The sequence below is a fragment of the Nitrosomonas eutropha genome (assembly GCF_003201195.1).
Taxonomy (GTDB): Bacteria; Pseudomonadota; Gammaproteobacteria; order Burkholderiales; family Nitrosomonadaceae; genus Nitrosomonas; species Nitrosomonas eutropha.
The window spans coordinates 1-45,514 of sequence record NZ_QICQ01000024.1 but is presented as its reverse complement, the minus strand read 5'-3'; the positions used below and the strand labels follow the sequence as shown (position 1 = coordinate 45,514).

Below are 45,514 nucleotides of genomic sequence, written 5' to 3'. Positions count from 1 at the left end.
TGCCGTCACCTGGTCTTCCTGGATGAGACGGCAACGACCACCAACATGACGCGACAGCGAGGTCGCGCGTCGCGCGGCCAGCGCTGTGTGGCTTCGGTGCCCCACGGCCACTGGAAGAGCACCACCTTCATTGCGGGACTGCGTCACGATGCGATCACCGCTCCGTTAGTGCTCGACGGCCCAATGAACGGGGCCGCGTTTCTCGCCTATATTCAAACCTGTCTGTGCCCCACGCTGCAGCCAGGTGACATTGTGGTGGCCGACAACCTGTCTTGTCACAAGGTTCCAGGCGTCCGCGCAGCCATTGAAGCGGCAGGTGCCACGCTGCTCTACTTACCACCGTATTCACCTGATCTGAATCCAATCGAGAAAATGTTCTCCAAACGCAAAGCCGCCAAACGAACCATGGATGCCTTATGGGCACAGATCGGCAAAGTATTGGATCTGTTCACTCCGGAGGAGTGTGCCAACTACTTCGCTTCATGTGGATATGTAAACAAGTAAACCAAAAATACTCTAAACACAATGGAACATGAATTCTGGCTACAAAGCTGGCACGAAGGGCGTACCGGTTTTCATCAACTACGCGTACAGCCGTTACTGCAGAAATACTGGCCAACACTTGATCTACCAACTGGCAGCAAGATATTTGTTCCACTGACTGGCAAATCATTGGATATGGCTTGGCTGGCTGCGCAAGGCTACCGTGTATTGGGTGTAGAGCTTTCACTACTGGCAGTACAGCAGTTTTTTGCCGAGCATGGCCTGAAACCTGCGGTGAGAGAATCTCACTATGGCACACATTACACAGCCAGGAACATTGAGGTGATCTGCGGCGATACTTTTGCGCTGGATGCAGCGCTGCTTTCCGATTGTAGCGGTATCTACGATCGTGCTGCGCTGATCGCTCTGCCACCCGAGCTGCGCGTACCCTATATAAACGAACTCATGACATGTCTGCCGGCTGGTTGTAGCGGTTTGCTGATCACACTTGAATATCAGCAGCAGGAAATGGTTGGGCCACCGTTTTCAGTTGAAGAAGCCGAGGTACTGAAGTGCTATTCACCCCGCTGGTGTGTCAAGCTGCTGGAACGAAACGATATCCTTCCCCAAGAACCTGGTTTTGCTGCACGTGGCCTGACAAAACTTGCCACAGCAGTGTACCAACTCCAACGACTGGCTGTATAAATCAACAAACGGCGTGGGGAACAAGCTGGAAGTCAAATTTTTTGATATGTTTCTTGAGGTGGAGCACAGTACATTCGCAATAACATTCCTTGCAATAACCCTGCCCTGCATTTGTAATGATCAATCAAAATTGAACTTTTCCCCTACACTGTCGTTGCAAGTAACTCCAGAGTTGATGTAACTCTTATATACGGTGAGCCTATGCAAATAGAGCCAACCAAGGATGCACTACCTCGATGTAATTCCGTTAAATCCAATTAACATGAAATTTAATCCCAATTACCCCAACGACAACAACAAGGGGCAACGTCAACTGTGGAATGCGCTCAAGAACGCTTTTGAGCAGGATGAAGGTGTTGCGTACTACCGATACCCTATCTTCGCAACGAGTAAACGAGGGCGAAGTGAGCCTGATTTCCTCATGATTCATCGCCGCTTCGGCATATGGATCTTTGAAAGCAAGGGCTGCACGATTGGAAATATCGCAGCAATTGAGGGCCACGACTGGCAAATGCGCGACTGGTACGCTGACAGCATGTCTCCTATAAGCCAGATCGAAGCGCAACTATTTGAAGTCAGGGCGTTATTTAAACCAAGCCCGATGTTAGAAAAACTTAAAATACCATTCGAGTACCGGGTTGTACTGCCGTTCATTTCAGCCTCTGAATGGGCTATGCAAGGTTTTTCGAAACATCCAAGTACAAATGGTGTTGTCTGGCTTGAAGAAGATATTTTACAGACATCTTTCAGGCAACAGGTTAAAGCTGTTTCATCTGCCTATATGCCCACACTTGACGATGCTCAATGGGAGCAAATTCTCGGAGTATTTCGAGGTATCGCTACGACCGAGCCACCTAGACAACCCAATCCAGGTGCCCCTGTTTCTTGCCATAGCAGGGTGATTCATGCCGTTGAAAGCCGTTTGCGTATTTTGGATGAGAAGCAAGATCGAATTTCTCAGGAAGTCCCTGAAGGTCCCCAGCGCATGCGTGGAATCGCCGGAAGTGGCAAAACAGTCTTGTTTACAAGACGAGTTGCACAGATGCATGCATCTAATCCGGATTGGGAAATTGCATTTGTTTTCTGGAGTCGTTCACTTTACCAACAAATTCGAAATCTTATTGATAAGCACTACCGACGATTAACCGGCGCAACCCCTGACTGGAATAAGTTGCATATCTGGCATGCATGGGGAAGCAAGGAACTCACCGGCTTCTATCGTGAATTGGCATTCCGGTGGAAATGTCGCTTCTTGAGTTTTGGGGATGCAGAGAAAATGACAATCCATGGAGAATCAGCATATGAAGCTGCCTGCCGCAACCTCGAAGAAGAATGCAAAAGTTGTCCATCATTGCTCGACGCCATCGTTATTGACGAAGGACAAGATCTGCCGGCATCTTTCTATCGAATAGCTCATCATGCGCTACGTGCACCAAAACGCCTCTATTGGGCTTATGACGAAGCACAAGGAGTAGATTCTCTGATCGTCCCGAATGCCTCAGAGATATTTGGCAGGGACGAGCAAGGTCGTCCTTGTATTGATCTATCTGGCAGCTATGCGAGCGGCATGCAGAAGGCGCATAATATGAATTGTTGCTATCGAACTCCTCGTCAGATTCTTTTAGCAGCACATGCCATCAACATGGGGTTATTTCGAGAAGGGGGGCCACTTCAAGGAATCACACGTAAAGAAGACTGGATCGCTTTGGGTTACCAAGTGGTAGAAGGTGATTTCAGTGCAGCAAGCGTAAAGGCATGTGCCACCGTTATGCTCCAGCGTCCGGACAAGACAAGTGGCCACCCCATTGACAATCCCGAGTTCGGAGCACCGTTGGACAAATCAACAATCTTGGTGATTCATGAGAGCTTAAGCCAGGCAGAAGATGTTGATTTCGTTGCAACCAGTATTCACCGTGATCTTGAATCAGGTCTTCGTCCAGAAGATATTGCAATCGTTGGCCTTGAGCCCACACGCTATCTGTTCCCGCAAATTGAGGATCGCCTCCGTACACTTGGCATCAGGGTTCTCTCCCTGAACAACCAAAACAAGGATCAATTTCATCAAGCAGGATATGTAACGATTTCAAGTATTCGGCGAGCCAAAGGTAATGAAGCATACAAAGTCTATGCCCTCAATCTTCACATGGCGGGAGCTTTACAAGCCAAAAGCCCGGAAAAAGAGATGATTGCTCGAAACCAGATATTTGTTGCGCTGACTCGTACGAAATTATGGTGTGTTGCTGTCGGGAGACATGGATCTATCATGAAAGAATTACTGGATACCTCAAAGAACAATGGCTTTCTTCGCTTCCCTGCCTTCAATCAGGCCAGCCTGAAAAGATCAATGAGTGATACGGATGCTTTGCAAGAAAACTTATGTAGCCAAACAACTGTAAGCGCCTAACGACACTATCTGTTATTTTTTCTATACTAAATAATTTAATGAACTCTGGCATTAACGGCAATAGTTCATCGGTACGATCTGGGCCAGACAAAGAATTTAATGAGTCAAACCGCCATGGAGCCAATACTGCAGCGGATACACTGTGCTTATCTACTTTTTTTACAAAACTACAGCATCACCCAGGATGATGCGAGCGCCTCTACCAAATCAACTCAAATCCCATGGCTCCCCAATCTGAACTGACATTGCGCGGTATTGTTATTGGCATTTTTATTACACTGATATTTACTGCTGCCAATATTTATTTTGGGCTAAAGGCGGGACTCACGTTTGCCACGTCGATTCCGGCGGCAGTAATTTCGATGGCGGTGCTGCGCAAGTTCCAGCATGTAACCATCCAGGAAAACAACATTGTACAAACAGTAGCATCAGCGGCGGGCACGCTGTCGGCGATTGTTTTTGTATTACCAGGCCTGATCATGATCGGCTGGTGGCAGGATTTTCCGTTTTGGATGACATTCGGCATTTGCCTGACCGGCGGCGTGCTGGGCGTGATGTACACCATTCCGCTGCGGCGGGCACTGGTGACTAATTCAGACTTACCGTACCCTGAAGGTGTGGCTTGTGCCGAGGTGTTGAAGGTCGGTACCGAGACCGGACGTTCCGGCAATGATGAAGGGAATCACTCAATCGGTCGTATCGGGTTGCGAGTAGTGATTGTTGGGAGCATCAGCTCAGCAGTTTTTGCTGTGATTGTAGCAACCAGGTTATTTGCTGCTTCCGTTTCGCACTACTTCAACGTGGGTACGCGCAGTGTGACGGGATTTGACTTCAGCTTGTCGCTGGCACTATTTGCCGTGGGACATCTGGTAGGCTTGTGGGTCGGGCTGGCCATGCTGGTAGGTGCGTTGGTAGGATGGGGATGGGCAGTTCCACATTACAGCACCTTGCTTGATGTAGCAAACGGTTCGGCTGCACAGTTGGCGCAAGCCGTGTGGTCAGAAAAAGTACGCTTTCTGGGCGCAGGCACCATCGGCGTAGCTGCGGTATGGGCACTGGTCAAACTGGCGCGGCCAGTCATCAGCGGTTTACAGAATGCCTGGCGTTCAACCCGTATGCGCAAGGCCAGGCATGGCGATGCGTTGCCACGCACTGAATGCGATATCCCAATCTCCATCGTGTCTCTAGTCATTGCCATCACCATCGTACCCATCATCTGGCTGCTCATGGATTTCGTCCGCACCAGCGGACTGCATGCGCATGTGATGCCGCTGGTGGCAGGCACTACACTTTTTATTTTACTCATCACAATTTTGGTCGCAGCCGTATGCGGTTATATGGCTGGCTTGATTGGCTCCAGCAACAGCCCGCTATCGGGGATAGGGATTTTGGTCATCATCGTGGTTTCACTGCTGCTGATGCTCGGCTTCGGACACCTGTACCCTGGTGACGAGGCACAGGCGCTAGTAGCGTATGCACTATTTGCCACCTCCATTATTTTCGCTGGAGCCACTATTGCCAATGACAACCTGCAAGATCTCAAGACTGGACAACTGGTGGATGCCACACCGTGGAAGCAACAGGTAGCGCTAGTGATTGGCGTTGTCGCAGGCGCAATTATCATCCCTCCGGTATTGGATTTACTACGCGAGGCCTACAGTTTTGTCGGTGCACCAGGTGCTGAGCCGACACGTGCGCTACCTGCACCACAAGCGGATTTGATTTCGACATTGGCACAAGGCGTGATCGAGAACAGCGTCGCCTGGAATCTGCTTGGCATAGGTGCGCTGATTGGAGTTACAGCTGTAGTCATTGATGAACTGCTGGCACGCACTCAAACAGCTACCAGGCTGCCGCCACTGGGAGTGGGACTGGGAATGTATCTGCCAACATCGACTACGCTGATAGTGGTGTCAGGCGCTTTGGCCGACGCTGTATTCAATCATTGCGCTGAATGTAAATCTGGGCCGCGCGCTGATACCATCAAACAACTAGGCGTGCTGCTGGCATCGGGGATGATCGTAGGTGAAAGCCTGATAGGCGTGGTACTGGCAGCTATTATTACATTTTCCGGTAGGGATGCACCATTAACATTGGTAGATGACGAATTTGCCAAGACTTCGCTGTGGCTAGGCGGGATCGCGTTTATGCTGCTGTTAGCTGCGCTGTATTACTGGATTATGCGAATGGAATCGCAAGCGACAAATCAAAACGAACACAGCATTACATCGTCAGTTAATGTGCAGGAGTAACCTGGGTATCTCGAGGAGCCATTACATCGAGTCGGCCACCTGGCTGGATTTTTGAAGATGAATACCTTTCAGACGGATAATTCCTGTGACACATATTTATTTTGAGATCGTAATGGGAATTCCCAATGATTTGGTGTCGGTAATCGTCAGCCGGAACAACACATAAAGTAATTGGAAGGCATTTCGATTCCAGTGAGTCTCTTCACCGGTCGTATCCACCGTGTAATACTTTCCGTGTGAATAAGCAAACATATCAATATTGCCAGGCTGTTTATCAGCAACAATCATGCCCATGGTTTGTGCGGGATTCTCATTACCGGCAAGGGGGGGTGTGCGCGAGTCTTTTTCTACATAATATTCCGCTTCTTCTCCCAGTGCATGGCTCAGGAAGTTAAGTATACTATGAAAACTCCTGAGCCTGAACGCGCCCTGAATTGGCCATTCTCCCCCCGGATAACCCGGGCGAATATCAAAAGCGACATCATTCTCAACCCATGGATTGATCAGATCATCCAGCTCCGCACGCTCTTCACAACAGAGAATATTAGGATCGTAGTTAGTGATGAGAATCGGACCTGGCAGTTGTTTGCTCAGTGTGTAAATGTTTTTTTCCGAGTCATGATCCACGGCAAAATCTTTTTCAATAGCCTGAAATAATCCTTCTGCTGAAATGCCACTATCAGCAATTTTCCAGCTACGCTCAAATATCAAAGGCTCGGCGTAGAGCTGATTTTGATCCTGAATTGCGGAGAGATGGAGAACGATACGACGAAACATTTCGTAGCCGGTACGATCCGATGGATTATTACGATAGGCGGCTTGGTGCTGATATATATGCTGCCGGAAACGCATGCGGCGTTCCTGCTCGCTGGTAAGTGGAAAATAAGAAAAAAAATGTCCGGCTTCACTTCCCCTCTTACCTGTTTCCTCTGCCGTGCCTTTTTTAGCCTCTAAACGCATCCTGTGATGACGACCTCGTTTTTCAGGTTTTTCAGAGACCGGCGCATCCTGAGCAGTGCTATATAGCCCGGAATCAAGCAAACGGACTTCTTGCGCCATCATGCGCAGCATCAAATCAATATCAAAATGCTGACGCAGTAACAGTGTCAATTTGTGCTGGCTGAAGGGAGTCAACAGGCGTTTGGTAAATTCATCGCTGGCAATCGGATCAATGCTGAAAGTAGGACTCTCCGACACACTGCCACCAAAAATGGGGGCCAGCATGCCACCGCGTTCTCCGGTTAATGCTGGTGTGGCGCCCGCACTGGCACTAAAATCAAATGTCGCAGCAATGCTGGAGACCCGAGTGAAATGTAGCGGTTCATGATGCTGAGCGCGCGCAATGTTAATTAAAAGTTGCCTTGATTCCGAGCGAAGGGCAGCCTGATCATACAACTCAACCGCCCGATTCAGGGCGATCGGCGACAAACAGCCTGAAATTGTTGCAACAACACATATAACTACTCCTATACGTACCATAACTTCATAATAATTTTGTCAAGACAAGAATAAGCAGGAATTTCAGAGTGAGACAGCTCGGTGTATTTATTCATGCCATACCTTTGCCGCCCGAGTTTCATCATCCTCCATGACCTCCATATACTGCGTATGCAGATGCCTGAGTAGAACCAGCAGAATTGCGCTGATTGGTAGTGCTAGCAGAATCCCGATAAAACCAAATAGCTGACCAAACGCCATTAATGAAAAGATTACTGCTACCGGATGTAAACCAATCCGCTCTCCTACTAATCTGGGAGTAATCAGCATACCTTCCAGTAGTTGTCCTGATCCAATTACAACCCAAACTATTATTATGCTGCTCCATTCCTGAAATTGTGTCAGAGCAGCGAAAGTCGCCAATGTCAAACCAGTTATTGTTCCCAGATAGGGCACAAATACCAGCACACCGGATAGTAGCCCAATCGGTAAAGAGAACTCTAACCCAACCAGCCATAACCCCGTTACGTAATAGATACTCATGATGGTGATTACCGCTATTTCTCCACGCATGAATTCAGCCAGCACATCGTCTGCTTCTCTGGATACGGTAAAGATCTGTTTTTGCCATGCCGGCGGAATTAACTCCCCCGCTTGTTTAATCAGAATATTCCAGTCTCGCAGCAGATAGAACAGTACCACTGGTACTAATATCAGATTTATTAAAAACCCCAGTATCACCAACCCGCCACTTTTCAAGGTTGGCAGTGCCCTGGCAGCCACCCCACCTGCACTTTGCCAGTGTTCTGCCAGTAAATCCTTGAGCATATCAACATCAATCTGCAATTCAATATTAAAAACTCCTTCCACCCACGGGATAAGGCGATTACTAAGCATATCGAGAAAAGAAGGGATACGCTCAATCAGACGCGAGATCTCTTTTTCAAACAATGGCAACATAATCAAAATCATGGTGATAAAAATACCGATTGCCATCAGCATGACAAAAACGGTACTCAGCGTCCTGGGAACTTTTCTGACTTCAAGCCAGGTAACTATCGGATTACAAATATAGGCAATACCTGCTGCCAGTAAAAAAGGCGTGAGAATGGGACTTAGCAGATAAATCAGGGCGCTGACAATGCCGATAAGCGCTAAATACCAGAAAAAACGGGAATCCGGGGAATATTTGTTGTCCATTTACGGTAAAATCATGCCTCAAAGGCTGCACTCTAGTCTTAATACTGCGAGAACTCAACTTGACCGTATCCAATTCTACAGATCCTGACAAAAACCATATTTCCTACCGCACATCCGGTGTTGATATCGATGCGGGAAACCGCCTGGTGGAGATAATCAAACCTTTTGCACAGCGCACCCTACGCCCGGAAGCGCTGGGAGGGATCGGTGGATTTGGCGCATTGTTCGAAGTCCCTGGAAAATATCGACAACCGGTACTGGTATCCGGAACGGATGGAGTCGGCACCAAACTCAAGCTGGCATTCCAGTATGCACGACATGCAACTATTGGCATTGATCTGGTTGCCATGAGTGTGAACGATATTCTGGTACAAGGTGCTGAACCACTATTCTTTCTGGATTATTTTGCCTGTGGCAAACTGGATGTAGAAACTGCTGCACAGGTGATTCAAGGCATTGCGCACGGCTGTGAGCAAGCCGGCTGTGCGCTGATTGGAGGGGAAACAGCAGAGATGCCTGGCATGTACCCGGAAGGCGAATATGATTTGGCTGGTTTTGCTGTAGGTGTAGTGGAAAAAGATCAGATCATCGATGGTTCCAGCATCCGAGAAAACGATCTTGTGCTGGGGATCGCCTCAAGCGGGCCGCATTCCAATGGATTTTCACTGATCCGCAAAATACTTGATCGTCATGCAGGGCAACCTGATACTGGGCTTGATGAAACCTGGCTCGTAGATGCGCTCCTGGCACCGACTCGAATTTATGTGAAATCAATACTGGCATTGCTGGCAGAATTGCCCGTCAAAGGATTGGCGCATATTACCGGTGGTGGGCTGCTTGAGAATATTCCACGTATCTTGCCAGATAGCGTCATGGCCCATATCGACCAGAGTGCCTGGGTGCGCCCTCCCCTGTTTGACTGGCTGCAACAACATGGCAATGTCACGGACGAGGAAATGCTGCATGTTTTTAATTGTGGAATTGGCATGATTGTAATCGTAGCACCGGAGCATGCTTTGACTGCCACTAATATCCTGCGCAGCGGTGGTGAAACCGTGTGGCAAATCGGTGATATCAAATCGCGTAAACCTGGAACGCCATCTATCGTCATTACCTGAAGGAAAGGATCATGAAATCAATGGTGATCCTTATTTCCGGTCGCGGTAGCAATATGCAAGCGTTACTGAAGGCCGGGCTACCAGTTGCAGCAGTAATCAGCAATAATCCGACAGCAGAAGGATTGGCGTTTGCCCGCGAACACGGTATTCCAGCCCATGCGATTGATCATCATGCTTTCCCTGATCGGAAAACTTTTGATAATGCTCTGGCGGAAATCATTGATTCATACCAGCCTCACCTGGTTGCGCTCGCCGGCTTCATGCGTATCCTGTCAGAAACATTTGTTGACCATTACCAGGGCAGGCTGATTAATATTCACCCCTCTCTGTTGCCAGCATTCCCCGGACTGGATACCCATACACGAGCTCTGCAGGAAGGAGTCAAAATTCATGGTTGCACAGTTCATTTCGTCACCTCGCAACTGGATCATGGCCCCATCATTATCCAAGCCGCCATACCGGTACTAGCTGATGATACGCCAGCAACACTGGCGGCGAGAGTGCTGACGCAGGAACACCGCATTTATCCGCAAGCAGCAAACTGGTTTCTGCAGGGACAATTGACCTTGACAGAAAATCATGTTGAAACTGGAATGGCCTGTGATAGTCAGAAAGTTCTATATTCTCCCGGGATCACGTCATGAAATTTTTATTACCCATAATCCTGTTCTGGATAAGCAGTATCACTTGCGCTGCTGATTTGCCTGAACGTATTGATATCGACTATGTACTCAACGGTCTTATTGGTCAGGGCAAAGCACATGAAACTCTGCTTATACAAAACCAAAACGGAGCTCAGCATTACACCCTTAGCAGCGAAATTTCAGCCAGCGGATTTCTTAAACTGATCAAACGTGGCAGCATTCTTCGCCACAGCGAGGGCATGATTATTCCGGATGAAGGAATGAAGCCTCTACACTTTTCAGACCAACGTGGCGGAAAACCTGCACGCACGGTTGAATTTGACTGGAGCAAGGAGCGCATCATTTATCGCCGTAAAGGCCGTGAGATGATAGAGAATCTGCCAAAAGGAACACTGGATGAATTAAGTTTTGCTTATCACTTCATTTTCACCGCCCCTCCCAAACAGACGCTGACCATATACGAAACCGATTACCGCGTTCTGCGCCCGGTTCGCTATGCTGTTACCCATGAAACACTGGATACGCCAATGGGAAAACTGGCCACGACCGTACTTACGAAACAACAAGAGCCAGGTGATGCGTTCCGCAAGAAAATCTGGCTGGCAACGGATCATCATATGCTGCCAGTACGTATTATTTCGACAGAAAAAAGCGGGATGGAAGTAGACCAGCTAGTTACTAAAATAGACTACAAGTCTTCAGCAAGTTCCACACAATGACCCATTTAAACTGCTTATGCGCCTGACCCCCGAACGACTGAATCTGCTGATTATCGCCGTACGCAAGGTGTTACCTCTACAAGCCCCGGCAGATGTGCTACTGCGACAATTTTTCCGGGATTATCCGCAGCTGGGACAAAATGGCCGGAGCATGATTGCAGAAACTGTCTTTGGAATCCTGAGACATCGATTTTTCCTGGAAGTACTGACCGGAAAAGCAACTGCTCGTGAACTGGTATTAGCCTATCTGGCCAGATTCCAAGGTATGAATCTACGGGAATTAACCCCACTCATCCGGGAGGTGGAATCCAAATGGATCCAACAAATCAAAGCGGTAAAACTGGAGGAACAACCACAGTTCATACGGGCAGAGTTCCCGGAATGGCTGGTAGGAAAATTGCAGCAATCCTGGTCGGATGAAGATATTTTGCGTCTTGGCCAAGTTTTGCAACAACCCGCTCCATTGGATATACGTGTCAACAGCCTACTTGCAAAACGTGAAGAAGTAATTGCTGTACTGAAACAGGAAGGAATTGAAGCTCAGTCCACGCCCTTTTCTCCCGTTGGTATCCGCCTCACTGGCAATCCAGCAATCAACCGGAACGCATTGTTCCTTTCCGGAAAAATTGAAGTGCAGGATGAAGGCAGCCAAATTCTCGGTTTTCTGCTGGCACCCAAGCGAGGCGAGATGGTAGTAGACTTTTGTGCCGGCGCGGGAGGTAAAACATTGCTGCTCGGCGCATTGATGCATTCTCGCGGGCGCCTGTATGCTTTTGATATTTCTGAAAAGCGGCTCAACAACCTCAAACCCAGGCTCAAACGCTCTGGATTATCGAACGTTCACCCGCAACACATTGATAGCGAAAAAGATATCAAGCTGAAACGATTAGCGGGAAAAATTGACCGGGTATTAGTCGATGCCCCCTGCAGCGGGCTAGGCACTTTACGCCGTAACCCTGACTTAAAGTGGCGACAAAGTCCGGAAAGTATCAACGAGCTGCAGAAAAAACAAATAGCCATTCTTACGGCCGCCGCAAAATTGCTGAAACCGGGAGGGCGTCTAGTTTATGCAACCTGCAGTCTGTTGCCAGAAGAGAATCAGCAGGTAATTGAACGCTTTTTAGCAGATCATCCACAATTTTCCATACTTAATTGTGGAGAGCTGCTTGCACAACAAAAAATCAACTTGCCTGATACAGGTGAATTTTTACAGCTCTCGCCGTTATACCACAATACTGACGGCTTCTTTGCTGCTGTTCTGGAACACTCCAGAATGGAGCCCAAAAATTAAAAAGGGGCCTTAGAGAAAAGGCCCCTTCAGAATGCAAGCAGCTAACTTGAGTTACTGCTTGCAGAAATTAATTATTATTGTTATTTCAGATCATCAATACCGGCACCAAAATTGATATGGAATGCCGCTCCGTCGATTACAAGCGCTGGAACTGATTTTACTCCAGCTGCTTCAGCTTCACCGATACGTGATTTATCCGTACCCAAGTGTACATTTTCAACTGTATATTTTGAAGGATCAATAGCATTGGCGACAGCCTGTTCAGCAGACACACAGACAGGACAACCGGCATGATAGAAAATAGCTTTTGATGCCATGTGTTTCTCCTTAACTAAGATTCATTAAAACGACATTCTCAAAACGGAAATATCCTGGTCCCTGTTCGAAACCATACGGCATTTAGAACTGCTTACAGGCATTCCAAGTTTTTATTTTAACACATAAAATCAATGAAATGTATTCGCATGGCTTACTGATGCAAGTGTATCAATATGGTGGCGGTGATGGCGGATAACCCGACGGCGGTGGAGGAATATATCTGCCCGGAGCAGCAGGTGGATAGGAATAAGTTCCCTGGTTTACATTCCCGCCCGATCCTTCAATCAGCCCGGCAGAAACCGGGACACGATGACCATTGGCATACATGCACTGGATGTAGGCAATATCATAACGCTCCTGACTAATAGAACCAGACGACTGCGCAGTACCACTGCCTACCAGTCCGCCTCCCAGCAGACCTGCTCCCGCACCAACAGCAGCACCACGCCCACCACCAAACGCCGCTCCCGCAGCAGCTCCTAGCGCCGCACCAACAGCAGCGCTTTCCATGCCGCTGGATGCCGCTGAACTCCTGGGTGTCTGGAAATCGGTTTGCTGGCTGGCAAACTGTCGACACAAATAATCATCACTGCGAAACTGATCAAAACTTTTACCATTACCCGGTAATATCATGACACTTGGTCCGGTTGGTACATTCACACAGGCCACAAGAAGAATCGCAACTGGAAAAACAATTAATCTGGAGAAGTAACGCATTGTATGCTCCTGTATTATTGGGCAGGTCTGGGAGGAACTTTTATCCATCCACCCGGGCAGCGTTCCACTTCCGGATAATAGCCGGCGGGGTTCTCGCAATAATACCAGTAATTCGTCACGGCTGATTCAGGGGGTGGCGGCCGGACAGGCTGTTGCTGCTGGATATAAATAGGTGGATCAGGCGGCACAATCACAACCGGAGGGTATACGACGGGAGGATAAGCGGGCCAGTAAAAGCGGTTGTCCAGGTAATCGTAGGGACGGTAGTAAGGTTGCCGGTAATAGGGATAATAATGCCGCCCGTAGACAAAGTTCCCATAAATCCCGATATTCCGGCCAGGATAGCTAAAATGGCCATAAGACCCGAATGAGCCAGCCAAGCCGACACCCAGAGAAAAATTAGGCCGACTCGAATAATGACGATGTCCATGAGAATATCTACTATGGTTATGGCCATGGCTATAACTCCATGAAACGTCACTCATTGTTATTCCGGTTAAAATCAGAGACAGATAAAGCCAATCGACCTTTTTCACTCATTGCTCCTCATATATCCGTGATACAGTTATTTTGAGGTGTACAGCTCTTATATTGCCCATTAGGCTGCATCCTTTAATAAAGGTTTCAAGTATACGCCGCTCTGGAAAAGCACATGATAGGCAGGCATTTTTACGAAAACAGAAAAGGCCCGCACTATTTTAATTGGAAACTGCGGTGTACGTTTTTTGAATCAAGAGTTTAATGTCTGACCGGGGAGATTTTTGATGTCTGGATTATTCAGCGCGCTTTCAAGAGCCTCAATTAACCTTTTTAATCCACGCATGTTATGGCTGTGGAGTTGGCCCATATTGGTATCGGCTATTTTCTGGTGGCTGATCGGGATGTTTTTCTGGACGCCACTATCAGGCTGGCTGCTGACTGTCATCCCGGTAGATACGCTCCAGAACTGGCTGGAAACTTCACATCTGCAGGTGATCGCTGACGGGGTGGAGACTGTGATCAACCTGATCATTTTCATGATATTAACGATCACAACCAGCCTGGTGATTACCGCATTGTTTACCATGCCAGCTCTGGTCAGTTTTGTAGCAAAACGCTACTACCCTGATCTGGCTCCGATGCGGGGTGGAACAATCACCGGCAGCCTGCGCAATGTCCTATTGGCCATCGCGATTTTTATCGTAATCTGGATAGCAACCATCCCTTTATGGTTTACCGGAATTGGCCTGCTGGGGCCTCTGCTGGCGGCAGCTTATTTGAATCAGCGGCTGTTTTTCTATGATGCGCTGTGTGACCATGCAGACAACTCCGAGCTAAACAAGCTATCAACCATGAATCGACCGGCACGCTGGAGTCTGGGTTTTCTGACAGGGTTGCTACAATTCATACCATTTTTAAATTTTTTTGCACCCACTCTGACCGCACTGGCTTTCATACACTTCGAGCTAGCACGCCTGGCACAATTGCGTCGCACAACGAATTGATTACCACATAAACCAGGTTTTTCACCCTTTCCACAGAATCAAGTTTTTCCTGTCCGGGTCGATACCGGAAGATATCACACCAGGAAGAATCTGAAATGTCATATGGAAAATTAAAACTTTTAATCATCGGCCATTCCAAAGCTGATGTAAATCAGCTAAGTACCGATTTTAGTCGTAACGGAAAACAGCTGATTTACCAACATGCAAACAGTTTACCCGACGTCCGGGCGGCATTGGATACATCAAGCTGGGATGCAGTCATTGCAGAATATTCAATGGCTGGATTTGATGCCTTGCAAGTGCTGGATCTGCTTAAAACCCGCCACCAAACGACACCCTTTATTCTGTACACCTCGATAACAGATGAGCAAGTAATACTCTCGGCATTACGCAACGGGGCAAGTGACTGTGTACCAAAAGGACATTCGACGCGGCTGATACTGGCTATCAATCGAGGTTTTGAGCTCATGGATCTGAAACGCAGGAAACGTCAGGCCGATAGCCATATTTACCGTATGACCTATTATGATGAACTGACCGGCCTGCCCAAACACAATCTGTTTTGTGAAAAAGCAGCTGCACTGCTGTCAAACAACGCTGTGATTGATGGCATGATCGCTGCTATTTATTTCATCGATATCAACCGTTTGTCACGCATCAATAGTAAATATGGCTACAGCATCAATGATCAGCTAATACAACAATTCGCCAGCCGTTTATCCATCTACTCCGACAACAGCTGTATTCTGGCACGCACCGAAGGAGGTAATTTTGTTTTTCTCAAAACCAGCCTGGCCAACACCAGCCAAGCACAGATATTCGCAAACCAGTTGCTAAAGCTCGCCACCACACCTTTTATCATTAATGATCTTGAATTTTATATCACCCTGACGATAGGAATCTGCCTCTATCCTCGCGATGGCAGGGAAATTGAGGTGCTGCTGGCCAATGCCGAAAATGCATCATCTTTTACCCGAAAAATCTGGCCTAATACCTATAGATTCTATGCCCGGGAAATTGGTGAAGCTTCGTTACAAAAGGTCAAGATTGAGCAATCATTGCAGAAAATCATTAATGACAAAGAACTCGTTCTACATTATCAACCGGTGATTGATCTCATGACCGGAAAAATTATCGGAGTCGAAGCACTGGTCCGCTGGCGTCATCCGGAACTCGGACTCATTCCTCCAGATAAATTTGTTCCTCTGGCTATTGAATCCGGCTCCATTGTCAAAATAGGCAAATGGGTATTACATGAAGCTTGCAGACAAGCCAAATCTTGGCAAGATGCCGGCCTTGAACCCGCTTTCATTGCAGTCAACCTTTCTGCCATAGAACTGGATCAGCTCCAGTTAATTAATCACGTTGCTGAAGCATTACATGCGACGGGGCTTGACCCTTCAAAACTGGAGCTAGAAATTAATGAATCTGTATTAATGCAGGATATAGATGGAAGCACCAGAATCTTGAACGAACTAAAGAAAATGGGTGTAAAAATCGTGATGGATAATTTTGGCACCGGCTACTCATCTCTCAACCATCTGCGGCGCCTGCCCATCGATACCATCAAGATCGGTCAACCACTCGTTCAGGATATCGCCAGCAAATCTGACAGCTCCGTAATCATTACAGCCATTATTGCGCTTGCCCGGAATCTCGGCATGCAAATACGAGCAGAAGGTGTTCAATCACAAACACAACTCGATTTTCTGAAACAAGCCAACTGTCATCACGTTCAGGGATTCTTATTCACTCCCCCACTTTCAGCAGAGCATTTTTTACCACTTATCGAGCAACGCAAAACTGGTACTTTTTCATAACTTTGCACAGTATGGCGGTCACCGCCACATGCATGAAGATGATACGAACCACCTCTGCTTTACCTGTCCCGTTTTCAGAATAAACCTGACAAGTGGAAATTGCTTTATTATTTCTGCTGTTCGGAATGGTGCTGTGAAACGGGTAAATTCCACCAGCAAATCTCGAATTATCCAATCTACCAAGCTGTGAATACTACTTTTTAGAGGTAATAATGAATGTAAAAAAACTATTGGGCATCGTTCTTTCAGGATGTCTATTTTTATCGATAAATGCCCAGGCTGCCGGGGAACACATGACACCACACTACGTAAATGTTGCAGATGTAACAACACTGGAAAAAATAGATACCAAGGTTGGTACTGGAGAAGAAGCCGATATTGGCAAAACCGCCAATGTGCACTATACAGGCTGGTTGTATGATCCCACTGCGGAAGACCATAAAGGCATAAAATTTGACAGTTCTCACGATCGTGGCACTCCCTTTTCATTCCTGCTTGGTGCTGGACGGGTTATCAAAGGATGGGATCAGGGAGTACTGGGTATGAAAGTTGGTGGAAAACGTACCTTGATTATCCCCTCCGCCATGGCATACGGTACCCATGGCGCCGGAGGTGTTATCCCTCCCGATTCAGCACTGATATTTGATGTGGAATTGATCGGCCTGGAGTAACCAGGGGCTGGGCCCGGCGGGAAAACAGACAAATACCACCTGTCGGGTTATTTATCGCCAGCTTCCTTTGTTTACCTCCCTCCAGGGAGGGATTCCTTTATGCACTTCATCAACTTATGGTAACAAGCTAACCGGCGTGAATTAAGAATACCTTCCTGCGCCGCTTGCAATAATCTGCAACCCGGCTCTGAAACATGCCGGCAATTCCGGAATTTGCACTGTTTCAGAAAAGGACGAAATTCGACAAACCCCCATGCCAGTGATTCTTCATCCAGTTGTTGCAGACCGAATTCCTGAAAACCAGGGGAATCAATGATGCTACTGTTCGTATCAAGATGAAAAAGACGAACATGGGTAGTCGTGTGTCGTCCGCTATCCAGTGCATCGGAAATTTCTGCGGTTGCCTGCTGCGCCACTGGAATAAGTGCGTTAAGCAGCGTGGATTTGCCCACACCAGATTGCCCCGCCAATAGACTGATCTGTCCGCCCAGGAACGGAACAAGTAGCTGAGCGTTGGCTTCCGCACTGATCTCCAGTACGGGATACCCCAGCTCCCGGTAAAACACCAAGCTTTGTGCAACAACCTGCCTTTGCACATCCTTGCCAATTAGGTCGATCTTGTTCAATATAATGAGCGACTTGATTCCCTGGTTTTCGGCAACAATCAGACAACGATCAAGCAATTCAAAATTACAAGTTGGAACAACCGCCAGCACAAAAATCAACTGCGTGACATTGGCCGCGATCAGTTTTTCACGAAAGAGCTCGCTACGATAAAAGAGGCTTGAACGAGACAGGATAGTTTCGATAATACCCTGGCCGTCCGTTGTCGGAAGCATTTCAACCCAATCACCACATACCACTCCTTTTTTCTTACCACGTACAACACAGGAATAAATAGTATGTGCAGTTTCGACTTCAAAATGACGGCCATAGGCCGCTACTACCCTGCCGAGCAATGGCGATCCGGCTTTATTTACGCCAATATCTCTGGCTCTCAAGATATGAGCAACATATCGACTTTCGCCGCACAGATAAAGTCATTTTCCGATAATCCGCCAATGGCGTGCGTCGTATACTCTACACGGCACTGGTTATAACCAACCATCATATCCGGATGATGATCTTCCTGATGTGATACCCAGGCAACCGCATTGACAAAAGCCATCGTCTGGTAATAATTCTTGAAAGAAAAAGTCCTGCTGATTCTGTTATCTGCCAGTTGCCAGCCCTGCTCCAACTGCTTCAACAAATTTTCAGCTTCTTCTTTCCTCAATGGAGGAACTCCTCCCTCGCACGGCTTACATTTCCGGTCAGCCAAGTCACAGATATTAGTCATGCTGCAGCTCCTGTTGTGATTATTTTCTTGAGATGCGCAACCCGAATTGCTGCTGGCGGGTGCGAATCATAAAAAGCAGAATGTAGCGGATCAGGTGTCAGCGTCGCAGCGTTATCCTGATACATCTTGACCAGCGCCTGGATCATATCTGCCGCCGATGATTGCTGAGCTGCATATTCATCTGCCTCAAATTCATGTTTGCGTGAATAGATACTGGATAATGGTTGCAGCAAAAAGGTAAATACCGGCATCACCAGAAAGAACAGCAATAGTGCCATGGCGGTTGATGGCACATCAGCCACCTGAACACCCAGTCCATTATAGAACCACGGTTGCTGCATTAGATAACCCAACACCCATAGAAACAACAGACTGACTACAAACGACAGCGCAATCCGCTTGATGACATGATGCCGTTTGAAATGGCCCAGCTCATGTGCCAGCACCGCTTCGATTTCCGCAGCTTCCAAACGGTTCAGCAACGTATCAAAGAACACAATCCGCTTCGTTTTACCAAACCCGGTAAAATAGGCATTGCCATGACTGCTGCGACGAGAGCCATCCATAACGAACAACCCACTGGATTCAAAACCACACTTCCGCAACAGATTTTCAATACGAGCCTTGAGTAAATCATTTTCCAACGGTGAAAACTTGTTGAACAGCGGGGCAATCCAGTTAGGATAAACCGCCAGTAGAAACAGGTTAAAACCTATCCAGGTCAACCAAGTATATAACCACCAGTTATCTCCTGTTTTTTCCATCAACCACAGGACACTCAACAACAATGGCGCACCCAACAATGCCACCACTACGGTCTGCTTGACGAGATCAGTAAAAAACATGGCTCGCGTCATCTTGTTGAATCCGTATTGCTGTTCAATGACGAATGTACGGTAATAATTAAAAGGGATTGCAACTATACTCAGCAGAGCTAATACACTAAAAATGAGTACCATCCCATGCCATAGCGGATCACTGAACCAGGAATACCAGAAGTCCGACAGCAATTCCAATCCACCACCCAGTGTCAACACTAGCAACAAACCTGTGTTGAGCAGTATGCCTGGATAACTCAGGCGTACTTTTGCACAGGTATAATCAGCTGCTTTCTGGTGAGCAGATAATTCAATTTGTGAAGCGAAAGCAGCTGGAACCTGGTCGCGGTTTGCTGTTATATGGCGTATGTGCCGGGTAGCCAGCCACAACTGCACCAGCGTAGTCAATGTCAGCGCAAGAATAAAAACAATGGTGAAAATATGCATAAAACCACCTGGAAATTAAGTATCTGAACAGGACATGCTAGGATTTTATTCTTTATGTCCCCCCCCGGAAAACAGAGGAGCAGACCGATCACGACGAGTATACTTGGATGTGACACAATCCTATCTTGAAAATTCACGTAACAAACATTCAGAATTATGGCACAAGACAGTAACAACCTTATCTGGATAGACATGGAAATGACCGGTCTGAATCCGAATACTGACTGCATTATCGAAATCGCCCTGGTCGTCACAGACGCGCAACTCAACACAGTAGCTGAAGCACCGGTACTGGTCATTTCACAGCCAGACAGTGTCCTTAACGGGATGGATAAATGGAACCAGTCCACACACGGCAAATCTGGCCTGATCGATAAGGTCAAGGCTTCAACATTGAGTGAAGCCGAAGCAGAAGCTCGCATGCTGGCATTTTTGGCGCCATACGTCCCGGCCGATATCTCGCCTATGTGCGGAAATTCAATCTGCCAGGATCGACGTTTTCTAGCCAGATGCATGCCGCAACTGGAAGCTTATTTTCATTACCGCAATCTGGATGTCAGTACACTCAAGGAATTGGCCAAACGCTGGAAACCTGAAGTTGCCCAGGGATTCAACAAACAAGGTAAACATGAAGCACTGGCTGATATTTACGACTCAATAGAAGAACTCAAACACTATCGCCAGCACCTGTTTAATATCTGAATGTCCGTGATTCATCTACTACAGGAGCTCAATGAATGACTCAACGCACTGCATTTACACTTACCATCAGCCCCAAAATACCGGCACGCTTGGATCGGTTGGAGGAACTAGCAAATAATCTCTGGTACAGCTGGGATCGGGCCACACGCGCCCTGTTTTCGAGGCTTGATCCACAGCTATGGGGAATTGTAGGGCACAGCCCCAAAGCGTTTCTCAGACGGGTGAATGAATCCGCACTACTCCAGGCGGCAGAAGATCTGACATTCCTCGGCCATTACAATAGTGTTCTGTCTGCTTACGATTCCTATCATTCGGAGCCTTCTCGCCACCAGACCATTAAGGGGCTGAATGTGCGTGATCAGGTTGCGTATTTCTGTTTTGAGTTTGGTTTTCATGAAAGCCTGCCGGTTTATTCTGGTGGTCTTGGCATTCTTGCTGGCGATCACTGCAAAGCTGCCAGCGATCTGTGTCTCCCTTTTGTTGCAGTTGGACTGCTTTATCGGCAGGGCTACTTCTTCCAGACTATTGATGGTCACGGTAATCAGCAGCCTGTTTACTGCGACTCGGATTTCGAGGATCTGCCGGTAAAACCCGTACTACATGATGATGGCTCGGAAGTTAGAATATCTGTGCAATTCCCCGGACGAATCGTTACCGTCAAAGTATGGCGAGCACAAATCGGACATGTCAGTTTGTATCTGCTCGATACCGATCTTCCGGATAATTCCGAACATGATCGTCTGATCACACACCAGCTTTACGGTGGAAACAACACCATGCGCATCGAGCAGGAAATCATCCTCGGCGTGGGCGGAGTAGCCGCTCTCAGGGAAATGGATATCAAACCCACAATCTGGCATAGTAATGAAGGCCATGCCGCCTTCATGATGTTGGCACGCGCTCTTGAGCTGGTACGACAAGGGCTGGATTTTGCCAGCGCAACAGAGGCGGTAGCAGTCAATACAATCTTTACCACCCATACGGCCGTTCCAGCGGGCCACGATCATTTCCCGGAAGACATGATGCACCATTATTTTCAGGAAATTTATCACGAACTGAAAATTTCCCGGGAAGAATTCATGGCGCTTGGTCACACTTCAAATAATCATGACTTCAACATGACCGCGCTGGCCATTCGCATGTCGCGCATGCATAACGGCGTCAGCAGAATCCACCGAGATGTCTCCGCCAATATTTGTCGGGATTTGTGGCCACAGATCGAGCCAGAAGAAAATCCAATTGACTATGTTACCAATGGCGTCCATGTACCGACATTTCTGGCACAGGAATGGGTGGATCTATTTGACCGCCGCCTGGGTCCGCAATGGCGCAACAAACAACAGGACCCCGAATTCTGGTCAGGCATTCATAACATTCCGGACCATATATTCTGGAGTGTACGGCAGAGTCTGAAATCACAAATGTTTTACGGTATCCGCGCGCGCCTGACCGAGCAGAATTTACGTAATCATGGCTCTGAAGCCCATCTTGATCGCCTGCTCAGATTTGCTGATCCGATCAACCCGAATATATTGACACTGGGCTTTGCGCGCCGTTTCGCTACCTACAAGCGCGCCAAACTACTGTTTCGAGATCTTGACTGGCTGCGTAAACTACTGCTTGACCCCGAACGCCCGGTATTACTGATTTTTGCCGGTAAGGCCCATCCAGCCGATCTGCCTGGCCAGGAATTGATTCGACACATCTATCATATCGCAGATATGCCAGAATTCAGAGGGCATATCCTGCTGGTGGAAGGGTATGATTTGCGCCTCGCCCGGCGACTGGTATCAGGCGTTGATGTCTGGCTCAACAACCCTATCTATCCACTGGAAGCCAGTGGTACATCAGGCATGAAAGCAGGAATCAATGGCACACTCAATCTGAGTATACTGGATGGCTGGTGGGGAGAAGGCTATGACGGCAAAAACGGGTGGGGAATCAAACCTGTTTCGGAGAATCTGGAAGCTTCATTACGCGATGCCGAAGAAGGTCGGGCTTTCTACGAAATCCTGCAAGATCAGGTCATTCCACTCTATTACGATCACGGCAAGTTTGGTTACTCGGTCGAATGGGTAAACATGGCCAAACATTCAATGACCTCTCTGTTACCACAATACGGAACCAGGCGAATGGTTGGAGAATATATCCAGAAGTTTTACACACTCGCCAGTCGGCAAGGGGCGGGCTACAGTCAGGATAATTTTGCAATCGCCAAAGATATTGCCGCCTGGAAAGCGCGAATAAATGCAGCATGGAACGGCGTAAGTGTGCGACGACTCGACATACCCAGCAAGCAGCTCGAATTTGGTAACGCCTTGCATTTTAAACTCGCTGTGAAGTTAAACGGCCTGCAACCAGAAGATGTCGTCGTGGAGTTGCTGCTCTCGCGGCAATACAACAAAGTCAAGCTCAATCAGTTCCAGAATTTTCGGCTGGAATGCACCGGCATCATCGAGCCGAACGAGCATCAGTTCGAACTGAACCATATACCGGAATTGTGCGGCAGACAGCAATATTATCTACGTGTCTACCCCTATCACCCGCTGCTGACTCACCCACTGGAAATGGGCAAGATGGTATGGCTGTGATAGCCAGTCCATTATTATTCTTGTTATGACAATACCAACGGAAAATTGTCAATCAGCCGAATTTGATCCAGCCACGCCGCGCCCAATATGACCAAACCAGAATCGCACGCTGTTGCCGGTAACAGCGTGCGATTCTGTCGTACCGAAATATAGTCAACTTTCCAGCCGTGCATATTCAGCCTTTCGATGGCAGACCATTCTAACTGTGGGAAATTTCGTTCACCCGAAGCAATACTTTCTCCAATTTTCTTCAGATTACAAGCCAGCTCGCTCGCTTTCTGCCGCTGGATGTTATCAAGGTAATTATTACGTGAACTGAGCGCCAGACCGTCTTCTGCCCGTATCGTCTGGCCAGCAATAATTTCTACGGGCAGATTCAGTTGAGCAACCATCCTGCAGATAATCTGCAGTTGCTGGTAGTCTTTTTCACCGAATATCGCAACCTGTGGCTGCACGATATTGAACAGCTTCAATACAACCGTTGTCACCCCACGGAAAAATCCAGGGCGACAAGCACCTTCCAGCGTATCTGCCACAGGTGGAAGCAGTAACTGAAATTCCTGTGGGATAGGAAAAAGTGTTTTTTCACCTGGAATAAATACGATATCCACACCATATTCTTCCAGCAAGCGACAATCGTTCTCCTGGGTACGTGGATAGCGGTCATAATCTTCATGCGGAGCAAATTGCAAACGATTGACGAAGATACTGACGACGGTACAAGCAGCATGCTGCTGAGCGATCCGCACCAGAGATAAATGGCCCGCATGCAGATTACCCATAGTTGGCACCAGGGCTATTGAAGCTTCATCTTGAAGCCGCACACGCAACGATGCGATATCAGTGATTATTTCCACGTGAATAATTCGTATCGTACCTGTCAGAACATATGTTCATGCGCAGGAAATTCTCCGGTTTTGACTGCTTTCACATAATTCCTGACTGCCACCTGAATACTATCTGCGCCTGCCATGAAATTTTTGACAAAACGCGGCAAAGTACCACTACTGATGCCTAACATATCGTGCAACACCAAGACCTGTCCCGAACATACTGCACCAGCACCAATGCCGATAGTCGGGATGGATAGTGACCGGGTAATTTCCTCTCCCAGTGCAGCCGGGATCAACTCCATCACGAGCATGGCCGCCCCTGCCTTTTGCAATAGCAGTGCATCCTCCAGCAATTGTCTGGCACCATCAGGTGTTTTCCCTTGAATTTTGTAGCCGCCTAACTGGTGGACAGACTGAGGTATTAACCCGATATGGGCACATACCGGAATGCCACGACAGGTCAAAAATTCTATGGTTTCTGCCATATGCCTTCCCCCTTCAACCTTAACCATCTGCGCACCGGCAGCCATTAACCGAACTGCATTCCTGAATGCTTCCTGTGGAGACACCTGGAACGTGCCAAACGGCATGTCAGCCAGGATAAATACGCTGTGAGTACCGCGCTCTACACAGCAAACGTGGTAGATCATTTCATCCAGTGTAACCGGCAAAGTACTGGCCTGACCTTGTATCACGTTTCCAAGCGAATCCCCCACCAGCAGAATATCAACTCCTGCGTTTTCCAGTACCGCAGCAAACGTTGCGTCATAACAGGTCAGGGCCGCTATTTTCCCCTTCTCCCGGTAAATATTCTGCAGTGTCAAAACCGTTATACGTTTTGTAACCGGCCGATCCATCTGTTAACTGGCTCCAACATTAAAATATTCACGTGCACTGCGCATCTGGTCAATGCGCGTCAGTAACAGATCAAAATCGGCAATACTGTTCGCCAGATCAATATGTTCGCTATTCACGATCATGACCGGCGCTCGATCGTACTCATGAAAAAATTGCATATAGCGCTCTGCCAGGCGTCGCAGATAATCCTCCGATATGTTCTGTTCCAGCGTATTGCCACGTTGCCGGATGCGTTTAATGAGGACTTCGGGTGAAACCTGCAGATAAATCACCAGATCAGGCGCCGGTGCATCGAGGGGCATCTGTTCGCAGATCTGCCGGTATAACCCGTGCTCGGGTTCACTCAACGCAACGGCTGCAAACAACTGACCTTTTTCAAATAAAAAATCACTCACGACAGATTGTGAGAAACCATTTTCCTGCCTCATCAATTGCAGTTGATGCCTGCGCTGGAGCAAAAAAAACAACTGGGTTGACAAGGCATATCTGGGCGTATCTTCATAGAATTTCTCTAGAAACGGATTAGCCTCCGGCTGCTCCAGCATAAGTGAACAGTTCAAACGGGTTGCCATATTACGGGCAAGGCTGGTCTTACCCGCACCGACAGGTCCTTCAACAACAATATAGCGGCAGCGCTCAAGATTCATGATGATGCAATATACTCCAATGGTTGTTTCATACACGCAGCCAGACAAGCGGCAGCTGGGCCTCTTCCCGGAATCACGCAATCTGCTGCGATTTCCAGCAAGGGTTGCAGTACAAAAGCGCGCTCATGCATACGTGGATGTGGCAACACCAGTTTTGTATCACTGTGTTGCAGGTTTCCAAATAACAGAATATCCAGATCAAGGATGCGTGGGGCGTTGGGAAAAGTACGCACACGACCGCAAGCACGCTCGATTTCCAGTAGAGTATCGAGCAGGTGATGCGGTGTCAGATTTGTTTCCATCTGTACTACCGCATTGATGAAATCGGGCTGATCGGTATTGCCAATCGGAGCAGTGCGGTAAAACGAAGAACGTTTTACCAGACGTGAATGTTCCAGCTCGGCTAACAGCAGTATTCCACGCCTGACCTGAGACAAAGGATTTTCCAGGTTGCTGCCTAATGCAATAAAAATACGGCTGATAGATTCAGGATGAAAATCAGATGTCATGAAATATCCTGATTAATGGGAGAGTCTACTTTTACACTTTCCGATTGACTGCTACGGCGACGTTTTCTGCGACGTTTTGTCGGGGCTTCCTGCAGCAACATTGCTTCCCGGGCAGCATTATCGGTATTTTTGAATGTTTGCCACCATTGCCCCAGCTCTTCGTCGATTTCTCCGCTTTTACACCGCAACAGCATAAAATCATAGGCGGCAGGGAAATGTGGATGCTCCAGCAGGCGAAATGGCTTACGACCTGCGCGCGCCAGAAACCTTGGCTGCAAGGACCAGATATCATAAATAACGCCATCATGCCTGCGCGGAATGGCCAATCGGCGGCGCTGAGCCGCCAGAACATCGCCCATCGCTCTATGTAATAATGCGGGAATATTTTTTTCACCCGCCTTCAGATGAATATTCCATACCGCCAACACTTCATGCCACAATAACGCTGCAAATAAGAATCCGGGAGAAACCGGTTTACCCTGCCGCACCCGCTCATCTGTATTTTTTAGTGCCAGAGAAATAAATCGTTCACCCAGAGGCTGCTCCAGAATTACATCCAGCATCGGCAGTAACCCATGATGCAATCCTCGCGTTCGCAGATCAATCACAGCTGTCAGTGCATGACCAGAAAACAATAGCTTCAGCATCTCGTCAAACAGGCGTGCCGCTGGAACATTCAGTAACAATGGCGCAAGATCACCAATAGGTGCAGCTGTCCTGTCATCGATCTGAATACCCAGTTTGGCAGCAAGACGCACTGCCCGCAACATCCGTACCGGATCTTCCCGGTAACGCTGCTCAGGATCTCCGATGATGTTCAACCGCTTTGCCATGACATCTTCGAAACCACTTAGATAATCAATGATCTCTTCTGTAGCAGGATTATAGAACAAGGCATTGATAGTGAAATCACGACGTCTTACATCCTCTTCCTGGCTGCCAAAAAAGTTATCGTGCAACAACCGTCCGGTGGCATCGATATAGGCACACTCTTTGTCAGACTGAATCAGATCATCAGCCGCCTTACCGCGAAAAGTGGATACTTCCACTGTTTCTCCCTTGCTCATGACGTGCACCAGCCGGAAACGCCGACCAATAATGCGTGAATGACGGAAGATTGCGCGCACTTCTTCGGGCGTGGCATCAGTGACAATATCATAATCCTTGGGCTTCAGCCCTAACAGCAGATCACGGACGGCACCGCCCACAATATAGGCAGAATAACCTGCTTGCTGTAAAGTCAGTGCAACTTTCAGCGAACCGGCACTAATGCTGCTGCGCGAAATTCCATGCCGCTCACATGCAATGGCCCGGAATGCCGGGGCAGCTGTAACAGAAACTGTAGAGCCGAAGGAAAAAATATGATGCAGAAATTTACGGATCATGCCTGGATGCAATACCTGTGAACGACAAATTATACACCTGGTAACAAATTAGACTTTGATGAAACACTGGCCCACAAAAGAAAATGGCAATCGGGCATTGGTTATTCCGTATCCGAGTATGCGACAAGATCGTATTAAAGCGGCCAAGGGATCTTAGTCCCGACGGTATCCCAGTAATCCCCACGCCATCCGGATGAAGTAATAGCATATCCAGTTCAGCGAACGTTTAATTCGTGACCGGCCTCTCCAGGAATGCTGTAACACCGGACAAGAGACTTCCAATGTCCGTTGCAGACTGCCCCGTAATCCCGCTGCAAATATCCGATCTAAGATAATGACATTGGCCTCACGTGCCAGCAATAAACTGAACGGATCAATATTGGAAGAACCAACAGTAGACCAGGAGCCGTCAATAACTGCCACTTTGGCATGCAGATACCCTTGCCGGTACTCGTAGATACGGATACCGGCATCCAGCAGGTGGCCATACAGGGCATGCATGGCGTAATATTGCAAGCGATATTCCGATTTCCCCTGTAGCAGAAGGATAACCGAGACACCACGCTGCGCGGCCTTGATCAGAGCCTGCCGAAAATTCTTCCCGGGAAGAAAATAGGCATTGGCAATAATGATTTCCTTGCGAGCAACCGCTATTGCCCTGAGATAGCAATGCTCAATACTACGCCGGTTACGCAGATTATCCCGGATAACCAACGATGCACGCTGATGGCCTGCCGGCAGATTATTGCTGACAACAGACAAATAATTTGTCCAGCGCTTTTTGAAATAAACCCATGCAACCAACATCCACAGATGCCTTGCTGTAGCATGAATTTTTTCCAGTAGCGGACCGATAATTTGAACAGCATAATCGAATCGTGGAAATAACGCATCAGATTCGTAGCAATCATCGACAATATTAATTCCTCCCACAAATGCCAAACTGGCATCCATAACCGCCAGTTTGCGATGCATACGACGCAAGCGGGAGCGTTTGAGCCGGAATGAAAAAAACTCCGGCCGATATATCAGTACTCGCACACCTGCTGCAAGCATCTCCCGAATTACTTTCCCGGGCAGGCTGAGCGAGCCAAATCCATCAATCAACAGATGGACAGCTACCCCGCGTTGTGCTGCCCGTTTAAGCGCTTCAGCAATTCGGATACCGGTTGTATCGTACTGAAAAATATAAGTTTCGAGATAAATTTCCTGCCTGGTCGAATCAATGGCCGATTCCAGCACCGGGAAATATTCCGTGCCGGAATGCAGTAGTGTTATACAGTTTCCTTCGACAAAATCAGGCAAACTCATTTACGCATAATCTGGGCCGACAACGCAGCATGGTCTGAAATTCTGGACCAGGGGCGATTATGAAAAATCCGGGCATTTTTTACCTGAAAACCACGGATATAAATTCTATCCAGACGCAGCAACGGCAAAACAGATGGAAAACTGCGCGCCGCCTTACCCTGCGTATACTGAAAAACCTCAACCAGATTCAAGCGACTGGCCAAAGCCTGATTTGCCACACCACGCCAGTCATTAAAATCTCCCGCGAGTACGAGCGGTGCATCAGGCGGTACCAGTTGCCGGATGCGGCGCTCTATGGCCTCCAGCTGCCGATACCTTCCACGCTTAAACAGCCCCAGATGCACACAGATGCAGTGCAACGCGTCTTTCCATCCGGGAATGGCCAGCTCGCAATGTAACAATCCGCGACTTTCAAATCGGTGTGCCGAAATATCTTCATTCTCCCAGCTTGATATGGGAAAGCGGCTGAGAATGGCATTGCCGTGATGGCCATGGTTATAAACCGCATTCTTTCCATAGGCAAAATCCGACCACACTGCATCCGCCAAAAATTCATACTGAGCATCTTTCGGCCAATCCTGAAAGCGGCTGGCATGCAGCGTATGCTCCCCGATCACCTCTTGCAAAAAAATGATATCGACATTCAGGCTACGCAAATAGTCACGCAATTCATGCAATACCACACGCTGATTAAAAAACGACAGCCCCTTGTGAATGTTATAAGTTGCGATATGTAATGTCCGATTAGATTCACGCATTGCTTCGTTTCCTGGCAGAGAAGCAATCCTGTCAGTATCCGCAGACAAAACCGGCAATTTCACCATCGATACTATTTCGAGACCTCAAGCATCTTTTCGAGCGTCAGCCTGGCCAGACTGGCCTGTGGTTCCGGCACGCTAATCTGATTAACCACACGACCCTCAGCCAGATTTTCAAGTGACCAGGCCAAGTGCTGTGGATCGATCCTCGCCATAGTCGAACACATACATACCATCGGCGACATGAACTGAATAATTTTGCCTTCGGACTTGAACTCCTCGGCAATGCGACCAACCAGATTCAATTCCGTCCCGACCAGCCAGCGAGTACCAGCTTTCGCTGCCCGGATGGTATTGATGATGTACTCGGTCGATCCAACAAAATCAGATGCCTTACACACCTCAAAGCTGCATTCCGGATGTGAAATAACCAACCCATCCGGATATTGGTTGCGAAAGCGAAGGATATGCTGCGGCTGAAACATTTGGTGAACGGAACAATGCCCTTTCCATAAAAGGATTTTGGCTTTTTCAATCTGTTCTGGTGTCAATCCGCCCATGGGTTCATCAAAATCCCATACTGGCATTTCATCCGACGATAGCCCCATCTTGTATCCGCTCCAACGACCTAGGTGCTGATCAGGGAAAAACAGTACTTTTTCACGTCGGTCAAATGCCCATTGCAGAATCTTTACAGCGTTACTGGAAGTACAAACGATACCACCATGTTGCCCACAAAAGGCCTTTAGATCAGCACTGGAATTGATATAAGTTACTGGTGTCACCCCCTCATCCGGGTCGAGCACTTCTGTCAGTTCACGCCAAGCACGTTCTACCTTGGTGAGATTAGCCATATCTGCCATAGAGCAACCTGCGGAAAGATCAGGCAGGATGACGGTTTGTTCAGGGCTGGAAAGAATATCCGCTACCTCTGCCATGAAGTGCACCCCGCAAAACACCAGAAAATCAGCATCTGTCTGCGCGGCGAGATAAGAAAGCTTAAGTGAGTCTCCGGTCAGATCGGCATGCCGGTAAACATCTGCACGCTGATAGTGATGTGCCAATATAATAGCGCGCTTTCCCAGCTTCTGTTTAGCTGCAACGATCCGTTGCGTACATACTTCATCTTGCAGTAATTCGTAATTCTCAAAATCGATTGCGTTTGCTTGCATAATCAATCCAGCTTTATTTATCGTGAAATATGACCATAATCACATTAAGATACTTATTCAAGCAAAAAGTGCAAATTAAAAAGCTGTTCTGCAGATTCTGCAATACCCGCCGAAAACAAAGATACTTGGCTCTGAATGCGACAACTATTGTGAAAAAGGGACTCTGCTATAATTCCTAAAAACAGCGCATTAACAGTGTGTTGTCTGTTTTTAACTATACTGTTTGATCGGGAATGACCGGAGAAACAATCCATATTCATCATAAAGTCTATGCGTAATATGTCTTAACATGACACGTTCATTATTTTCAAGACCGTCCATATGGTTGGTTATTTTGCTTCTGCTTACTCTCTGGCTGGACAGCGTCCTGCAGCGCCCGCGCCTGCAGCAGGGCAACGATTTGCAGCAAAAGATAGACTACATCATTGAAAATCTTAACGGGATACAGGTCAACCATGAATTTGAACGAAATCGTTTTTTCTCGGCTGACAAACTGATCCACTACTCAACAGAAGACATAACGCAGCTGGAGCACGTACGCTTTACCAGCATAGAACCGGATAAACCACTGCTCAGAGTGACTTCTGATTGGGCTGAGCTGACTAAAGATGGAGATGATATTTTCCTGACCGAAAATGTTTCTATTATCAGGGGAGAAGATCTGGACAAAGACAAGGTAACCATGCTGACTGATTTTTTACACCTTATTCCGGATACTGATATCGCCAAAACCGATCGACCAGTTACCGTGATCAGAATGAACAGTGTTCTCAACGCCGTAGGGTTGTTCATGAACAATCGGACCGGTGAGATTTTGATGCAGTCCCGGGTCAAAGCACATGACGAACGTACACCACGCTCATCCCGCTAGAGGATGCCGCACCAACACGGATTCTGATTCTTCTGGTTTTCTTATTTTACTTTTTGTATCTATCGGTTTATGCAATCTCAATGTTTGTTCCTAAGCTTGTCTCTCATGTTTTTCTCAGCCACTGCCCTGGCTGAACGCGCAGATCGCGATAAGCCAATTCATCTGGAAGCCGATCGCGCAACTGTCGAAGATTACAAGCAAAAAGGGGAGTTTCGTACCAGCATATTTACCGGGAATGTCATATTGACCCAGGGAACGCTTATTCTTCGTGCAGATAAAGTCGTGATGAAGGAGGACAGCACGGGTTACCGGCACGCTACAGCTTATGGCAATCTGGTCAGCTATCGTCAAAAGCGTGATGGCGTTGATGAGTACGTTGAAGCATGGAGCCGACGCGCAGAATATGACAACAAAACCGACAAAATAGAATTGTTTGGAAGCGCGCGACTGAAACGCGGCACCGATGAAGTAGAAGGGGATTATATCTCCTACGATATAGCAAGCGACTTTTTTCAGGTATTTGGCCAGCCTCAAGCGGAAAATGATAAAAATTCTGATCACAGGGTACGTGCCGTGATTCAGCCAAAAGCGAAACAACCTGACGCAGAAACAGAAAAATAAAACTATCAAAAAATATATTTACCACTGTATATCGCCACTCCGGGTCATCTTATGAGTGAATTAAGAGCTGAAAATCTGAAAAAAAAATATCAGTCACGCACCGTCGTGATGGATGTATCTTTCTCTGTTCGCAGCGGCGAAGTTGTTGGTCTGCTTGGCCCTAATGGTGCAGGCAAAACCACCTGTTTCTACATGGTGGTTGGACTGGTTCCATTGAACGGAGGGGAAATATTTCTGGATGAACACAATCTGAGCCAGCTGCCGATTCATCAGCGCGCCCGGTTGGGGTTAAGCTATCTTCCCCAGGAGGCATCAGTTTTCCGTCGGCTTTCGGTCGAAGAAAACATTCTTGCAGTACTAGAATTACAACACTTTCAGAAAGATGAAATGCAGCGGCATCTGGACGGATTGCTACATGACCTGCATATCGGTCATCTGCGTGAGAGCCTAGGCATGAGTCTATCGGGTGGTGAACGCAGGCGTGTAGAAATTGCACGGGCACTGGCATCCCAGCCGCGCTTCATCCTGCTGGACGAACCCTTCGCTGGAGTAGATCCAATTGCCGTTATGGATATCCAGAGAGTCATCGGTTTTCTCAAATCACGCGGAATCGGTGTACTTATCACGGATCATAATGTGCGAGAAACACTGGGGATTTGTGACCGTGCCTATATCATCAGCGAAGGAACCGTGCTTGCCAGTGGAGTCCCTGCTGAAATCATCAATGACGGACGTGTCCGGGAAGTTTATCTGGGGGAGCATTTCAGGCTCTGAAAAATATGAAGCCGACTCTGCAACTCAAGCTTTCTACCGGCCTTACACTGACACCGCAACTGAAACAATCAATTCAGCTGCTTCAACTATCTGCACTTGAACTCAACCAGGAAATCTCACGTATTGTCCAAGAAAACCCTTTGCTTGAGCTGGATGAAGATATCGATCAAGAAAAACTTGAAACTGAAGGACAAGATTCTTCGTTAGTATCATCAGATTTATCTACTACAGCAGAAGCTAATGAATCCCATGATATTAGAGAAAACACTGAAATATCGAACGACTGGCTAGATGACTCATTGTATTCAGATCAGGGGGCTTTTTTAGACACACGTAGACAAGATGATGAGGAGTATGATCAGGACTATTCTCGCCTGGTTAGCAAACCCGCCAGCTTGCGTGAACACCTGCTCATGCAAATCAGCTTGAGGCAACGTTGCGAACGAAAAAAGAAAATTACCGCGCTGCTGGTGGATAGTCTGGACGATAATGGTTATTTTACTCAGGATCTGGAAGAGCTTGCCAAGTTACTTCCGGTTGAGCTGGAAATCGACATCACGGACCTGAAGTCAGCCCTTGCTTATATTCAGCAACTGGATCCGCCCGGCGTAGGAGCACGCAATCTGCGGGAGTGTCTGTCTATACAGCTTTCAGCATTGCCGGATGCAACGCCACTACGAACGGAAGCACTCAAACTGGTCAATGAGCACCTGGAAAGTGTCGCTGCCAAAAATTTCCCATTGCTCAGGAAAGTTCTTGGCTGTGATGAAACCTGTTTACAGTCAGTTTACCAGTTGATCACTCAACTCAATCCCAAGCCTGGCGATGATTTCAACGCAACAACAGCACGTTATGTCATTCCTGATGTGATTGTGACCAAATCGGCTAAAGGCTGGGTGGCACAGCTCAATTCCGATTCAGTTCCGCGTGTGCGCGTTAACCATTTATATGCCGACATTCTGAAGCAGAATCGTAATGAAGCAATCCGACCACTGATGGAGCAACTGAAAGAGGCCCGCTGGCTGATCAGAAATATCGACCAGCGCATGGTTACCATACTCCGGGCCAGTCAGGCGATTATTGATTGCCAGCAAGCATTCCTGGAGCATGGCGAAACAGCTGTGCGCCCCCTTGTTATGCGTGAAATTGCCGAAGTTCTTGGATTACATGAGTCAACCATTTCTCGTATCACAACCCAGAAGTATATGCGGACACCGCACGGTATCTTTGAGCTCAAATATTTCTTTGGAAGCCATATTCCCGCTGAAACGGGTGAAGCACATTCAGCCATAGCTATTCGTGGACTTATTAAGCAATTGATCCAGAATGAGGATCGAAAAAAGCCACTTAATGATAGTCAAGTTTCACAAATACTCGCGCAGCAGGGTATTGTTGTTGCTCGCCGTACTGTTGCAAAATATCGGGAGTTCATGCATATTCCCCCGACTAATTTACGTAAAATACCCTAGGAAAATTCTGAAAAAATCAGCTGATTACCATGAAGCAAATCAAGGTGAAAAAGTACAGTTCACAAATAGCATATGTGTACTCGAAACCTGATTTCAGGTCGGTATAGCCAGACAGATACTTTCAGAGTTTTCCATGATACCCTTGAACACGACTCTCTCACATAAGGAGAAATAATGAATTTGAATCTCACCGGTAATCACGTGGCAATCACACCTGCCATGCGTGACTACGTTACGTCCAAAATCGAGAGGAGCACACGCCACTTTGACAATATCATGGCTATCAATGTGACCCTTTCCGTGGATAAACTCAAACAAAAGGCTGAAGCCACGGTTCACTTACCCGGTAGAGAGATTTTTGTCGAGGCCGATAGCACCGATATGTATGCTTCAATTGATAGTCTGGCAGATAAGCTGGCTCGCCAGATCCTTAAGCATAAGGAAAAAAATATTAGACAGCGCAACGATCAGGGTGGGCTGAAAGATCAGGAATTTGAACAGCCCGAATAAACCCGTCCACTTCTCCTCATATATTTGTAAAGAACTGCAGCAGCAATGCCAGAAAAAACTCGAAAAATGGGACCGTACCTAATCAACAGCCAACTATAGCCATGTTGCCCGCGCAGCGGAAAAGATGACCTACGGAACATCAGCAAGTTGGGCACATATATAGTGAGTGATATAAAAAAACAGTCCCGTTTTCAATAAGAAGAAAACACCGCCTAATTTCCTAAAGTGGTTTGAATCTCCATGAATCTCATTACTCAATTATTGCCGGAATCCAACATTATTATTGATCTGGATGTGACCAGCAAGAAACGTGTATTTGAGCAAGTTGGTCTGTTATTTGAAAATACCCTGCATATTGCGCGCAGCCAGGTTTTTGACAGCTTGTTCGCACGTGAGAAACTCGGATCAACCGGGCTTGGTCAGGGAGTCGCCATCCCGCATGGCCGGATCAAGGGACTGCGCGAAGCAGCTGCAGCGCTGGTCAGAATGAAGGAAGCTATACCTTTCGACGCTCCAGACGGCCAACCTGTCAGTATTATCTGCATCTTGCTGGTGCCGGAAAAAGCAACAGATCAGCACTTGATGATACTGAGCGAACTAGCACAAATGTTTAGTAATAAAAGCTTCCGCGAAAAACTGCGCCATGGCCGGAGTGCTAAAGAAATTCATCAACTCATCTCCGAGTGGACGCCTGAACATGTCTCAGGTTAGCGTCAAACAACTATTTGAAGAAAACAAGGAAAAATTATGTCTGCAATGGGGTGAACCGCCGCCTGCCATAGACAGGCGGCTTGAGAATCACCTGATCGCCAGCTCAACACAGGAACTGATCGGTCATCTCAACTTTGTTCATCCCAACTGGATACAGGTTCTGAACCAGATATCCGTCAAATATCTTGAACAGCTTGATGATTTTTCTCTTCAAAAAAGGCTAAATCAACTAGCTAGAAGTCAACTTTCCTGTCTGATCGTAGCAGACGGTGCGCCAATCCCGTATTCCATCAGACAGTTCGTGAATGAACACTCTATCCCGCTGATTCGTTCAGAAATTGCCAGCCTTGAGATTATCTGGGGATTGCAAACCTATCTTGTGAGAGTACTGGCGCCCGTTATCAGTCGGCATGGTGTATTACTGGATGTACTTGGAATGGGTGTCATGATCACCGGAGAGAGTGGCGTTGGTAAAAGTGAACTCGCTCTGGAGCTTATCAGCCGCGGACACGGCCTGGTTGCAGATGATGTCGTCGAATTACGCCGTATTGGCCCTGAAACGCTGGAAGGCAGGTGTCCGCCGCTGTTGCGAGATTTTCTTGAAGTACGCGGACTGGGATTGCTGAATATTCGTACCATATTCGGAGAAACTGCAATTCGGCGACACAAAAATATGAAGCTGATCGTGCAGCTTGAAAAAACTGCTGGCAGTAGTATTAATGCTTATGAACGACTGCCACTGAGTAACCTCAACGAAATTATTCTGAATGTCAGTATCCGCAAGGTGACTATTCCAGTTGCCGCCGGCCGTAATCTGGCAGTATTGGTAGAAGCAGCAGTCCGGAATTATATTTTGCAACTCCGGGGAATTGACAGTACCCAGGAATTTGTCCGCCGACATGAATCAGAAATGAATGGGAATACCGCAGAGCACTTCGACGATCCTCATACTGAATGAAGTGTAAAGTAAAAATCTGCCATATAACTACCTTGCTTCTATATGAAAACTCTGGAAAAAGAACAGGCTATGACAAAGCAAATCCAGATAAAATATACGATTCACAAGCAGTAATTGTGTACTTCAAGCCTGATTCCGGCACAACATAACCGAGCAGCCGTTCTTCAAAATCTTCCCGGAAAAATATGAGCGAAAAGAAAACAATTACGATTGCCTTGACTGGCGCATCCGGTATGCCATACGGTATTCGCCTGCTGGAAATACTTCTGCAGCAAGGTCATCGAGTTTATTTGCTTTACTCTCAAGCTGCTCAAATTGTGGCGCAACAAGAAATGGCCCTGACACTATCTCCTCGTCCCAAAGAAACAGAAGCTTTCCTGAATAGCTATTTCAATATTGAGCCAGGCCTGCTCAGAATTTTTGGTCGGGAAGAATGGTTTGCACCAGTTGCTTCCGGCTCCAACCCGGCTGATGCCATGGTGATCTGCCCCTGTACTATGGGTACTCTATCCGCTGTGGCAGCCGGTTTAGGACAAAAACTAATAGAACGTGCGGCAGATGTCATGCTGAAGGAACAGCGCAAACTCATTCTGGTTGCCAGGGAAACACCCTTCTCTGTTATCCATCTAGAAAACATGCTGAAACTCGCTCGCAGCGGCGCAGTGATACTTCCCGCCAATCCCGGCTTTTACCATTTACCCGAGAACATTCAGGATATCGTTGATTTTATCGTTGCACGTATACTCGACCAGCTTGGTGTAACACATACCCTGATGCCCCGCTGGGGGAGTGGTAACTAAGTAAGCTGAAAGATCTTCTCCGAAGAATTCACTACCAGAAACAAAAACCAGCTAATCCCGGACAAAGCTGTTTCGGGCTGCACAATCGGAAACTGTCAGCGGCATAAGGCCAGCATCTGTTCTGCACAAAATAGATTGTTCAGTCACAATATAATCCATCGGAATATCGTGTTGCTGCGGATGAATCGTTGGCAGGCGCAGCATCTCAAATACCACACCAATAGCGAGCGGACGCGGATTCATCGTTGCGAGTGTGCGATCGAAATAACCGCTGCCATAACCAAGACGATAACCTTGTTCATCAAAACCAAGCAGTGGAATGATAATACTGTCAACAGTGATTTCCCGGGTATTGTCGGGGAATGATATTCCGTAAATATCCTTTTTCATTGGCGCTCCCGGCCACCATTCGATGAACCTGAGTGGCTCTCCTTTACCGATTACCTCTGGCAAGGCAAGAGTGGCGCCACGCGCTCTCAAATCTGTCATGGCTGGCACTGGGTCATATTCACCCTGATGCGGCCAATAAAAACCAATCCGCTGATTCTCAAGGATAGGAAAGCCTTGTGTCAGTGCAGCGGTAATTGCATCACTCCAGAGAACGCGCTGTGCTGCTGGGATCTGCAGGCGTAATTCGCGCAGATGAGTACGCTGCTGCTGTTTCCAGTGCTGGGAAGTTACGTTACTCATGAACACAAGATTGGAGTAAGGGTTGGGTCATTAACAACAATTTTCTGACAGGAGCGGGGATTGCCCGTTGCAAAGCTTCCTCAATTGTCATCCAAAGAAAGTCATTTTCCTCGCTATTTTCTTCACATTCGGGCAGATACATTATTGATTGCAGGAGTTGCGGCTGAATAATCAATTTAAAATGTGTGAACGTATGTTGCAAATGAGGAAGCACAGCAAATTTTAACACCTGTAGATGTAAATTCTTTTTACAGTAATCAACACTGTCCTCATCAATAGAAGTTTCCGGGAAACACCACAATCCACCCCAAATACCGGAAGCTGGTCGCTTCTTTAGCAAAATACGGCCTTGATTCAGGAGGATTAAATGTACAATTTCTTTGACAGGAGGCGTTTTCCTGGGCTTGGGAGCAGGCAAAACGGCCGTCAGATCATTCTGATATGCGTAGCAATCAGCCTGTAACGGACAATGTTCGCAACGTGGTTGGGTACGCACACAGACCAGCGCTCCAAGATCCATTAGTGCCTGGGTATAGGATGCTATAGTTTTATGATCTTCTTCAACAGGCAACAGACCTTCCGCCAATTGCCACAGTTGTTCTTCAATCATTCTTTCACCTGGGTGCCCGTTAACACCGAAGTAACGGATCAAAATACGCTTGACGTTTCCGTCAAGAATCGTGCAACGCTTACCAAATGCAAAAGCAGCAATGGCCGCTGCGGTAGAACGGCCTATCCCTGGCAATCGTTGAAGTGTAGCGATATCCTGCGGAAAAGCGCCACCATACTGCTCCATTATCATACGTGCTGTCCGGTGCAAATTGCGTCCGCGTGAGTAATAACCCAAACCGCTCCATAGCGTGAGCACTTCTTCAACCGGCGCGCTGGCAAGTGGTGCAATATTTGGAAAAACAGTCATAAAACGCTCGTAATATGGAATAACCGTGCTGACCTGTGTTTGTTGCAGCATTATCTCGGATATCCATATAGCATAAGGATCACTGATTCCCTGCCATGGCAGGGAATGTCGCCCGTATACAAGCTGCCAGCGGATCAACCTGCCAGCGAAAAAATCTGATTCAACAGCTGAAGTCCGAGGCCGTCTGGTTGCCTGTTGAATCATAAATTTAACGGTACATCATAATTATATTTTCTGGTTATCATTTTTCTCCATGTATTTTCCCAACAGAAGAGCCTGCAGGATAATGAAGACAAACATAAGCCCCATGAAGCCAAACAATTTGAAATTTACCCAGGTATCGGTCGAATAGTTGTAGGCAACATAAAGATTAAGAGCCCCCATCGCACCAAAAAAAACTGACCAGCTGATATTGAGCCTCACCCATACCGGTTCAGGCAACTTGATCTGATCCTTCATCATAGCTCGGATCAGATTTTTCCCAAAAAAACTGTGTGCCAAAAAAAGAATGACAGCAAACAACCAATAAAGCACGGTAGGTTTCCATTTAATAAAAGTCTCATCCTGCAGGATGAGCGTTGCACCACCAAAAACGATAATGATTGCAAGACTCACCCATAACATATTGTCAACCTTACGGTGGCGCAGCCACACCCAGCCAATTTGAGCAAAAGTAGCGACGATGGCAACCGCTGTCGCGCTGTAGATACCGTAAATTTTGTAGGTGGCGAAAAACAGGATTATCGGAAAAAGATCAAAAAGAAATTTCATTCAAAATACCCCTAACGTTGCCAATATAATCATAGTTATGCTGTTCGTTATATCAGTGACATGTTTACCTTAACGCAACATCATCAAAAATAGATATTATCTGACTGAAGTCTGGCTAATCATAGATAATGCATCCAGGTTCCCAAGATCTAACAGCTGATCAGCAAGATCAAGTATTGCAGGGCGCGCCGAAAGAATCAGAACTGTGCGATTACTAAGTAATACGCACAGCGCGCGCATCAAGAAAGGATTATCAGTATCGAAACAGGCAATACTTTCATCCAGAATAATAATACCGGGATCCTTTAATAGCGCTCGGGCAATAAGAATACGCTGGCGCTGGTCATCGGAAAGCACATCGTTACATCTCTTGAGCTTCGTTTGCAGACCATGTGGCAGCTTACAGATAAATTCCATTGCCTGACTAGCATGTGCTGCTGTAGTAATCGCTATCTCCTTACTGCAACGTAAACTGCCGTAGGCAATATTTGCTGCAATTGTGTCAGTTAAAAGATCTTCATCTGGAGTAATCCAGGCGATATTGCCACATAATTCAGCATGGCTTATCCGACTAATATCTTTATCATCCAGCAAAATTCTGCCGGTTGATGGCTGCTCGAAACCACAAACAAGATCGGCAAATAGTTTGTTAATACGAACATCATGATTTATTAATGCAATTTTCTTTCCAGGAGCGATTTCAAGGTTAAAGTAGGGTAACCAAGATTTTTCCTGATAATCCTTATAACTAACACTCTCAAGCCGCAGCTTACCCTTGGCACGTTCAACCCGGACAGCAAGAGTATTTTCAACAACCATTTCAGAATTCTGATCCAACAATGAAAAAATAACGTGCAATGCTTCATTACATTGCTGCAGTAACAAATTGATATGAGACAATCGCTTCAACGGAAAAACAAGCATCAGCCCTGCCGTAAAAAATGCAACAGCGTCCTCTACAGTCAATTGGCTCAGAACAAGTTGTTGCAAAAAATAATAAAGAATCCCTGTAAGTATCCCTGCCAGGAAAATAGAGGCCAATAATTCCAGTAGTCCTGTCTGATAGATCTGCCTCAGTAAAGTAAGTTGTAATTGCCTGAACATATTTCGGATACGCTCAACCTCTTGTTTATAACCTTTATCCAAGAAGATAACTCTGCTATGTCGCAGTGTTTTGGATATCACTCTGGAAACTTCATGTTGTTCTTGATCCAGCATACTTCGCTGATAAGTATTCGCATAAAATATTTGCCTGATTAAAAGCGCTGCAGCCAGCACTGTTAGTATCAAAAAGGATATATCCGGATTCAGCCAGATCATTATTGAAAATAATCCGACTACAATCAGGGAATCTCTGTATAAACAGATTCCAAGTGAGATAGCATTGCGATATAGCTTTTCTATAGATTTGAAGAAGTATAAGGAAATTGTGTTAGCAGGAAGATCGGAACAAGCTGGCGGCAATATCAGTAATTTCTTGAATATTTCCACACGTATATCCAGTATGAGCCCGTCAAGCAAGCGATGAATCACATAATATCCTGACCAACTGGCGATAACGATTACTAACAAGAGTACCACCAATATCAAAGGAAGTGATTGCAGTAACTGCCGGTTACCTCCGGGTAATATTTGAGTAAATAATTGCCCTGCTATTAATGGGATTAATGAAGCTGAGATAGCAGCCAATCCACCAACAACAATAATTATTATAAAGGATGTCCAGTGGGATCCATTCCAGGTTAAAAAGCGCTTCAACAGTTCAATCTGAATCACTAGCCGCTTATCTGGCATTGCAAGGGGGTAAGATGAGGGAATCAGTGTAACAAGTAAAACTACATCAAATCACGAGGATACTGATAGTAACCTAACGATACAAAACATCAGAAGATATTTAGAAAACACCAATTATTTAATACAGTTTATTACTATAAATAAAAATTCGCTCAACTAATAATTGAATCAAGTAAGACACTACAGATGGAAATCAGGCGATGCTCACAGAAAAACTTTGGCTTTCTGATTAACCTTAAAGACTAACTGCCCGAAATATCAACCAAGCTGTCATTTTATGATACAGGTTGCTTCAAATTGTCGAATAATTCAATAAGATCTACTAGAAAACATGCGTGTGTTATCGCAGGTTTGCAGAGATGAGATTCAATAAAAACTGAATAAAGCTCATGTGAGTAACGATTATCAAAGATAATTCGAGCTGAAAATACAGAAAAAGCAGGATAATTTAAATTATCCTGCTTTTTCTTACTTTTTTAATTCTAAGTTAGAACTCAGCAGTACGAATGATAATATTCTTAATCTTCTTCGGTATTGCTTTCACTTTCTTCGGAAGAAGATTCGTGTTCATGCTCATGCTCATGCTCAGTGGCATTTTCATCCTCAGCATCTCCATGATGGTGTTCATGTGCCTCTTCTTCTTTAGTGTCGGCAGACGCTCCTTGAACTAACGATGTAAATCGAGCAGTATATGTTTTATTATCCTCTGGTACTGCGAAAACAGATATTACTGTTTCGGGAGTAATTTTAAAATCGCCTGTTCCTTTCATGAAATTTGCAAATATAGGCGTCAGTTTTATTGAAACCTTGTTTCCATCTTTATCAAAAATATTTGCTTTTGCTGATCCGCCCTTAGAAAGTATTTGATCACGATTGTTTTGATCAGTAATATACAAACGTAATTCACCATCCTTAGCCAGCAACTCAAAGTGATACGGACCTGTTGCAAGCAATTGCCCGCCATGCGCTCCTTTTACTACTTTTGAATCCTCACCTGGATGTGAATGTGCCCACGCTGAACCAGTCAACAAAACAATCAAACCAGAAAAAACAACACCGACTAGAAAATTTTTCATACCACCCCCTCTCACAGTTAAAAATTGCTCTACAAGCTCTACAATTTTATTATTAAACCTACTTAAATAGGCCAACTAAAACTCTTCTTTCTGAAGTTTCTCTTGATAGAATTAATGTGCATGATTATGCAGCTGTGGCAATATCTCCTTTTCCTGATTAAGTTGCTGAAGTTGATCAGTAAGTAACACCAGGTTATCCCAGCCAAATTGATCCATCGAGGGTATCCATCGTGCACGCAAAAAGCCAAACCGATCAACAAGAAATTCCATGTGATCAGGTATATTACCTTTTCCTAGAATATCAGGATATTTAAGGGTTCGCCTATATAAAATGTAACTATCTTTTATTTCAAGCCATCCATCCCTTACCACTTCAATAGAGTTATTGGCAGCAAAGTCAGCTATTGCTGTTTCACTGTATTCATCTAAAGGAATGGCGAGTATAACAGTATTTAAGTTTCTAAATTTTTCGTAATTTTCGCTCAACTCTTTCAATCTTTCTAAAGAACTGGGCCAGCTAAAAAATGCTAGCAAAACATTTTTATTTTGTCGATATTCTTTAAGAGTACCAGTAGTGTCAGTATAGGTTGTAAACTGGAAATCAGGTGGTGTCGTTGAGAGTTTATACGAAGCAGCAATGGGACCCAGCCACCTTAGCTGATAGCCACTCGACATTGCTCGAATATAATTAACAATATCCCATCGATCCTCTTCCTCTAGCTTTTCAGAAAAACCAGGCATGCCTGCTTCTTTAATACCATGACTTATCCAATGAAAAAAATCGCCAGCAAGATGTCTCGATGTATATAAATCAGTGAGTAAATCTGTAGGCATCTTCGGTAGGGTTTTAGCAAGAATGCCATTACCTATCCCTTGCGGCCCATGACAAGTGGAGCAAAATTCAGAAAAATGAGCTGTTCCATTCGAAATTGAAATTGCATCAAATGGAATTGGTGTATTTCGATATGTTTCAGGAAACGCATCAACAGCAAATTGGGGTAACGTAACAGCTGCGCAACCTAACATTAGCGCCATTGTCACCATATTATGTTTTCTGGGACTCCTGTTTTTTTTTATCCCCAGCAAGAATGAACCAATCGCTGTAACAAATAAAATGACTCCCAATACCAGAAAAAACTGAACACTTGGATCTTTCCATGTCCCCGCTCCCAAAGTTCCCTCTATTGTGAAGCGGAATGAATAAGGCCAATTTTCAACTATTGCATGTTTAGCGGGCACAGAGTTGGAGAGGATTGTTGCAAACAATACAAGCAACAATGCGAATAAAAATTCAATCCGAACCCATTTCCTTAATTTTTCCACACCAATATTGGCAGCATCCCCATCATAATCATAGTTTTCTGCCTGAACAGCTTTATGCATTACTTTTGAAAATAGGAAATTCTTCCGTTCACTTTCCTTTTTAAGCTCGGAGAAATTAATCGAATCACAAACTCGTTCAAATGAAGGAAGCCACTTTGATCGTGCCTGGAAAGCTATCAATAAAATAACCACCAATAAAGAAATTTTGATGATCAATGCCCAGCCATAAGTGCTCGCAACCAGTGCATGATAATAATTCTCAACCATCCGATCTGTCAGAACCAGGCCTGTTAATATAATTACAGTCATAACGGGCAAAGCAATGAAAGAAAACTTCTTAAGGCTTTCTACATTCAAAACCAGTTGAGTACCCTTTTCCTCACAATTACGTCGATCAAAAATAATAAACAAAAATGCCGGCAGCGCACCAAACCACACTCCAGCCATCAAAATATGCATGACATAAACAGGAGCATAAAACAAGAAATTCTCGTCTGAACCAGCATGACTTACCATAGCAGAAGCTATCAAAGGCAGAGATGCCAAGCCTGCAACCATGACGTAATGCCATCTGGCCCGCTCACGTTTTAGCGAGACAAATGTAGCAGCACCCAGCAAAAGCAAAGCTGATACCGCACGTACTGCCCACATGTGCCCCATATTGGTATGTTGGACAATTTTTATCCATGCATCAGGCTTCCATACGTTTGATTCAATCCCTGTTGCTTTTCCCGTAGTAGTTGCCAAAATCCCTACGAGACCAATTAAAATTATACAAGCCAACAATGGAAATAATTTTTCTAAACGTAGGATCCAGTTATTACTAAATAACTCCTTCCTTGCGCCCGCTACCGCGAGATAAGTACAACTGCCAAGCAATACCAGATTAGCAACAAGCTGTGACCAACGAGCGAGTATCGCAACAACTTCCATTACTTTTACTTAATTTTATTTTTCTTAACCGTAAATTTATATTCTGAATCCAGTACGTGCCCATCTACCGACAACACCCGAAACTTAACTGTATACCGACCTTCTGCTAATTCCGGCAGCTCCAGGTAGATAGATTTTGAATCGTCTGGATGTGCAATAGGTTTTTTTTCCGTTAAAACTTTATTATCTGCATCAAGCAAGGAAAGCGAAGCATAATCTGCCTCAATTTCCTCATTGAACCATAACCTAATTTGTTGCGGAGAATCGGCAAGAACAGCTCTGCGCGCAGGCTCAGCTTTAACTAGTTCAGCATGTGCAAACACAGCAGTAGGATGCGCCACCAGAATTACCAATCCAAATCCTAGAATTGCAATATTCATCTTTACCGTAGTAGCTAGCTTTATCATAATAAATTTAAAATAATTATTCTTGATCATATCACCATCCTATTGATAATTAAGACAAATAAAAGAATCAGGATTACTATTCGCCAAATAAAAATTTATTTTAGTATTCCTGTACGAATGATCCGACTATGTATTTTTTTCTTTTTGACTTTTTGAAGAGAAGAAGAAGTATCCACCGCCTATGACAATGATCAACAAGGGCCAGAAATACATATTCATCTTAAATTTGCCTCCTGTGCCCACAGCGAAAGGGA

General features: G+C 46.4%; 43 protein-coding genes and 1 pseudogene. 21 read left to right on the top strand and 23 right to left on the bottom strand.

Features of this window, described 5'->3' with window-relative positions; all coding sequences use genetic code 11:
• From C8R14_RS09355 to C8R14_RS09340, 4 genes are all read left to right on the top strand, one after another.
• Positions 1 to 504, top strand: a 504-nt coding sequence (locus tag C8R14_RS09355) for an IS630 family transposase (protein ID WP_146208366.1), incomplete at its 5' end; no start/stop codon positions are given.
• 21 nt (positions 505 to 525) lie between these two features.
• Positions 526 to 1,188 carry a thiopurine S-methyltransferase gene (locus C8R14_RS09350; protein ID WP_011635265.1) on the top strand — a complete coding sequence of 221 codons (663 nt, stop codon included), beginning with the start codon at positions 526 to 528 and terminating at the stop codon, positions 1,186 to 1,188.
• A 262-nt stretch (positions 1,189 to 1,450) separates the two neighbouring features.
• Positions 1,451 to 3,592 carry a DEAD/DEAH box helicase gene (locus C8R14_RS09345; RefSeq protein ID WP_074710705.1) on the top strand — a complete coding sequence of 714 codons (2,142 nt, stop codon included), beginning with the start codon at positions 1,451 to 1,453 and terminating at the stop codon, positions 3,590 to 3,592.
• A 221-nt stretch (positions 3,593 to 3,813) separates the two neighbouring features.
• A complete protein-coding gene (locus C8R14_RS09340) occupies positions 3,814 to 5,844 on the top strand; it encodes an OPT family oligopeptide transporter (protein ID WP_011635267.1) in 2,031 nt (676 codons plus the stop codon).
• 96 nt (positions 5,845 to 5,940) lie between these two features.
• Here C8R14_RS09340 and C8R14_RS09335 read toward each other — a convergent pair whose 3' ends face one another.
• Together C8R14_RS09335 and C8R14_RS09330 are read right to left on the bottom strand one after the other, a co-directional pair.
• Positions 5,941 to 7,323 (bottom strand): hypothetical protein, encoded by a 1,383-nt coding sequence (locus C8R14_RS09335; protein ID WP_011635268.1) that lies wholly within the window; start codon positions 7,321 to 7,323, stop codon positions 5,941 to 5,943.
• Positions 7,324 to 7,389: 66 nt separating this feature from the next.
• Positions 7,390 to 8,481: an AI-2E family transporter gene (locus C8R14_RS09330; protein WP_011635269.1), complete on the bottom strand. Its 1,092-nt coding sequence runs from the start codon at positions 8,479 to 8,481 to the stop codon at positions 7,390 to 7,392.
• Positions 8,482 to 8,540: 59 nt separating this feature from the next.
• Here C8R14_RS09330 and purM point away from each other — a divergent pair, with 59 nt between their 5' ends.
• Genes purM through C8R14_RS09310 form a run of 4 tightly spaced genes read left to right on the top strand, consistent with a single transcriptional unit; the run spans position 8,541 to position 12,253 of the window.
• Positions 8,541 to 9,599, top strand: a complete 1,059-nt coding sequence (gene purM, locus C8R14_RS09325) for a phosphoribosylformylglycinamidine cyclo-ligase (RefSeq protein WP_011635270.1) — start codon at positions 8,541 to 8,543, stop codon at positions 9,597 to 9,599.
• An 11-nt stretch (positions 9,600 to 9,610) separates the two neighbouring features.
• Positions 9,611 to 10,243 carry a phosphoribosylglycinamide formyltransferase gene (gene purN / locus C8R14_RS09320; protein ID WP_011635271.1) on the top strand — a complete coding sequence of 211 codons (633 nt, stop codon included), beginning with the start codon at positions 9,611 to 9,613 and terminating at the stop codon, positions 10,241 to 10,243.
• The gene (locus C8R14_RS09315) at positions 10,240 to 10,962 is read left to right on the top strand and encodes a DUF3108 domain-containing protein (RefSeq protein ID WP_011635272.1); all 723 of its coding nucleotides are present in this window, start codon (positions 10,240 to 10,242) and stop codon (positions 10,960 to 10,962) included. Before purN ends, C8R14_RS09315 begins: the two co-directional genes overlap by 4 nt.
• Before the next feature lie 16 nt (positions 10,963 to 10,978).
• Entirely contained in the window at positions 10,979 to 12,253 is a 1,275-nt protein-coding gene (locus C8R14_RS09310) for an RsmB/NOP family class I SAM-dependent RNA methyltransferase (RefSeq protein ID WP_011635273.1), read from the top strand.
• Positions 12,254 to 12,333: 80 nt separating this feature from the next.
• Here C8R14_RS09310 and C8R14_RS09305 read toward each other — a convergent pair whose 3' ends face one another.
• The 3 genes from C8R14_RS09305 to C8R14_RS09295 all read right to left on the bottom strand — a co-directional run bounded on the left by C8R14_RS09305 (position 12,334) and on the right by C8R14_RS09295 (position 13,773).
• On the bottom strand, positions 12,334 to 12,570 hold the full coding sequence (locus C8R14_RS09305) for a thioredoxin family protein (RefSeq protein WP_011635274.1): 237 nt from the start codon (positions 12,568 to 12,570) through the stop codon (positions 12,334 to 12,336).
• 169 nt (positions 12,571 to 12,739) lie between these two features.
• Positions 12,740 to 13,288 (bottom strand): glycine zipper family protein, encoded by a 549-nt coding sequence (locus C8R14_RS09300; protein ID WP_011635275.1) that lies wholly within the window; start codon positions 13,286 to 13,288, stop codon positions 12,740 to 12,742.
• A 14-nt stretch (positions 13,289 to 13,302) separates the two neighbouring features.
• Positions 13,303 to 13,773, bottom strand: a complete 471-nt coding sequence (locus C8R14_RS09295; protein ID WP_242500177.1) for a hypothetical protein — start codon at positions 13,771 to 13,773, stop codon at positions 13,303 to 13,305.
• A 279-nt stretch (positions 13,774 to 14,052) separates the two neighbouring features.
• On the opposite strand from C8R14_RS09295, the gene C8R14_RS09290 reads away from it, so the two are divergent.
• The 3 genes from C8R14_RS09290 to C8R14_RS09280 all read left to right on the top strand — a co-directional run bounded on the left by C8R14_RS09290 (position 14,053) and on the right by C8R14_RS09280 (position 17,263).
• Positions 14,053 to 14,772, top strand: a complete 720-nt coding sequence (locus C8R14_RS09290; RefSeq protein WP_011635277.1) for an EI24 domain-containing protein — start codon at positions 14,053 to 14,055, stop codon at positions 14,770 to 14,772.
• Positions 14,773 to 14,867: 95 nt separating this feature from the next.
• Positions 14,868 to 16,592, top strand: coding sequence for an EAL domain-containing protein (locus C8R14_RS09285; RefSeq protein ID WP_011635278.1), 1,725 nt, complete (start codon positions 14,868 to 14,870; stop codon positions 16,590 to 16,592).
• A gap of 212 nt (positions 16,593 to 16,804) precedes the next feature.
• Positions 16,805 to 17,263 carry an FKBP-type peptidyl-prolyl cis-trans isomerase gene (locus C8R14_RS09280; protein ID WP_011635279.1) on the top strand — a complete coding sequence of 153 codons (459 nt, stop codon included), beginning with the start codon at positions 16,805 to 16,807 and terminating at the stop codon, positions 17,261 to 17,263.
• Positions 17,264 to 17,334: 71 nt separating this feature from the next.
• On the opposite strand, the gene rsgA is transcribed toward C8R14_RS09280, so the two are convergent.
• From rsgA to C8R14_RS09265, 3 genes are read right to left on the bottom strand one after another with little or no spacing between them, the layout of a single operon-like run.
• Complete coding sequence (gene rsgA / locus C8R14_RS09275; RefSeq protein WP_011635280.1) at positions 17,335 to 18,264, bottom strand: ribosome small subunit-dependent GTPase A; 930 nt, start codon at positions 18,262 to 18,264, stop codon at positions 17,335 to 17,337.
• Positions 18,261 to 18,602 carry a 4a-hydroxytetrahydrobiopterin dehydratase gene (locus C8R14_RS09270; protein ID WP_011635281.1) on the bottom strand — a complete coding sequence of 114 codons (342 nt, stop codon included), beginning with the start codon at positions 18,600 to 18,602 and terminating at the stop codon, positions 18,261 to 18,263. Before C8R14_RS09270 ends, rsgA begins: the two co-directional genes overlap by 4 nt.
• Positions 18,599 to 19,867 (bottom strand): M48 family metallopeptidase, encoded by a 1,269-nt coding sequence (locus C8R14_RS09265; protein ID WP_011635282.1) that lies wholly within the window; start codon positions 19,865 to 19,867, stop codon positions 18,599 to 18,601. The genes C8R14_RS09270 and C8R14_RS09265 overlap by 4 nt, the downstream gene beginning before the upstream one ends.
• Before the next feature lie 156 nt (positions 19,868 to 20,023).
• Here C8R14_RS09265 and orn point away from each other — a divergent pair, with 156 nt between their 5' ends.
• Positions 20,024 to 20,569 (top strand): oligoribonuclease, encoded by a 546-nt coding sequence (gene orn, locus C8R14_RS09260; protein WP_011635283.1) that lies wholly within the window; start codon positions 20,024 to 20,026, stop codon positions 20,567 to 20,569.
• 35 nt (positions 20,570 to 20,604) lie between these two features.
• Positions 20,605 to 23,160 carry an alpha-glucan family phosphorylase gene (gene glgP / locus C8R14_RS09255; protein WP_011635284.1) on the top strand — a complete coding sequence of 852 codons (2,556 nt, stop codon included), beginning with the start codon at positions 20,605 to 20,607 and terminating at the stop codon, positions 23,158 to 23,160.
• Positions 23,161 to 23,183: 23 nt separating this feature from the next.
• On the opposite strand, the gene panC is transcribed toward glgP, so the two are convergent.
• The 8 genes from panC to nadA all read right to left on the bottom strand — a co-directional run bounded on the left by panC (position 23,184) and on the right by nadA (position 30,633).
• Positions 23,184 to 24,017 carry a pantoate--beta-alanine ligase gene (gene panC, locus C8R14_RS09250; protein WP_011635285.1) on the bottom strand — a complete coding sequence of 278 codons (834 nt, stop codon included), beginning with the start codon at positions 24,015 to 24,017 and terminating at the stop codon, positions 23,184 to 23,186.
• Between the two features lie 23 nt (positions 24,018 to 24,040).
• A complete protein-coding gene (panB, locus tag C8R14_RS09245; protein ID WP_011635286.1) occupies positions 24,041 to 24,850 on the bottom strand; it encodes a 3-methyl-2-oxobutanoate hydroxymethyltransferase in 810 nt (269 codons plus the stop codon).
• A 3-nt stretch (positions 24,851 to 24,853) separates the two neighbouring features.
• A complete protein-coding gene (locus C8R14_RS09240; protein ID WP_011635287.1) occupies positions 24,854 to 25,498 on the bottom strand; it encodes a deoxynucleoside kinase in 645 nt (214 codons plus the stop codon).
• Positions 25,495 to 26,007 (bottom strand): 2-amino-4-hydroxy-6-hydroxymethyldihydropteridine diphosphokinase, encoded by a 513-nt coding sequence (gene folK, locus C8R14_RS09235; RefSeq protein WP_011635288.1) that lies wholly within the window; start codon positions 26,005 to 26,007, stop codon positions 25,495 to 25,497. Before folK ends, C8R14_RS09240 begins: the two co-directional genes overlap by 4 nt.
• Positions 26,004 to 27,392 (bottom strand): polynucleotide adenylyltransferase PcnB, encoded by a 1,389-nt coding sequence (gene pcnB / locus C8R14_RS09230; protein WP_011635289.1) that lies wholly within the window; start codon positions 27,390 to 27,392, stop codon positions 26,004 to 26,006. Before pcnB ends, folK begins: the two co-directional genes overlap by 4 nt.
• 153 nt (positions 27,393 to 27,545) lie before the next feature.
• Positions 27,546 to 28,703, bottom strand: coding sequence for a cardiolipin synthase ClsB (gene clsB / locus C8R14_RS09225; RefSeq protein ID WP_011635290.1), 1,158 nt, complete (start codon positions 28,701 to 28,703; stop codon positions 27,546 to 27,548).
• Entirely contained in the window at positions 28,700 to 29,461 is a 762-nt protein-coding gene (locus C8R14_RS09220; RefSeq protein ID WP_011635291.1) for an endonuclease/exonuclease/phosphatase family protein, read from the bottom strand. The genes clsB and C8R14_RS09220 overlap by 4 nt, the downstream gene beginning before the upstream one ends.
• Before the next feature lie 71 nt (positions 29,462 to 29,532).
• The gene (gene nadA, locus C8R14_RS09215; protein ID WP_011635292.1) at positions 29,533 to 30,633 is read right to left on the bottom strand and encodes a quinolinate synthase NadA; all 1,101 of its coding nucleotides are present in this window, start codon (positions 30,631 to 30,633) and stop codon (positions 29,533 to 29,535) included.
• Positions 30,634 to 30,922: 289 nt separating this feature from the next.
• On the opposite strand from nadA, the gene lptC reads away from it, so the two are divergent.
• The 8 genes and pseudogenes from lptC to C8R14_RS09175 form a co-directional block, all read left to right on the top strand.
• The gene (gene lptC / locus C8R14_RS09210; protein ID WP_011635293.1) at positions 30,923 to 31,504 is read left to right on the top strand and encodes an LPS export ABC transporter periplasmic protein LptC; all 582 of its coding nucleotides are present in this window, start codon (positions 30,923 to 30,925) and stop codon (positions 31,502 to 31,504) included.
• 105 nt (positions 31,505 to 31,609) lie between these two features.
• Positions 31,610 to 32,125 carry a lipopolysaccharide transport periplasmic protein LptA gene (gene lptA / locus C8R14_RS09205; protein ID WP_240142186.1) on the top strand — a complete coding sequence of 172 codons (516 nt, stop codon included), beginning with the start codon at positions 31,610 to 31,612 and terminating at the stop codon, positions 32,123 to 32,125.
• Positions 32,126 to 32,176: 51 nt separating this feature from the next.
• A complete protein-coding gene (lptB, locus tag C8R14_RS09200; RefSeq protein ID WP_011635295.1) occupies positions 32,177 to 32,899 on the top strand; it encodes an LPS export ABC transporter ATP-binding protein in 723 nt (240 codons plus the stop codon).
• A gap of 5 nt (positions 32,900 to 32,904) precedes the next feature.
• Positions 32,905 to 34,368: an RNA polymerase factor sigma-54 gene (locus C8R14_RS09195; protein ID WP_011635296.1), complete on the top strand. Its 1,464-nt coding sequence runs from the start codon at positions 32,905 to 32,907 to the stop codon at positions 34,366 to 34,368.
• A gap of 174 nt (positions 34,369 to 34,542) precedes the next feature.
• Positions 34,543 to 34,878 (top strand): ribosome hibernation-promoting factor, HPF/YfiA family, encoded by a 336-nt coding sequence (gene hpf, locus C8R14_RS09190; RefSeq protein WP_011635297.1) that lies wholly within the window; start codon positions 34,543 to 34,545, stop codon positions 34,876 to 34,878.
• 240 nt (positions 34,879 to 35,118) lie between these two features.
• Positions 35,119 to 35,589 (top strand): PTS IIA-like nitrogen regulatory protein PtsN, encoded by a 471-nt coding sequence (ptsN, locus tag C8R14_RS09185; protein ID WP_011635298.1) that lies wholly within the window; start codon positions 35,119 to 35,121, stop codon positions 35,587 to 35,589.
• Complete coding sequence (gene hprK, locus C8R14_RS09180) at positions 35,576 to 36,547, top strand: HPr(Ser) kinase/phosphatase (protein WP_011635299.1); 972 nt, start codon at positions 35,576 to 35,578, stop codon at positions 36,545 to 36,547. The genes ptsN and hprK overlap by 14 nt, the downstream gene beginning before the upstream one ends.
• A 170-nt stretch (positions 36,548 to 36,717) precedes the next feature.
• Positions 36,718 to 37,347, top strand: a pseudogene (locus C8R14_RS09175) (flavin prenyltransferase UbiX); the annotation flags it as partial.
• A gap of 51 nt (positions 37,348 to 37,398) precedes the next feature.
• Here the strand turns inward: C8R14_RS09175 and C8R14_RS09170 are convergent.
• The 7 genes from C8R14_RS09170 to C8R14_RS09140 all read right to left on the bottom strand — a co-directional run bounded on the left by C8R14_RS09170 (position 37,399) and on the right by C8R14_RS09140 (position 45,290).
• The gene (locus tag C8R14_RS09170; RefSeq protein ID WP_011635301.1) at positions 37,399 to 38,037 is read right to left on the bottom strand and encodes a 5-formyltetrahydrofolate cyclo-ligase; all 639 of its coding nucleotides are present in this window, start codon (positions 38,035 to 38,037) and stop codon (positions 37,399 to 37,401) included.
• Positions 38,030 to 39,160 carry an A/G-specific adenine glycosylase gene (gene mutY / locus C8R14_RS09165; RefSeq protein ID WP_011635302.1) on the bottom strand — a complete coding sequence of 377 codons (1,131 nt, stop codon included), beginning with the start codon at positions 39,158 to 39,160 and terminating at the stop codon, positions 38,030 to 38,032. Before mutY ends, C8R14_RS09170 begins: the two co-directional genes overlap by 8 nt.
• Positions 39,161 to 39,181: 21 nt before the next feature.
• Positions 39,182 to 39,727: a septation protein A gene (locus C8R14_RS09160; protein ID WP_011635303.1), complete on the bottom strand. Its 546-nt coding sequence runs from the start codon at positions 39,725 to 39,727 to the stop codon at positions 39,182 to 39,184.
• Positions 39,728 to 39,823: 96 nt separating this feature from the next.
• The gene (locus C8R14_RS09155) at positions 39,824 to 41,521 is read right to left on the bottom strand and encodes an ATP-binding cassette domain-containing protein (RefSeq protein ID WP_011635304.1); all 1,698 of its coding nucleotides are present in this window, start codon (positions 41,519 to 41,521) and stop codon (positions 39,824 to 39,826) included.
• A 518-nt stretch (positions 41,522 to 42,039) separates the two neighbouring features.
• Positions 42,040 to 42,672 carry a hypothetical protein gene (locus tag C8R14_RS09150; protein ID WP_240142185.1) on the bottom strand — a complete coding sequence of 211 codons (633 nt, stop codon included), beginning with the start codon at positions 42,670 to 42,672 and terminating at the stop codon, positions 42,040 to 42,042.
• A gap of 36 nt (positions 42,673 to 42,708) precedes the next feature.
• On the bottom strand, positions 42,709 to 44,853 hold the full coding sequence (locus C8R14_RS09145; protein WP_011635306.1) for a CopD family protein: 2,145 nt from the start codon (positions 44,851 to 44,853) through the stop codon (positions 42,709 to 42,711).
• Between the two features lie 5 nt (positions 44,854 to 44,858).
• Entirely contained in the window at positions 44,859 to 45,290 is a 432-nt protein-coding gene (locus tag C8R14_RS09140; RefSeq protein WP_011635307.1) for a copper resistance CopC family protein, read from the bottom strand.
• Positions 45,291 to 45,514 lie beyond the last annotated feature (224 nt).

Bases quoted from the DNA above. Each gene is read 5' to 3' on its own strand.
- C8R14_RS09295 (WP_242500177.1), bottom strand. From the start codon at position 13,773: ATGAGTGACGTTTCATGGAGTTATAGCCATGGCCATAACCATAGTAGA.
- hprK (WP_011635299.1), top strand. From the start codon at position 35,576: ATGTCTCAGGTTAGCGTCAAACAACTATTTGAAGAAAACAAGGAAAAA.
- glgP (WP_011635284.1), top strand. From the start codon at position 20,605: ATGACTCAACGCACTGCATTTACACTTACCATCAGCCCCAAAATACCG.
- C8R14_RS09240 (WP_011635287.1), bottom strand. From the start codon at position 25,498: ATGAATCTTGAGCGCTGCCGCTATATTGTTGTTGAAGGACCTGTCGGT.
- C8R14_RS09285 (WP_011635278.1), top strand. From the start codon at position 14,868: ATGTCATATGGAAAATTAAAACTTTTAATCATCGGCCATTCCAAAGCT.
- C8R14_RS09280 (WP_011635279.1), top strand. From the start codon at position 16,805: ATGAATGTAAAAAAACTATTGGGCATCGTTCTTTCAGGATGTCTATTT.
- C8R14_RS09315 (WP_011635272.1), top strand. From the start codon at position 10,240: ATGAAATTTTTATTACCCATAATCCTGTTCTGGATAAGCAGTATCACT.
- C8R14_RS09340 (WP_011635267.1), top strand. From the start codon at position 3,814: ATGGCTCCCCAATCTGAACTGACATTGCGCGGTATTGTTATTGGCATT.
- lptC (WP_011635293.1), top strand. From the start codon at position 30,923: ATGACACGTTCATTATTTTCAAGACCGTCCATATGGTTGGTTATTTTG.
- C8R14_RS09310 (WP_011635273.1), top strand. From the start codon at position 10,979: ATGCGCCTGACCCCCGAACGACTGAATCTGCTGATTATCGCCGTACGC.
- C8R14_RS09330 (WP_011635269.1), bottom strand. From the start codon at position 8,481: ATGGACAACAAATATTCCCCGGATTCCCGTTTTTTCTGGTATTTAGCG.
- nadA (WP_011635292.1), bottom strand. From the start codon at position 30,633: ATGCAAGCAAACGCAATCGATTTTGAGAATTACGAATTACTGCAAGAT.
- C8R14_RS09335 (WP_011635268.1), bottom strand. From the start codon at position 7,323: ATGGTACGTATAGGAGTAGTTATATGTGTTGTTGCAACAATTTCAGGC.
- C8R14_RS09270 (WP_011635281.1), bottom strand. From the start codon at position 18,602: ATGACTAATATCTGTGACTTGGCTGACCGGAAATGTAAGCCGTGCGAG.
- clsB (WP_011635290.1), bottom strand. From the start codon at position 28,703: ATGAGTTTGCCTGATTTTGTCGAAGGAAACTGTATAACACTACTGCAT.
- C8R14_RS09305 (WP_011635274.1), bottom strand. From the start codon at position 12,570: ATGGCATCAAAAGCTATTTTCTATCATGCCGGTTGTCCTGTCTGTGTG.
- C8R14_RS09160 (WP_011635303.1), bottom strand. From the start codon at position 39,727: ATGAAATTTCTTTTTGATCTTTTTCCGATAATCCTGTTTTTCGCCACC.
- C8R14_RS09145 (WP_011635306.1), bottom strand. From the start codon at position 44,853: ATGGAAGTTGTTGCGATACTCGCTCGTTGGTCACAGCTTGTTGCTAAT.
- purN (WP_011635271.1), top strand. From the start codon at position 9,611: ATGAAATCAATGGTGATCCTTATTTCCGGTCGCGGTAGCAATATGCAA.
- C8R14_RS09140 (WP_011635307.1), bottom strand. From the start codon at position 45,290: ATGATCAAGAATAATTATTTTAAATTTATTATGATAAAGCTAGCTACT.
- C8R14_RS09300 (WP_011635275.1), bottom strand. From the start codon at position 13,288: ATGCGTTACTTCTCCAGATTAATTGTTTTTCCAGTTGCGATTCTTCTT.
- C8R14_RS09195 (WP_011635296.1), top strand. From the start codon at position 32,905: ATGAAGCCGACTCTGCAACTCAAGCTTTCTACCGGCCTTACACTGACA.
- C8R14_RS09290 (WP_011635277.1), top strand. From the start codon at position 14,053: ATGTCTGGATTATTCAGCGCGCTTTCAAGAGCCTCAATTAACCTTTTT.
- C8R14_RS09155 (WP_011635304.1), bottom strand. From the start codon at position 41,521: ATGCCAGATAAGCGGCTAGTGATTCAGATTGAACTGTTGAAGCGCTTT.
- C8R14_RS09170 (WP_011635301.1), bottom strand. From the start codon at position 38,037: ATGAGTAACGTAACTTCCCAGCACTGGAAACAGCAGCAGCGTACTCAT.
- lptB (WP_011635295.1), top strand. From the start codon at position 32,177: ATGAGTGAATTAAGAGCTGAAAATCTGAAAAAAAAATATCAGTCACGC.
- C8R14_RS09265 (WP_011635282.1), bottom strand. From the start codon at position 19,867: ATGCATATTTTCACCATTGTTTTTATTCTTGCGCTGACATTGACTACG.
- C8R14_RS09350 (WP_011635265.1), top strand. From the start codon at position 526: ATGGAACATGAATTCTGGCTACAAAGCTGGCACGAAGGGCGTACCGGT.
- folK (WP_011635288.1), bottom strand. From the start codon at position 26,007: ATGACATCTGATTTTCATCCTGAATCTATCAGCCGTATTTTTATTGCA.
- ptsN (WP_011635298.1), top strand. From the start codon at position 35,119: ATGAATCTCATTACTCAATTATTGCCGGAATCCAACATTATTATTGAT.
- pcnB (WP_011635289.1), bottom strand. From the start codon at position 27,392: ATGATCCGTAAATTTCTGCATCATATTTTTTCCTTCGGCTCTACAGTT.
- orn (WP_011635283.1), top strand. From the start codon at position 20,024: ATGGCACAAGACAGTAACAACCTTATCTGGATAGACATGGAAATGACC.
- C8R14_RS09220 (WP_011635291.1), bottom strand. From the start codon at position 29,461: ATGCGTGAATCTAATCGGACATTACATATCGCAACTTATAACATTCAC.
- panB (WP_011635286.1), bottom strand. From the start codon at position 24,850: ATGGATCGGCCGGTTACAAAACGTATAACGGTTTTGACACTGCAGAAT.
- C8R14_RS09345 (WP_074710705.1), top strand. From the start codon at position 1,451: ATGAAATTTAATCCCAATTACCCCAACGACAACAACAAGGGGCAACGT.
- lptA (WP_240142186.1), top strand. From the start codon at position 31,610: ATGTTTTTCTCAGCCACTGCCCTGGCTGAACGCGCAGATCGCGATAAG.
- mutY (WP_011635302.1), bottom strand. From the start codon at position 39,160: ATGATTCAACAGGCAACCAGACGGCCTCGGACTTCAGCTGTTGAATCA.
- hpf (WP_011635297.1), top strand. From the start codon at position 34,543: ATGAATTTGAATCTCACCGGTAATCACGTGGCAATCACACCTGCCATG.